74 protein-coding genes and 1 other annotated feature (2 of these 75 cut by a window edge) are annotated in these 54,809 nt (G+C 41.6%); of the genes, 65 read left to right on the top strand and 9 right to left on the bottom strand.

All coding sequences use genetic code 11. The features are described from left to right. From mnmA to JOD21_RS01905, 12 genes are all read left to right on the top strand, one after another. Positions 1-754: the 3' portion of a tRNA 2-thiouridine(34) synthase MnmA gene (gene mnmA / locus JOD21_RS01960; protein WP_204727955.1), read on the top strand. Its footprint begins 362 nt before the window's first position; only the last 754 of its 1,116 coding nucleotides appear in the window; its start codon lies beyond the left edge, outside the window; its stop codon occupies positions 752-754. Positions 755-855: 101 nt separating this feature from the next. After that, entirely contained in the window at positions 856-1,524 is a 669-nt protein-coding gene (locus tag JOD21_RS01955; protein WP_204727954.1) for a tetratricopeptide repeat protein, read from the top strand. Positions 1,525-1,538: 14 nt separating this feature from the next. Next, entirely contained in the window at positions 1,539-3,917 is a 2,379-nt protein-coding gene (recD2, locus tag JOD21_RS01950; protein WP_204727953.1) for an SF1B family DNA helicase RecD2, read from the top strand. Between the two features lie 45 nt (positions 3,918-3,962). Further along, positions 3,963-4,167 (top strand) — a binding site (T-box leader). 63 nt (positions 4,168-4,230) lie between these two features. Continuing rightward, positions 4,231-6,864, top strand: coding sequence for an alanine--tRNA ligase (gene alaS, locus JOD21_RS01945; RefSeq protein ID WP_204727952.1), 2,634 nt, complete (start codon positions 4,231-4,233; stop codon positions 6,862-6,864). A 76-nt stretch (positions 6,865-6,940) separates the two neighbouring features. After that, positions 6,941-7,207 (top strand): IreB family regulatory phosphoprotein, encoded by a 267-nt coding sequence (locus tag JOD21_RS01940; protein ID WP_041121050.1) that lies wholly within the window; start codon positions 6,941-6,943, stop codon positions 7,205-7,207. A gap of 2 nt (positions 7,208-7,209) precedes the next feature. Further along, entirely contained in the window at positions 7,210-7,629 is a 420-nt protein-coding gene (gene ruvX, locus JOD21_RS01935; protein ID WP_204727951.1) for a Holliday junction resolvase RuvX, read from the top strand. Positions 7,630-7,639: 10 nt separating this feature from the next. Continuing rightward, the gene (locus tag JOD21_RS01930; RefSeq protein WP_041121052.1) at positions 7,640-7,921 is read left to right on the top strand and encodes a DUF1292 domain-containing protein; all 282 of its coding nucleotides are present in this window, start codon (positions 7,640-7,642) and stop codon (positions 7,919-7,921) included. 98 nt (positions 7,922-8,019) lie between these two features. After that, complete coding sequence (mltG, locus tag JOD21_RS01925; RefSeq protein WP_239581254.1) at positions 8,020-9,204, top strand: endolytic transglycosylase MltG; 1,185 nt, start codon at positions 8,020-8,022, stop codon at positions 9,202-9,204. Positions 9,205-9,357: 153 nt separating this feature from the next. Then, positions 9,358-9,993, top strand: a complete 636-nt coding sequence (locus JOD21_RS01920; RefSeq protein ID WP_338032851.1) for an O-methyltransferase — start codon at positions 9,358-9,360, stop codon at positions 9,991-9,993. Positions 9,994-10,302: 309 nt separating this feature from the next. Then, positions 10,303-10,938 carry a uridine kinase gene (gene udk, locus JOD21_RS01915; RefSeq protein ID WP_204727950.1) on the top strand — a complete coding sequence of 212 codons (636 nt, stop codon included), beginning with the start codon at positions 10,303-10,305 and terminating at the stop codon, positions 10,936-10,938. Between the two features lie 115 nt (positions 10,939-11,053). Continuing rightward, on the top strand, positions 11,054-11,530 hold the full coding sequence (gene greA, locus JOD21_RS01910; protein ID WP_041121054.1) for a transcription elongation factor GreA: 477 nt from the start codon (positions 11,054-11,056) through the stop codon (positions 11,528-11,530). Between the two features lie 231 nt (positions 11,531-11,761). Further along, entirely contained in the window at positions 11,762-12,481 is a 720-nt protein-coding gene (locus JOD21_RS01905) for a DUF1510 family protein (RefSeq protein ID WP_204727949.1), read from the top strand. A 40-nt stretch (positions 12,482-12,521) separates the two neighbouring features. Here JOD21_RS01905 and JOD21_RS01900 read toward each other — a convergent pair whose 3' ends face one another. After that, positions 12,522-12,722 carry a YrzA family protein gene (locus JOD21_RS01900; RefSeq protein WP_204727948.1) on the bottom strand — a complete coding sequence of 67 codons (201 nt, stop codon included), beginning with the start codon at positions 12,720-12,722 and terminating at the stop codon, positions 12,522-12,524. Between the two features lie 115 nt (positions 12,723-12,837). Here JOD21_RS01900 and mtnN point away from each other — a divergent pair, with 115 nt between their 5' ends. Continuing rightward, positions 12,838-13,530: a 5'-methylthioadenosine/S-adenosylhomocysteine nucleosidase gene (gene mtnN / locus JOD21_RS01895; protein ID WP_204727947.1), complete on the top strand. Its 693-nt coding sequence runs from the start codon at positions 12,838-12,840 to the stop codon at positions 13,528-13,530. Here mtnN and sigK read toward each other — a convergent pair. Together sigK and sda are read right to left on the bottom strand one after the other, a co-directional pair. Next, on the bottom strand, positions 13,527-14,219 hold the full coding sequence (gene sigK / locus JOD21_RS01890; RefSeq protein ID WP_204727946.1) for an RNA polymerase sporulation sigma factor SigK: 693 nt from the start codon (positions 14,217-14,219) through the stop codon (positions 13,527-13,529). The two genes, mtnN and sigK, sit on opposite strands and share 4 nt — an antisense overlap. Before the next feature lie 84 nt (positions 14,220-14,303). Further along, positions 14,304-14,420, bottom strand: a complete 117-nt coding sequence (sda, locus tag JOD21_RS01885; RefSeq protein WP_204727945.1) for a sporulation histidine kinase inhibitor Sda — start codon at positions 14,418-14,420, stop codon at positions 14,304-14,306. A gap of 289 nt (positions 14,421-14,709) precedes the next feature. Here sda and JOD21_RS01880 point away from each other — a divergent pair, with 289 nt between their 5' ends. The 11 genes from JOD21_RS01880 (at position 14,710) to JOD21_RS01830 (ending at position 23,188) form a co-directional block, all read left to right on the top strand. Beyond that, positions 14,710-15,231 carry a YqeG family HAD IIIA-type phosphatase gene (locus JOD21_RS01880; protein WP_204727944.1) on the top strand — a complete coding sequence of 174 codons (522 nt, stop codon included), beginning with the start codon at positions 14,710-14,712 and terminating at the stop codon, positions 15,229-15,231. Further along, entirely contained in the window at positions 15,228-16,334 is a 1,107-nt protein-coding gene (gene yqeH / locus JOD21_RS01875; protein WP_338032849.1) for a ribosome biogenesis GTPase YqeH, read from the top strand. Before JOD21_RS01880 ends, yqeH begins: the two co-directional genes overlap by 4 nt. Positions 16,335-16,353: 19 nt before the next feature. Beyond that, positions 16,354-17,181: a shikimate dehydrogenase gene (gene aroE, locus JOD21_RS01870; protein WP_204727942.1), complete on the top strand. Its 828-nt coding sequence runs from the start codon at positions 16,354-16,356 to the stop codon at positions 17,179-17,181. Positions 17,182-17,185: 4 nt separating this feature from the next. Next, positions 17,186-17,488 (top strand): ribosome assembly RNA-binding protein YhbY, encoded by a 303-nt coding sequence (gene yhbY, locus JOD21_RS01865; RefSeq protein WP_041121060.1) that lies wholly within the window; start codon positions 17,186-17,188, stop codon positions 17,486-17,488. A 20-nt stretch (positions 17,489-17,508) separates the two neighbouring features. Continuing rightward, a complete protein-coding gene (locus JOD21_RS01860; RefSeq protein WP_239581252.1) occupies positions 17,509-18,060 on the top strand; it encodes a nicotinate-nucleotide adenylyltransferase in 552 nt (183 codons plus the stop codon). Continuing rightward, positions 18,050-18,613: a bis(5'-nucleosyl)-tetraphosphatase (symmetrical) YqeK gene (gene yqeK / locus JOD21_RS01855; RefSeq protein ID WP_204727940.1), complete on the top strand. Its 564-nt coding sequence runs from the start codon at positions 18,050-18,052 to the stop codon at positions 18,611-18,613. Before JOD21_RS01860 ends, yqeK begins: the two co-directional genes overlap by 11 nt. Positions 18,614-18,615: 2 nt before the next feature. Continuing rightward, positions 18,616-18,972, top strand: a complete 357-nt coding sequence (rsfS, locus tag JOD21_RS01850; RefSeq protein ID WP_204727939.1) for a ribosome silencing factor — start codon at positions 18,616-18,618, stop codon at positions 18,970-18,972. After that, positions 18,972-19,715: a class I SAM-dependent DNA methyltransferase gene (locus JOD21_RS01845; RefSeq protein ID WP_204727938.1), complete on the top strand. Its 744-nt coding sequence runs from the start codon at positions 18,972-18,974 to the stop codon at positions 19,713-19,715. Before rsfS ends, JOD21_RS01845 begins: the two co-directional genes overlap by 1 nt. A gap of 90 nt (positions 19,716-19,805) precedes the next feature. Then, on the top strand, positions 19,806-20,396 hold the full coding sequence (locus JOD21_RS01840; RefSeq protein WP_204727937.1) for a helix-hairpin-helix domain-containing protein: 591 nt from the start codon (positions 19,806-19,808) through the stop codon (positions 20,394-20,396). Between the two features lie 60 nt (positions 20,397-20,456). Beyond that, positions 20,457-20,936, top strand: a complete 480-nt coding sequence (locus JOD21_RS01835; RefSeq protein WP_204727936.1) for a ComE operon protein 2 — start codon at positions 20,457-20,459, stop codon at positions 20,934-20,936. Then, positions 20,933-23,188: a DNA internalization-related competence protein ComEC/Rec2 gene (locus JOD21_RS01830; RefSeq protein ID WP_204727935.1), complete on the top strand. Its 2,256-nt coding sequence runs from the start codon at positions 20,933-20,935 to the stop codon at positions 23,186-23,188. The genes JOD21_RS01835 and JOD21_RS01830 overlap by 4 nt, the downstream gene beginning before the upstream one ends. An 88-nt stretch (positions 23,189-23,276) precedes the next feature. Here JOD21_RS01830 and JOD21_RS01825 read toward each other — a convergent pair whose 3' ends face one another. After that, a complete protein-coding gene (locus JOD21_RS01825; RefSeq protein ID WP_204727934.1) occupies positions 23,277-23,411 on the bottom strand; it encodes a YqzM family protein in 135 nt (44 codons plus the stop codon). A gap of 273 nt (positions 23,412-23,684) precedes the next feature. Between JOD21_RS01825 and holA the strand changes: the two genes are divergently transcribed. Then, positions 23,685-24,707 (top strand): DNA polymerase III subunit delta, encoded by a 1,023-nt coding sequence (gene holA, locus JOD21_RS01820; RefSeq protein ID WP_338032848.1) that lies wholly within the window; start codon positions 23,685-23,687, stop codon positions 24,705-24,707. 246 nt (positions 24,708-24,953) lie between these two features. Here holA and rpsT read toward each other — a convergent pair whose 3' ends face one another. Further along, the gene (gene rpsT / locus JOD21_RS01815) at positions 24,954-25,208 is read right to left on the bottom strand and encodes a 30S ribosomal protein S20 (RefSeq protein ID WP_041121069.1); all 255 of its coding nucleotides are present in this window, start codon (positions 25,206-25,208) and stop codon (positions 24,954-24,956) included. A 240-nt stretch (positions 25,209-25,448) separates the two neighbouring features. On the opposite strand from rpsT, the gene gpr reads away from it, so the two are divergent. The 3 genes from gpr to lepA all read left to right on the top strand — a co-directional run bounded on the left by gpr (position 25,449) and on the right by lepA (position 29,487). Then, positions 25,449-26,456: a GPR endopeptidase gene (gene gpr, locus JOD21_RS01810; protein WP_204727933.1), complete on the top strand. Its 1,008-nt coding sequence runs from the start codon at positions 25,449-25,451 to the stop codon at positions 26,454-26,456. Between the two features lie 60 nt (positions 26,457-26,516). Further along, the gene (gene spoIIP / locus JOD21_RS01805) at positions 26,517-27,575 is read left to right on the top strand and encodes a stage II sporulation protein P (RefSeq protein ID WP_204727932.1); all 1,059 of its coding nucleotides are present in this window, start codon (positions 26,517-26,519) and stop codon (positions 27,573-27,575) included. Between the two features lie 82 nt (positions 27,576-27,657). Then, entirely contained in the window at positions 27,658-29,487 is a 1,830-nt protein-coding gene (gene lepA / locus JOD21_RS01800; protein WP_204727931.1) for a translation elongation factor 4, read from the top strand. A 69-nt stretch (positions 29,488-29,556) separates the two neighbouring features. On the opposite strand, the gene JOD21_RS01795 is transcribed toward lepA, so the two are convergent. The 3 genes from JOD21_RS01795 to JOD21_RS01785 are packed head-to-tail and all read right to left on the bottom strand — an operon-like array spanning position 29,557 to position 31,555. After that, the gene (locus JOD21_RS01795; protein WP_204727930.1) at positions 29,557-30,735 is read right to left on the bottom strand and encodes a tyrosine-type recombinase/integrase; all 1,179 of its coding nucleotides are present in this window, start codon (positions 30,733-30,735) and stop codon (positions 29,557-29,559) included. Beyond that, entirely contained in the window at positions 30,732-31,190 is a 459-nt protein-coding gene (locus JOD21_RS01790) for an ImmA/IrrE family metallo-endopeptidase (protein ID WP_204727929.1), read from the bottom strand. The genes JOD21_RS01795 and JOD21_RS01790 overlap by 4 nt, the downstream gene beginning before the upstream one ends. A gap of 29 nt (positions 31,191-31,219) precedes the next feature. Continuing rightward, on the bottom strand, positions 31,220-31,555 hold the full coding sequence (locus JOD21_RS01785; RefSeq protein WP_204727928.1) for a helix-turn-helix domain-containing protein: 336 nt from the start codon (positions 31,553-31,555) through the stop codon (positions 31,220-31,222). Positions 31,556-31,734: 179 nt separating this feature from the next. On the opposite strand from JOD21_RS01785, the gene JOD21_RS01780 reads away from it, so the two are divergent. From JOD21_RS01780 to JOD21_RS01765, 4 genes are read left to right on the top strand one after another with little or no spacing between them, the layout of a single operon-like run. After that, positions 31,735-32,004, top strand: a complete 270-nt coding sequence (locus JOD21_RS01780) for a helix-turn-helix domain-containing protein (protein ID WP_204727927.1) — start codon at positions 31,735-31,737, stop codon at positions 32,002-32,004. Positions 32,005-32,039: 35 nt separating this feature from the next. Then, positions 32,040-32,309: a helix-turn-helix domain-containing protein gene (locus JOD21_RS01775; RefSeq protein WP_239581250.1), complete on the top strand. Its 270-nt coding sequence runs from the start codon at positions 32,040-32,042 to the stop codon at positions 32,307-32,309. Continuing rightward, positions 32,290-32,652 (top strand): hypothetical protein, encoded by a 363-nt coding sequence (locus JOD21_RS01770; protein ID WP_204727926.1) that lies wholly within the window; start codon positions 32,290-32,292, stop codon positions 32,650-32,652. Before JOD21_RS01775 ends, JOD21_RS01770 begins: the two co-directional genes overlap by 20 nt. Continuing rightward, positions 32,649-32,987 (top strand): hypothetical protein, encoded by a 339-nt coding sequence (locus JOD21_RS01765; protein WP_204727925.1) that lies wholly within the window; start codon positions 32,649-32,651, stop codon positions 32,985-32,987. Before JOD21_RS01770 ends, JOD21_RS01765 begins: the two co-directional genes overlap by 4 nt. Here JOD21_RS01765 and JOD21_RS01760 read toward each other — a convergent pair. Continuing rightward, the gene (locus JOD21_RS01760; protein ID WP_204727924.1) at positions 32,981-33,151 is read right to left on the bottom strand and encodes a hypothetical protein; all 171 of its coding nucleotides are present in this window, start codon (positions 33,149-33,151) and stop codon (positions 32,981-32,983) included. The genes JOD21_RS01765 and JOD21_RS01760 overlap by 7 nt on opposite strands. A 56-nt stretch (positions 33,152-33,207) precedes the next feature. Between JOD21_RS01760 and JOD21_RS01755 the strand changes: the two genes are divergently transcribed. From JOD21_RS01755 to JOD21_RS01600, 33 genes are all read left to right on the top strand, one after another. Continuing rightward, positions 33,208-33,396: a hypothetical protein gene (locus tag JOD21_RS01755; RefSeq protein ID WP_204727923.1), complete on the top strand. Its 189-nt coding sequence runs from the start codon at positions 33,208-33,210 to the stop codon at positions 33,394-33,396. Between the two features lie 443 nt (positions 33,397-33,839). Then, a complete protein-coding gene (locus tag JOD21_RS01750; protein ID WP_204727922.1) occupies positions 33,840-34,607 on the top strand; it encodes a phage antirepressor in 768 nt (255 codons plus the stop codon). Positions 34,608-34,622: 15 nt separating this feature from the next. Beyond that, positions 34,623-35,423 carry a DnaD domain-containing protein gene (locus JOD21_RS01745; protein WP_204727921.1) on the top strand — a complete coding sequence of 267 codons (801 nt, stop codon included), beginning with the start codon at positions 34,623-34,625 and terminating at the stop codon, positions 35,421-35,423. Then, positions 35,416-35,766, top strand: a complete 351-nt coding sequence (locus tag JOD21_RS01740; protein WP_204727920.1) for a replicative helicase loader/inhibitor — start codon at positions 35,416-35,418, stop codon at positions 35,764-35,766. Before JOD21_RS01745 ends, JOD21_RS01740 begins: the two co-directional genes overlap by 8 nt. Next, the gene (dnaB, locus tag JOD21_RS01735) at positions 35,759-37,090 is read left to right on the top strand and encodes a replicative DNA helicase (protein ID WP_204727919.1); all 1,332 of its coding nucleotides are present in this window, start codon (positions 35,759-35,761) and stop codon (positions 37,088-37,090) included. The genes JOD21_RS01740 and dnaB overlap by 8 nt, the downstream gene beginning before the upstream one ends. Next, positions 37,080-37,346: a hypothetical protein gene (locus JOD21_RS01730; RefSeq protein WP_204727918.1), complete on the top strand. Its 267-nt coding sequence runs from the start codon at positions 37,080-37,082 to the stop codon at positions 37,344-37,346. The genes dnaB and JOD21_RS01730 overlap by 11 nt, the downstream gene beginning before the upstream one ends. Before the next feature lie 10 nt (positions 37,347-37,356). Next, on the top strand, positions 37,357-37,845 hold the full coding sequence (locus tag JOD21_RS01725; RefSeq protein ID WP_204727917.1) for a Holliday junction resolvase RecU: 489 nt from the start codon (positions 37,357-37,359) through the stop codon (positions 37,843-37,845). Positions 37,846-38,033: 188 nt separating this feature from the next. After that, entirely contained in the window at positions 38,034-38,222 is a 189-nt protein-coding gene (locus tag JOD21_RS01720; RefSeq protein ID WP_204727916.1) for a hypothetical protein, read from the top strand. Positions 38,223-38,269: 47 nt separating this feature from the next. Then, complete coding sequence (locus tag JOD21_RS01715) at positions 38,270-38,509, top strand: hypothetical protein (protein WP_204727915.1); 240 nt, start codon at positions 38,270-38,272, stop codon at positions 38,507-38,509. A gap of 44 nt (positions 38,510-38,553) precedes the next feature. Then, entirely contained in the window at positions 38,554-39,801 is a 1,248-nt protein-coding gene (locus tag JOD21_RS01710) for a DNA cytosine methyltransferase (protein WP_204727914.1), read from the top strand. A 121-nt stretch (positions 39,802-39,922) separates the two neighbouring features. Further along, positions 39,923-40,246: a hypothetical protein gene (locus JOD21_RS01705; RefSeq protein WP_204727913.1), complete on the top strand. Its 324-nt coding sequence runs from the start codon at positions 39,923-39,925 to the stop codon at positions 40,244-40,246. A 123-nt stretch (positions 40,247-40,369) separates the two neighbouring features. Beyond that, the gene (locus JOD21_RS01700) at positions 40,370-40,531 is read left to right on the top strand and encodes a hypothetical protein (protein ID WP_204727912.1); all 162 of its coding nucleotides are present in this window, start codon (positions 40,370-40,372) and stop codon (positions 40,529-40,531) included. Continuing rightward, the gene (locus JOD21_RS01695) at positions 40,512-40,730 is read left to right on the top strand and encodes a hypothetical protein (RefSeq protein ID WP_204727911.1); all 219 of its coding nucleotides are present in this window, start codon (positions 40,512-40,514) and stop codon (positions 40,728-40,730) included. Before JOD21_RS01700 ends, JOD21_RS01695 begins: the two co-directional genes overlap by 20 nt. Before the next feature lie 28 nt (positions 40,731-40,758). Continuing rightward, entirely contained in the window at positions 40,759-41,172 is a 414-nt protein-coding gene (locus JOD21_RS01690) for a sigma-70 family RNA polymerase sigma factor (protein ID WP_204727983.1), read from the top strand. 151 nt (positions 41,173-41,323) lie between these two features. Continuing rightward, positions 41,324-41,458: a hypothetical protein gene (locus JOD21_RS19410; protein WP_275579552.1), complete on the top strand. Its 135-nt coding sequence runs from the start codon at positions 41,324-41,326 to the stop codon at positions 41,456-41,458. A gap of 29 nt (positions 41,459-41,487) precedes the next feature. Further along, positions 41,488-41,853: a hypothetical protein gene (locus JOD21_RS01685; protein WP_204727910.1), complete on the top strand. Its 366-nt coding sequence runs from the start codon at positions 41,488-41,490 to the stop codon at positions 41,851-41,853. Further along, entirely contained in the window at positions 41,853-42,239 is a 387-nt protein-coding gene (locus JOD21_RS01680) for an HNH endonuclease (protein WP_204727909.1), read from the top strand. The genes JOD21_RS01685 and JOD21_RS01680 overlap by 1 nt, the downstream gene beginning before the upstream one ends. Before the next feature lie 84 nt (positions 42,240-42,323). Next, on the top strand, positions 42,324-42,764 hold the full coding sequence (locus JOD21_RS01675) for a P27 family phage terminase small subunit (RefSeq protein WP_204727908.1): 441 nt from the start codon (positions 42,324-42,326) through the stop codon (positions 42,762-42,764). A 21-nt stretch (positions 42,765-42,785) separates the two neighbouring features. Continuing rightward, positions 42,786-44,507, top strand: coding sequence for a terminase TerL endonuclease subunit (locus tag JOD21_RS01670; protein ID WP_204727907.1), 1,722 nt, complete (start codon positions 42,786-42,788; stop codon positions 44,505-44,507). A gap of 176 nt (positions 44,508-44,683) precedes the next feature. Next, positions 44,684-45,889 carry a phage portal protein gene (locus JOD21_RS01665; RefSeq protein WP_204727906.1) on the top strand — a complete coding sequence of 402 codons (1,206 nt, stop codon included), beginning with the start codon at positions 44,684-44,686 and terminating at the stop codon, positions 45,887-45,889. Next, positions 45,852-46,442, top strand: a complete 591-nt coding sequence (locus JOD21_RS01660) for an HK97 family phage prohead protease (protein WP_338032847.1) — start codon at positions 45,852-45,854, stop codon at positions 46,440-46,442. Before JOD21_RS01665 ends, JOD21_RS01660 begins: the two co-directional genes overlap by 38 nt. A gap of 29 nt (positions 46,443-46,471) precedes the next feature. Next, entirely contained in the window at positions 46,472-47,857 is a 1,386-nt protein-coding gene (locus tag JOD21_RS01655) for a phage major capsid protein (protein ID WP_204727905.1), read from the top strand. A gap of 12 nt (positions 47,858-47,869) precedes the next feature. Further along, a complete protein-coding gene (locus JOD21_RS01650) occupies positions 47,870-48,136 on the top strand; it encodes a head-tail connector protein (protein WP_204727904.1) in 267 nt (88 codons plus the stop codon). Then, positions 48,117-48,455 (top strand): phage head closure protein, encoded by a 339-nt coding sequence (locus JOD21_RS01645; RefSeq protein WP_204727903.1) that lies wholly within the window; start codon positions 48,117-48,119, stop codon positions 48,453-48,455. The genes JOD21_RS01650 and JOD21_RS01645 overlap by 20 nt, the downstream gene beginning before the upstream one ends. Next, positions 48,455-48,874, top strand: a complete 420-nt coding sequence (locus JOD21_RS01640) for an HK97 gp10 family phage protein (RefSeq protein ID WP_204727902.1) — start codon at positions 48,455-48,457, stop codon at positions 48,872-48,874. Before JOD21_RS01645 ends, JOD21_RS01640 begins: the two co-directional genes overlap by 1 nt. After that, positions 48,871-49,341 (top strand): phage tail terminator family protein, encoded by a 471-nt coding sequence (locus JOD21_RS01635; protein WP_204727901.1) that lies wholly within the window; start codon positions 48,871-48,873, stop codon positions 49,339-49,341. Before JOD21_RS01640 ends, JOD21_RS01635 begins: the two co-directional genes overlap by 4 nt. 12 nt (positions 49,342-49,353) lie before the next feature. Next, positions 49,354-50,418 (top strand): phage tail sheath C-terminal domain-containing protein, encoded by a 1,065-nt coding sequence (locus JOD21_RS01630; RefSeq protein ID WP_204727900.1) that lies wholly within the window; start codon positions 49,354-49,356, stop codon positions 50,416-50,418. A 12-nt stretch (positions 50,419-50,430) separates the two neighbouring features. Next, a complete protein-coding gene (locus JOD21_RS01625) occupies positions 50,431-50,865 on the top strand; it encodes a phage tail tube protein (RefSeq protein WP_204727899.1) in 435 nt (144 codons plus the stop codon). Between the two features lie 28 nt (positions 50,866-50,893). After that, complete coding sequence (locus tag JOD21_RS01620) at positions 50,894-51,280, top strand: phage tail assembly chaperone (protein WP_204727898.1); 387 nt, start codon at positions 50,894-50,896, stop codon at positions 51,278-51,280. Between the two features lie 190 nt (positions 51,281-51,470). After that, complete coding sequence (locus JOD21_RS01615) at positions 51,471-53,300, top strand: hypothetical protein (RefSeq protein ID WP_204727897.1); 1,830 nt, start codon at positions 51,471-51,473, stop codon at positions 53,298-53,300. A gap of 12 nt (positions 53,301-53,312) precedes the next feature. Next, positions 53,313-53,738 carry a hypothetical protein gene (locus tag JOD21_RS01610; RefSeq protein ID WP_204727896.1) on the top strand — a complete coding sequence of 142 codons (426 nt, stop codon included), beginning with the start codon at positions 53,313-53,315 and terminating at the stop codon, positions 53,736-53,738. Next, entirely contained in the window at positions 53,728-54,708 is a 981-nt protein-coding gene (locus JOD21_RS01605) for an XkdQ/YqbQ family protein (protein ID WP_204727895.1), read from the top strand. Before JOD21_RS01610 ends, JOD21_RS01605 begins: the two co-directional genes overlap by 11 nt. Then, a protein-coding gene (locus tag JOD21_RS01600) for a hypothetical protein (protein WP_204727894.1) crosses the window boundary here: on the top strand, positions 54,708-54,809 show its start. 150 nt of this gene lie beyond the right edge of the window; 102 of the gene's 252 nt are visible here — the first part of the coding sequence; its start codon is at positions 54,708-54,710; the stop codon falls past the right edge of the window. Before JOD21_RS01605 ends, JOD21_RS01600 begins: the two co-directional genes overlap by 1 nt.

The raw sequence follows: 54,809 nt of genomic DNA, 5'->3' as shown, positions 1-54,809 counted from the left end.
AGCAGATTACCTTGCAACAGGCCATTATGCACGCATTGACCGCGCTGACGGTGAAGTGAAAATGCTTCGTGGACTAGATCAGAATAAAGATCAGACCTACTTCCTTAATCAACTGTCTCAGGATCAGCTCGAAAAAGTGATGTTCCCAATCGGTGATATTGATAAAAAGGAAGTCAGAAAAATTGCTGCTGAAGCAGGACTTGCAACAGCTGCTAAAAAAGACAGCACAGGCATCTGTTTTATCGGTGAAAGAAACTTTAAGGAGTTCCTCAGCCAGTATCTTCCTGCACAGCCGGGTAATATGGTCACAATGGAAGGCGAAAAAGTCGGCAGTCATGACGGCCTGATGTATTACACAATCGGTCAGCGTCATGGACTTGGTATCGGTGGATCAGGTGAGCCATGGTTTGTTTTAGGTAAAAACCTTGAAACAAATGAGCTGTATGTCGGACAGGGTTTTGAACACGAATCGCTTTACTCAGATTCGATTACAGCTGTTAAAATGGGCTTCACATCTGACAATGCGCCAACAGAGCCGTTTCACTGTACAGCAAAATTCCGCTATCGTCAGCCCGATCAGGGTGTGACAGTTCATATGAAAGATGACGGCAGTGCAGAGATTGTATTTGATGAGCCGGTACGTGCAGTCACTCCGGGACAGGCAGTTGTTTTGTATAATGGAGATGAATGCCTTGGCGGCGGTACAATTGACAAGATCTTTAAAAGCTCAAAGCAGCTGATGTACGTCGGATAATCAGATAACATGACCTTTTGTGAGCCGTTCTCACATCAGGTCATTTTTTGTGCCGTATGATATACTAGCCCAAACTAAGATGATCGAAGGAGACACAATAAATGCAATCTTTAAATGAAAAAGCAATTGAACTGATTCAAAAAGGTGACATTGAAGAAGCCTTAAAGCTTCTGAATGAACAGATTGAGAAAAACCCTGAAGACCCTGCTGCTTATATTAATTTTGGAAACATTCTTGCAAGATTTGAGGAAATTGAAAAAGCAGAACGATTTTACCAAAAAGCACTGACGCTCGACGAAAATGCCGGAGCAGCATACTATGCACTCGCTAATCTGTATTATAATCAGGAACGTTTTCAGGAAGCGGCTGTGTTATACGAAAAAGCACTGAAGGCGGGACTTGAAGACCACGATGCCTATTTTATGCTTGGCATGTCATTCATGAATAATGATCAGGTGAAACTTGCTGTACCATATCTTCAGAGGGCAGTTGAATTGTCACCTGAAGATGCTGAAGCACATTTTCAGTATGGACTTGCGCTTGCTAATCTTGAACACGGTACTGAAGCGATTACCGCATTACGCCGTGCAGTGGAACTTGACGCAGATCACGCGGACGCACTATATAACCTCGGTGTTGCTTATGCAGGATTCGAGGAAGATGCAAAAAAAGCGCTGAGCTGTTTTGAGCAGGCAATTGATGTGCAGCCTGGTCATTATCTTGCACTCAACGGACGTAAAATCATGCAGCAGGCAATCGAAGGGAATTAAAGGAGGAGTCTTTCATGAAGGGGCAGCAGACGGATCTGTTTACTGAAGAACTATACGTAAAAGGAACGCTGATCGTATCTATATTTTACAATGAAGACAATATGTATTCAGTCGTAAGGATCCGTGTGTCTGACACAAACATTGCAAATGCAGAGAAGGAAATGGTTGTAACCGGTCACTTTCCATCGATGCAGGAGGATGATACGTACGTTTTTTACGGTAAAGTGAAAGAGCATCCGCGCTTTGGCCCCCAGTTCATCGCTGAACGGTTTAAAAAGGAGCTGCCTCAGACCAAGCAGGGAATTATCCACTATCTTTCAAGTGATTTATTCAACGGAATCGGCAGAAAGACTGCAGAAAAAATTGTTGATACGCTCGGAGAAAATGCCATTTCAAAAATCATGGAAAATGAATCTGTTCTTTTTGAAGTGCCAAAGCTCTCAGAGGAGAAAGCTCACCACATCCATGAAGTGTTGATTGAACATCAGGGGTTAGAGCGCATCATGGTGCTGTTAAATGACTGGGGATTTGGTCCGCAGCTTTCGATGAAGATCTATCAGTTTTACCAGGAAACGACTGTTGAGGTGATTGAGAAGAATCCTTATCAGCTCGTACATGATATTGAGGGAGTGGGCTTTGGTAAGGCTGATGAACTTGGAAGGCAGCTGGGACTTTCAGGTAAACACCCTGACAGAATTAAAGCTGCCTGTCTGTATACAATCACGCAATTATCCATGCAGGAAGGTCACGTGTATGCTGACTCAAAACAGCTGCTGATCAGAGTGAAGGAACTGCTTGAAAAACACCAGCCCGAAAAAATTGAGTACAGTGATATATCAGGACGTCTGGTTGAATTGCATGAAGAAACAAAAATTGTCGGGGAAAATAAAAAAGTTTATCTGCCTTCACTGTATTTTTCAGAAGTTGGAATCGCTTCAAGCATCGATCGCCTGATCTCAAACACTGATATATACGATCAGTTCCCGGAAGCGGAATTTCTGCTGGCACTCGGTGACCTGGAAGAGAGAATCAGTGTTACATATGCACCTTCTCAAAAAGAAGCAATTCAAACCGCACTGTCTTCTCCCATGATGATCCTGACAGGGGGTCCGGGTACCGGAAAAACAACTGTTATTAAAGGGATTGTTGAGCTTTACGCTGAGCTTCACGGGCTGTCACTTGACCCTGATCAGTATGCAAAAGACGATCCCTTCCCTGTTGTGCTGGCCGCTCCTACCGGAAGAGCTGCGAAAAGAATGACGGAATCAACCGGTCTGAAAGCAATGACGATCCACCGTCTGCTTGGGTTTAACGGTCAGGAAGATATGGATGAGGAAGACGACGACAGAATGATTTCAGGCAGACTTTTAATTATTGATGAGATGTCAATGGTTGATACATGGCTTGCGAATAAGCTCCTGCAGGCTGTACCGGATTCTATGCAGGTGATACTGGTTGGGGATCAGGATCAGCTTCCTTCAGTAGGGCCGGGTCAAGTGCTGCAGGACCTTCTTGAAGCAAAAAAAGTCCCTGCAGTTGAGCTCACCGATATTTACCGTCAGGAAGAAGGATCCTCTATTATTGAGCTTGCTCACCATATGAAAAAAGGACAGGTGCCTGACACGATCAGAAAGCCTTTTGCTGACAGATCATTTATCCCCTGCAGAGCTGCGCAGATGGACGAGGTTGTTGGAAAAGTTGTAAAAAATGCAATGAAAAAAGGGTATACAGCTAAAGACATTCAGGTACTTGCACCCATGTACAGAGGTCCGGCAGGGATTGATAAGCTGAATGCACTGCTGCAGCAGCTGATGAATCCTAATGATGATGGATCCAGGAAAGAACTGAAGTGGGGAGACATTGTGTACCGGATTGGTGATAAGGTGCTGCAGCTTGTAAATCAGCCCGAAAGCAATGTTTTTAACGGTGATATGGGTGAAGTGATTTCCATTTTTTACGCGAAGGAAAATACTGAAAAGCAGGATATGATTCTGGTTTCATTTGACGGAGTTGAAGTCACTTATACAAGACAGGATCTGAATCAGATTACTCATGCATTCTGCTGCTCCATTCATAAATCCCAGGGAAGTGAATTTCCGATTGTGGTCCTTCCGGTTGTGAAAAGTTACTCAAGAATGCTTAGAAGAAACCTGCTTTACACAGCGATCACCAGAAGCAGTAAATTTCTGATTATGTGTGGGGAAGAAGATGCTTTCCGGTACGGCGTTGAAAGAAAAGATGACTTAAAACGGATGACCTCATTGACTGAGAGACTTGCTGGTGCAGTTGAGGTAACTGATGAAAATGCTGATCCTTTTGAAGGTGGGGCAGATCCGATGATTGGAATGGAAGGGGTCACGCCTTACGATTTTCTTGAAACATCTCAAGGTTGAATTGACAAACCCTCATGATCTCTCATATAATTTCAGGTAGAATAATGAATCTCGAAGAAGGAACAAGTACGCTGAATGACTCATTTAAAGAGAGAATTCCCTCAGGCTGAAAGGAATTTAATGGAGCGTCAGTGGAAAGCTGGTCCGGAGTGCAGTGAAAAACTGCCGTCTGCTGCGTTAAAGCAATGAGAGTGATGGGTTTTCAATCCCATAACCAGGGTGGTACCGCGAGTGTTATCTCGTCCCTGTGTAGGATTGAGGACCCTTTTTTTTGTTGTCTCAGACGATTCGGGAATTTTAAGGAGGAACTATGATGGAAAAGTGGACTGGTGCACAAATCAGACAAATGTACTTAGATTTCTTTAAAGAGAAAAAACACGATGTGGAACCAAGTGCTTCACTTGTACCGCACGAAGATCCGTCACTGCTATGGATTAACAGCGGTGTTGCGACGCTGAAAAAATATTTTGACGGACGTGTTATTCCGGCAAACCCGAGAATCGTGAATGCACAAAAATCGATCCGTACAAATGATATTGAAAATGTCGGTAAAACAGCCAGACACCACACATTCTTTGAAATGCTGGGTAACTTTTCAATTGGTGAGTACTTCAAGGAAGAAGCAATTGAATGGGCATGGGAGTTTCTGACGTCAGAAAAATGGATCGGTTTTGACCCTGAGAAACTTTCAGTGACGATCCACCCTGAAGATGATGAAGCTTATGATATCTGGCATAAAAAAGTTGGTGTTCCTGCAGAAAGAATCATCAGACTCGAAGGCAACTTCTGGGATATCGGAGAAGGACCAAGTGGACCTAATTCTGAAATCTTCTATGACCGCGGTGAAGAGTACGGGAACGACCCGACTGACCCTGAATTATATGCAGGCGGGGAAAATGAGCGGTACCTTGAAATCTGGAACCTGGTGTTCTCACAGTTCAACCACAATGCAGATGACACATATACCCCGCTTCCTAAGAAAAACATTGATACAGGGATGGGACTTGAGAGAATGGCGTGCGTCGTTCAGGATGTTCCCACAAATTTTGAAACAGATCTGTTTATGCCGATCATCGAAGCAACTGAGCTAATTGCAAAAAGACGTTACGGACAGAATAGTGAAGAAGATACAGCGTTTAAGGTGGTTGCTGACCATATCAGAACAGTCGCATTCGCTGTGGGTGACGGAGCACTTCCTTCAAATGAAGGCAGAGGGTACGTATTACGTCGCCTGCTTAGAAGAGCTGTCCGCTACGCTAAACAAATCGGCATCAACCGCCCGTTCATGTATGAACTTGTAACGGTAGTAGCTGATATTATGATTGATTTCTATCCTGAAGTGAAAAGCAAGCAGGAATTCATCCAGAAAGTCATTAAGACAGAAGAAGAGCGCTTCCACGAAACGCTGAATGAAGGTCTTGCGATTCTGACTGACCTGATGAAAAAAGCAAAGGTAGACGGTTCGAATGAAATCAGCGGAACAGATGTCTTCAGACTGTATGATACTTTCGGATTCCCGGTAGAGCTTACCCAGGAATACGCTGAAGAAAATAGTCTCTCAATTGATCAGCGAGGTTTTGAAAAAGAGATGGAAGGCCAGCGCAGCCGCGCGAGAGCTGCACGCCAGGAAAGCGGGTCCATGCAGGTTCAGGGTGGAGTGCTTGGTGACATCCATACACAAAGTGAATTCGTAGGGTATAACAGACTTTCGCATACGACTACTCTAGAGGATTTAGTTATCAATGGTGAATTTGCGACAGAAGCTTCTGAAGGAACCGACATCCAGTTTGTACTTGCAGAGACACCGTTTTATGCGGAAAGCGGCGGTCAGATTGGTGATAAAGGGACTGTTACACATGAAGGCTGTGTCATTGAAGTAAACGATGTTAAAAAAGCACCGAACGGACAGAACCTTCATACAGGAACGGTTGTGAGCGGTTCAATTAAGAAGGGTGACAGCGTAATTGCAAGCGTCAGTGATGCAGCACGAAATAAGATTACAAAAAATCATACAGCAACCCATCTGCTGCATCAGGCCTTAAAAGATGTACTTGGTGACCATGTCAATCAGGCTGGTTCACTGGTTTCACCAGACCGTCTGCGCTTTGACTTTTCACACTTTGGTCAGGTAACCAAAGAAGAATTAAGCAAAATTGAAGAGATTGTAAACCAAAAGATCTGGACAAGCTACTCTGTGGGCACAGATATTAAATCACTTGATGAAGCAAAAGCAATGGGTGCAATGGCATTATTCGGTGAAAAGTACGGCTCTGAAGTCCGTGTTGTATCAATCGGGGACTACAGCCTTGAGCTTTGCGGCGGCTGCCATGTTGGCAATACTGCTGAGATCGGGTTATTCAGAATTGCATCTGAAGCAGGAATCGGTGCAGGTACAAGACGTATTGAAGCAGTAACGGGTGAGTCAGCTTACCGACTGATGAATGAACAGATCGACGTGCTTAATCGTTCTGCAGCAGTGCTGAAATCCAACCCGAAAGATCTTGAAAGCCGGATCGAAGCAATTCAGACTGACCTTAAATCTGTCCAGCGTGAAAACGAATCTCTACACGCGAAACTATCCAATATTGAAGCTAAAAATATCATGGATCGCGTTCAGAATATCGATGGCGTCTCAGTCCTTGCAGAAAAAGTTCAGGCATCTGATATGAATACACTTAGAACGATGGCTGATGATGTGAAAAACAAAATCGGTTCAGGTGTACTTGTACTGATCGCAGTGAATGATGGAAAGGTACAGATGATTGCAGGTGTGACGAAAGATCTTATTGACCAGGGTTACCATGCAGGCAAACTGATTAAAGAAATTGCTGCTATCTGCGGAGGCGGAGGCGGAGGCCGTCCTGATATGGCTCAGGCAGGAGGTAAAGATCCTTCACGGGTAGAGGAAGCTCTTCAATTTGTGCCTGAATGGGTTAAATCAATTTGATTCTGTTGCTATCTGGTGTACAATAGCAATAGTTGGATAATTGGAATGAATGTGATTCCGTAGTGAGGTGTTGTTGATGAGCTCATTTGATAAAACGATGCGGTTTGACTTTGGAGATGATTCAGCTGATCAGGAAGTACAGCGGGTTCTTGTTCAGGTATTTGAAGCACTCGAAGAAAAAGGCTACAATCCGATCAATCAGATAGTGGGGTATCTCTTATCAGGTGACCCAGCCTATATTCCACGTCATCAGGATGCGAGGAATGTTATCCGTAAATTGGAACGGGACGAAATCATTGAAGAATTGGTGAAGTTTTACCTTCAGCAGCATAAAGAGGGTTGAAAATGAAAATTATGGGACTTGACGTCGGCTCTAAAACAATTGGAGTCGCCGTCAGTGATGCCCTCGGGTGGACAGCCCAGGGGATTGAAACAGTAAAAATTAATGAAGCTGCCGGTCAGTTTGGCTTTAAGCGGATCATAGAAATAGCCGAAGAACATGACGTTTCGAAAATCGTCATCGGTCTTCCTAAAAATATGAATAATTCGCTTGGTCCACGAGCTGAAGCCAGTCAGCGTTATGGTGATATGCTCGGTAGAAGAATTGATGCTGAGATTGTCTACTGGGATGAGCGCTTAAGTACAATGGCAGCTGAACGTGTGCTGCTCGAAGCAGATATGAGCAGAGGTAAAAGAAAAAAAGTAATTGATAAAATGGCAGCTGTTATGATCCTTCAAGGGTATCTAGACAGCAATACTAAATGAGGTGACTGAAATGGAACACGGAGAAAAGCAGATTACAGTAATTGATGAGCAGGGAAATGAAGTGCTTTGCGAAGTACTATTTACTTTTGATTCAGATCAATTTCAAAAATCATATGTACTTTACTATCCGGTAGGAGATACAGAAGAAGAGGAAATTGAAATCCATGCGTCATCATTCGAGCCGAATGATGAAAATTCTGAAGGCGAACTGAAGCCTGTTGAATCAGAAGAAGAATGGGATCTGATTGAGGAAATGCTGAATACTTTCCTTGATGAGGAAGAAAACGAGTAAGATAACCGAAAGCGGGGGCAGCTATTTGCCCCCGCTTATTTTTATTGTATAATGAGACCATTGAGAAAATTGAGCACCAGTTTTTGGGGGGAAATTGATTGAGCGAAAAATCAAGTTTAATAGATCAGTGGAAGCTGAACTTGCAGGAAAGAAAAAATGAAGCCAGACAGGTAAGAAAGATTGTATTTATTTTATTGATCGTCTTTGTGTTTCTATCAATTGGCGCAGCACTTGGGGCTTATTCATATATCAGCTCAGCACTTGAACCGATGGATGAGACAGATGAAAACGCCATTTCAGTTGAAATTCCAATCGGTTCATCAGTAGATGGAATCTCACAGACGCTTGAGGATAGCGGTGTTATCAAAAATGCTCAGGTCTATAAATACTATCTGAAGTTTAACAATGAATCTGAATTTCAGGCAGGTACGTATAATTTGTCTCCGGCTATGACACTGAGTGAAATTACAGAAAGTCTGAAGACAGGAAGAGTTTATCATGAGCCATTATTTAATGTGACAATTCCTGAAGGTTTAAGGCTTGAGGAAATCGGTGATATTATTGCTGAAAACACCGACTATACGCAGGAAGAGTTCATGGAAAAAGTAACAGATGAAGCTTTTATTAATTCTCTGATGGAGAAATATCCTTCGCTGATCACAGAAGAGGTGAAAGGTGAAAACGTAAAGATTGCACTTGAAGGCTATCTGTTCCCTGCGACTTATCCGTACTATGAGGAAAATCCTTCTCTTGAAGAGATTATTACTCAGATGGTGGATGCCATGGATACAAATGTAGCACCTTACCGGGATCTGCTCCCTGAATTTGCTGAAGGTGATTATACGGGAACAGGTGCTGAAGAAGCAAAAGTCATGACTGTACATGACCTGATTACAATGGCTTCGCTACTTGAAGAAGAGGCGGCAGCCACGACAGACAGATCAATGATTGCGGGCATTTTTTATAATCGCATGGAAGAAGGAATGCCGCTGCAGACTGACCCGACAGTGTTATATGCAAAAGGTGAGTGGCAGGAAAGAGTACTATTTGAAGACCTTGAAATCCAGGACCCTTATAACACGTATCAGGTACAGGGACTTCCGCCTGGACCAATCGCAGCACCTGGCGCGACATCAATTGAAGCGGCAATCAATCCGGAAGATTCTGAGTACTATTACTTCCTGACATCAGCTGAAGACGGCGCGATGTATTACTCAGAAACGCTCGAAGAACATGAGCAGAAAGCAGAACAATACATCTACAGTGTAAATGATGAGGAATAAAATGATGAAAGAGGGAAAGAACATTCACTTTCCCTCTGATTTTATGTTAGAATAGATAAAGTATTTTTTAGCGTTTATCACTACAGCCCTTAAAGGGGTAGTAAGTGAACGCTCTTTTTTATGGATGCTTAGATCAGAAAAGGTGAGAAAATAGTGGATAAAGTCCATCAATATATTAAAAGTCTCTATCCCCTGCGCTCAGAGCTGGCTGATGAAATGGCTGAATATGCGCGTATTCATGAGGTGCCTATTATGGAACCTGAAGGAATTGAAACACTTCTTCAATTACTCAGAGTACAGAATCCTGTCCGGATCCTTGAAATTGGCACGGCGATCGGCTTTTCAGCTATCAGAATGGCTGAGGCTCTTCCACAGACACATATCATATCAATTGAAAGGGACCCCGAGAGAGCTGAGCTGGCCAGAGAATTTGTTAAAAAGTCAGGTTTTCAGGATCGTATCCACCTGTTAGAAGGAGATGCGCTTGAGATTTCTGAACAGGTTTCATCCTTTGGGCTATTCGATGCCGCCTTTATAGATGCTGCGAAAAGCCAGAATATCCGCTTCTTTGAAATGTACGAACCGTACTTTACGGATGAGGTGACTGTCTATACAGATAATGTCCTGTTTAAAGGGTTAGTAGCAGAGCAGACAGGTAATGAAAGCCGTAACGTCAGACAAATGCTCAGAAAGCTTGACCGCTTCAACCAGTGGATCGCAGCAAATGAACATTATCACACGATCATCCTTCCTGTAGGCGACGGTCTGACAATCAGTAAAAGAAAGTAAATCGTTTTGCTAATAAATATCACCGTTCAGACCGCAGTACTTAAAGACACAAAACTTGTGAAAACAGTCCAACTTATGATTGAATTATAGATTGGAAGCTTTAGCAGTAAAGCTATGTTAAAGCCTAATGTTGTTTAAGCATAGCTGATGATTGCAGCGTTCCCCCTGCAGCGGAAATCAACAGCCAACTTTAACATAGCTAACAATAAAGGATTAGACGCTGCCATACATCCGCTTCAAATTGCAAAATTTAAAGTGAATAAGCCGCTGCGTCCACTCAACGAGAATGAGAAAGGAGCTAACGGCAAAATGAAAAATAAACCCGTTATTATTGGTGTAACAGGCGGTTCAGGGTCAGGAAAAACATCTGTAACAAAAGCAATCTACGATGTTTTTCAGGATCAATCGATCGCTATTATTGAACAGGATTACTATTATAAAGATCAAAGTGATATTCCTTATGAGGAGCGTCTGAAAACAAACTATGATCACCCGCTTGCATTTGATAATGATCTTTTGATTGAGCATATCGGTATGCTGCTTGAACGCAAAGCGATTGAAAAGCCTGTATATGACTATACAGTTCATACAAGATCTGAAAAAACAATTCCTGTAGAACCAAAAGATGTTATTATAGTCGAAGGAATTCTTGTTTTAGAAGATGATCGCCTTAGAAATCTGATGGACATCAAACTTTATGTAGATACAGATTCTGATCTCCGGATTATCCGCCGGATGCTGCGTGACATTAACGAAAGAGGACGTACAATAGATTCAGTTGTTGATCAGTATATCAATGTCGTACGCCCAATGCATAATCAGTTTATTGAGCCGACAAAACGTTATGCTGATATTATTATTCCTGAAGGCGGACAGAATCACGTTGCGATTGATTTGATGGTAACGAAAATTCAAACAATTCTTGAACAAAAGTCTATTGTGTAATATGATAGCAAAGGCTGAAGAGGATAATTTATCCTCTTTTTAGCATACTTCATAAAAGGGGTTTCAATCACATAGCATGAAAGAACTCATGCATTTTTTAAAGGAGTGAAGGGATTTGGCAAACGAAAAAGTATATCCAATGACTGAAGAAGGTAAACAAAAGCTTGAGCACGAGCTTGAAAATCTGAAATCAGTAAAGAGAAAAGAAGTTGTAGAGAGAATTAAAATCGCAAGAAGCTTTGGAGATCTCTCAGAGAACTCAGAGTATGACTCTGCTAAAGAAGAGCAGGCATTCGTTGAAGGACGCATTTCAACACTTGAGTCTATGATCCGTAATGCAAAAATTATTGAAGATGATCAGGCGCTTGACGGCGTCGTTTCTCTGGGTAAAACAGTGACATTCGTTGAACTTCCTGATGGTGATGAAGAATCATACACAATCGTCGGAAGTGCAGAAGCTGACCCGTTTGAAGGAAAAATCTCTAACGATTCGCCAATTGCTAAAAGTCTGATTGGTAGGGTTGTAGGAGATGAAGTGAAAGTACAGACACCTGGCGGAGACATGGACGTCCGCATTACATCAATCAATTAAGTATGCACTGCCACAATCGGGTGCAATGACCCGTCAGAGGAGACTGAAGCAATTGTTCAGTCTCTTTTTTTACTTAGATGTAACTTTTATCAGTTGTATGCGTCTAATACTTGCAGGTCAGACGTCCTGTTTTGATAAAAGGAATAGCGGCTCTTGTGAATACAGCAGGTGCTCATGATATGCTGGTTTAGATTTATATGATCAGGGAAGAGTTGAACGAGGAGTGAGAAAATGAATAATTCCAGAACAAAATTACAAAGCAAAAAAAGGAAAGAAAATATACTGTTAAATGGTTCTATTGCAGTTGTGTTATTACTGATCGCAGGTGTATCAGCATTTATTTTTCTTGGGAGTAATGAAAATCAGGCAGCTGAACCTGAAGAAGAAAAATCAATTGCTGAACAGGTCCAGGAGAATGCTTCTAAAAATGATGAAGAGAAGAATGAAGATCCTGAAAACAATGAACTGTCTGTAACTGAAATAGACGCTGAAGATGAAGATCAGGAAAATAACGACACAAACCGTGAGTCTGATGAGGACAACAATGCCTCTGAGACGAAGAAGGAGAAAGAAAAGGAAGAAGAAGCAAAGAAAAAAGAAGAAGCTGAAAAGAAGAAACGTGAAAAAGAAGAGCGTGATACAGCTGCAGCAGAGGAAACTGCCAGTCCTGATGATGGAGAGTGGAAGCCTGTTGGCACAGAACAAACTGGTCAACACACTTCATCCTACGTTGAAGGCAGCGTGGACTGGAATGAAAAGTTGAAAGCCGCTGCTTATGCGACAGGTCTTGATATGAACACGATGACTGTATGGTGGGTTGGAAATGATGGAGGCCCGCAAAACTCTGTTGTAAAAGTGTCATCACCTGATGCTCCGGCTGCACAATACAGTGTTCACCTGGAATGGGTGGACAAAAAAGGCTGGAAACCCGTAAAAGTAGATCAACTGTAAAAGAACCTGAAAAGATGCTGCAGACGATGCAGCATCTTTTTTATGATTTGAAATGTACACTCGCCGTATAATAAGGTCTGCCTTCAGGTGTAAATACTGTCTGATGTTGTACCTGATGTACGTAAAGCATCAGTGCCTGATTATTGTCAATTTGAGCCTGGATTTTTTTCTCAAGTTCATTTAACGTGCCAGCTTCAAAAAACTCAACCTTATCTTTGATTAAATCAAGCTGAAAACTCATCCCGGTTCTCCCTTCTTCAATTTTAAGCTATTATACCATGGGAAGATTGAACTTTACGGGCTGTTATGGTAAGTTCTAATAAGTTTTCAGATTGACACAGAAGGCAGGGATTTTGATGAGAATAGGTATAATTGGCGCAATGGAAGAGGAGGTTGAATACCTTCGCAATAGTATGGAAGATATCCGGACTGAGACCATTGCTAATAGTGAATTCACATCCGGTATTCTTCGCGGAAAAGAAGTCGTGCTTGTTAAAAGCGGTATTGGTAAAGTAAATGCTGCGATGACAACGACTATTCTAATGGAAAGATTTAATCCGGACCGTATCATTAATACCGGGTCAGCCGGTGGTTTTGATCCTTCACTAAGTGTAGGAGATGTAGTGATTTCTAATGAAGTAAGACATCATGACGTTGATGTTACTGCTTTTAATTACGAATATGGACAGGTTCCGGGGATGCCTGCTGCTTTTGTGGCAGATGCAAAACTAAAGGAGACCGCTCTTTCCTGTACAAAATCAATCGGTGATATCAAGTCTGTTGCGGGATTGATTGCAACAGGTGATTCCTTCATGAATGATCCGCAGAGAGTTGAAGCGCTGCAGGGTAAATTTGAAGATTTGCAGGCTCTTGAAATGGAAGCAGCAGCAATTGCCCAGGTGGCCCATCAATATGATACACCGTTTGTCATTATCAGGTCACTCTCTGATATTGCAGGTAAAGAATCACATGTATCTTTTGATCAGTATCTTAAAACAGCAGCAGTAAATTCTGCGAACCTGATTATGAAAATGACTGAAGAACTTTAATCCTGATCATCATCAAAGTGATGAAACAATTTCATTAATGCTCTTTTTTCAATTCTTGAAACGTAGCTTCTCGAGATCCCCAGTTCCTTTGCGATCTCCCGCTGCGTTTTTTCATCCTGACCATTCATACCAAATCGTGCAGTAATCACCTCACGTTCCCTGTCATCGAGTTTTGTGACGACCTGCCTGATTTTCTCTCCGCTCATTTTCTGTACAATCAGTTCATCCACTTCTTCATCTTCACTCTGCAGTACGTCAATCAGACTAATGGCGTGTCCGTCTTTGTCTTCACCAATCGGATCATGAAGCGAGATATCTTTTTTTGTTTTTTTGAGTGAACGTAAAAACATGAGAACTTCATTCTCGATACACCTGGCTGCATAGGTTGCAAGTTTTGTTCCTTTATCATAGGAATAGCTGTCAATTGCTTTGATCAATCCGATTGTACCGATTGAAATCAGGTCCTCCACAGACTCTCCTGTATTTTCAAATTTCTTGATGATATGTGCAACAAGTCTGAGGTTGTGTTCAATGAGCAGGTTCTTTGCCTCGTCATCACCATTTTGCAGCCTCAAAATCGCATTCTTTTCTTCCTCTTTACTTAAAGGTTCAGGAAAAGCGTTCTGCTTAAAATAGCCTGTCAGAGCCGGCAGGTCAATAATCGCCGATAAAATTAAAAAAAATGACAAGTCTTCTCCTCCTTTCACCGGTTATTTAACCGTATGAAAAAAATCAGAAAACTTGCCAGTCCTACTCATTTATCTCGAGTTTCTTTAATTCTTTTTCTTTAAAATTTCCTGTTCAAGGAGCTCCAGAAAATCGTCTGAAAGCTTTTGTTTTTTTGCTGCTTCATATGCCTGAATTAAAGCGTCAAGTGATAGTTCATTCATGAAGGTGTTCTCCTTTCAAATATCCATAGCAAAATCGTATCAGACCACTGAATAAAGAACAAGCGTTCCCTTATCCACAGGTCATAGTGTATAACCTGTGTAAAAGATGTTAATAAGGGTTAAATATATGATAAGGTCAGACGATTGAGATACAGTAAAGTTATCCACAGGAAAAAGCGAAAGACGATATTTGTCGAACGATTTGTGTAATAGATTAATAAAAGATTCATTTTGAACTAACCAGGCAGATGATGTATGATATAGACTTGAAGTGAAGAGGTGGAGAACAATGATAAAACTATTTTTGCCTAATGAATACGTAGACAGCGTGTTTGAAATAACACCTGCTAAACTCAAAGAGCAGGGAATAAAAGCGATTATTACAGACCTTGATAATACATTGGTTGAATGGGATAGAAAAGAAGCTACACCGAAGCTGACTGCATGGCTTGAGGGGATGCAAAAAGAAGGCATTCTGGTCACAATTGTGTCGAACAATAACCAGCTGAGAGTTGAAGCATTTTCAAACCCGATTGGTATTCCTTTTATCTATCATGCCAGAAAGCCTATGGGACGTGCTTTCAGACGTGCAATTAGAGATATGAATGTCAATAAAGATGAAACTGTTGTCATCGGGGATCAGCTGATGACAGACGTATTAGGTGGTAACTTAAATAAGCTTTATACCATATTAGTTGTACCGGTAGCGAAAACTGATGGTTTTTTCACAAAGTTTAACCGTGTCATTGAAAAAAGACTGCTTAACTTCTTTAAAAGAAAAAACATGATTCAATGGGAGGACAAAAAGTGAGTGAGGAAAAAATTACTTGTATCGGCTGCGGTGTGGAAATCCAGACGATTGATAAAAACGGTCTGGGATATGCGCCTCCATCCAGCTTAGAGAGAGAGCAGATTGTATGCCAGCGCTGTTTTAAGCTGAAACACTACAATGAGGTACAGGATGTTGCGCTGACAGATGATGATTTTCTTAAGATCTTAAATGGTCTGGGAGAAGCCGATGCACTGATCGTTAAAGTGGTGGATATCACAGATTTCAACGGCAGTTTTCTGACAGGGCTACACCGGTTTGTAGGTAAGAATCCCGTTCTTTTAATCGGGAATAAAGCGGATGTATTGCCTAAGTCTGCTAAGCCGAACAAACTGATCAACTGGATGAAGTATGAAGCGAGTCAGATGGGGTTAAAACCGATTGATGTTCTGCTCTGCAGCGCTGATAAAGGTCATCATATTCAGGATGTACTTGAGGCGATCGACAGAGAACGTAAAGGCCGCGATGTATATGTTGTCGGCTGTACGAATGTTGGGAAGTCAACATTGATTAACCGTATTATTAAAGAAGTAACAGGTGAAGAGGATATCATTACAACATCCCAGTTCCCTGGTACAACGCTTGATATGATTGAGATTCCCCTTGACGACGGTAAGGCTATCATTGATACACCGGGTATTATTAACCGTGATCAGATGGCTCATGTAGTGAACAAGCAGGACTTGAAAAAAGTACTGCCGAAAAAAGAACTGAAACCAAAAGTGTTCCAGCTTAATGAAGAACAGACACTATTTATCGCAGGACTGGCCAGATTTGATTTTATTAGCGGGAATAGAAATTCTTTCACATGCTATTTTTCAAATGAACTGGATATTCACAGAACAAAGCTTGAAAAAGCAGATGACTTATATGAGCGTCATCTGGGAGAGATGCTCTCACCACCAAGGCAGGAAGATCTTGAATCATTTCCTCCTTTGAAACGTCACGAGTTTAATGTAAAAGAAGGAAAAATGGATATTGTATTTTCAGGTCTCGGGTGGATTACAATTAACGAACCCGGCGTAAAAGTGGCCGCTTATGTTCCGGAAGGCGTAAGCGCGATTATCAGAAAGTCATTAATCTGATCGGGAGGGGGAGCAACTTATGAAGCTTGCAGTAATCGGCTATCCGATTCATCATTCCAAATCGCCATTTATGCATAATAGCTGGCTGAAGGAATGCGGATTAAAAGGAAGCTATGAGGCATTAGAAGTTCCTCCTGACCAGCTCGGGGAGCAGATTGAAGACCTCAGAAAAAGAAATTTTTCAGGGTATAATGTGACCATTCCTCATAAAGAAAACATCATTCAGTATCTCGATGAGGTTGAGGACCGTGCCACGGAACTCGGTGCAGTAAACACAGTAGTGATCAGAGATGGAAAAAGTTATGGTTATAATACAGACGGCGATGGATTTCTAAAGTCTCTTTTGACAAAGCGCACAACTAAGGAAGTGTCAGACAGCCAAATTTTAATAATTGGTGCAGGTGGTGCCGCAAAAGGAATTGCAGGCTCACTGCACTCATTTGGCGCGGAAAAAATCAGTATCGCAAACCGTACAGTAATAAAAGCTGATCAGCTCATCGAATCGCATGGCCTGACTGGTGACAGTATGGACCTGGCTGCAGCGCAGCATCAGATTGGCCTTTTTGATATTGTCATTAATACCACGTCTCAGGGGATGTATCCTCATATACATCAGCATGCACTCGATGCTACAGAGATGAAAGCAGGATCGCTCGCAGCTGATATCATCTATAATCCATTAAAAACGCAGTTTCTGAAAAAGGCTGAAGCGGCCGGAGCGGATATACTTAATGGAGTCGGGATGTTTGTCTTTCAGGGTGCACTGGCATTTGAGAAATGGACTGACAAAATACCTGATACAGCGTCAATGATCAATAAAATAACAAAAGATATGAAACAGGAGTGAAATTATGTTAACAGGTAAACAAAAAAGGTTTCTTCGTGCAGAAGCACATAACTTGTCACCAATTTTCCAGGTAGGAAAAGGCGGCGTGAATGAAAACATGATCAAGCAGATCTCAGAGGCGCTTGAAGTACGTGAACTGATTAAAATAAGCATTCTTCAAAATTGTGAAGAAGATAAAGATGAAGTGGCAGCTGCACTTTCAAAAGGCGCAAAAGCAGAGCTTGTACAGGTTATCGGCCATACAATTGTTCTGTACAAAGAGTCCCGTGAAAATAAAAAAATTGAACTGCCGAAAGTAAGAAAATAATGAAAAAAAGGGTAGGATTGATGGGCGGAACATTTGACCCGATCCATATCGCCCACTTAATTATGGCTAATGAGGCTTATCATGCACTATCACTAGATGAAGTGCGTTTCATTCCGAATGCCGCTCCACCGCATAAAAAGTTATCAAGTCAGACCAGTGTGGAAGACAGATGCCGGCTGATCGAAAAAAGTATAGAAGATGTACCTTACTTTAAGCTTGACCTGACTGAAATACAGAGAGAAGGTACCTCTTATACATTTGACACGATCAGTCATTTAACGCATCATGAACCGGATACAGCATTCTTCTTTATTATCGGTGGTGATATGATAGAGTCACTCGAGACCTGGCACCGGATTGAGGAATTGAAACGTCTGCTTACATTTGCAGGATTCGAAAGACCCGGCTATCAGTGCGCCCAAGATGATAACGTCATCATGATCAATGGACCGGTGATGGAACTGTCATCAACTGTGATCAGAAAGCGCCTGGCTGAAAAGCAGGATTGCAGATATTTAATTCATGATCGTGCGTACCGATATATTCTGAAGGAGGGACTTTATGAAGCTTGAAGAAGCAAAAGAGATTGTAAAAGACATACTTCCTGAAAAAAGGTATATTCATACGCTCGGCGTAATTGATACTGCCATAAAACTGGCAAACACTCATGATGAAAATGCGGACAAAGCTGCACTCGCAGCAGCCCTTCATGATATGGCAAAATTCCATGATAAACAGGAAATGAAAGAAATCATTTTAAGCCGACACTTAAATCCTGAACTTCTGAACTTTCACCATGAACTGTGGCACGCTCCTGTTGGTGCAGTGCTCGCAGAAGAACAGCACGGTGTTGCCGATGAGGATATTCTGAATGCCATCAGATATCATACAACCGGAAGGCCGGGAATGAGTAAGCTTGAAAAAATCATTTATATTGCAGATTATATAGAACCGGGCAGAACGTTCAGCGGTGTTGAAAATGTCAGAGAAACAGCCGGTCAGAACCTTGACCAGGCAATGAAAATAGCGCTTAAGCAATCCATTCTGTTTCTGATCAGCAAAAGCCAGCCGGTATTTCCGGATACGCTGGCAACTTATAACGAATACATGCAAAAGGAGAAATGAGTATGTCTAAAGAAAATGAATTATTATCACTTGCATACAAAGCAGCAGACGATAAGCGTGCAGAGGATATCGTTGCACTGAATATGCAGGGGATTTCACTGATCGCAGATTATTTTGTGATCTGCCATGGTAACTCTGACAAGCAGGTACAGGCGATTGCTAAAGAAGTGAAGGACCGTGCAGAAGAAGAGGGTTATACTGTCAAACGTCTGGAAGGGTACGATGAAGCGAGATGGGTACTTGTTGACCTTGGCAATGTGATTGTACATGTATTCCATCGTGAAGAAAGAGATTATTATAAGCTTGAAAAGCTCTGGGGAGACGCTCAGATTGAAGATATGGCGAGTTCGATCAGCTAATGGCTTATGATCAGTTTGCGTATGTATATGACCGGCTGATGAGTGATGTCCCTTATGACGAATGGATGAGTGTTCTCTTACGTGAAAAGGAACATTTTCAGGTCAATGGGACAAGACTGCTCGATGTCGGCTGTGGAACAGGTGAATGGACGGTTAAAGCATCGGTACACGGATTTGAAACGGTAGGCATTGATCTTTCTGAATCCATGCTTTCCATGGCGCAGCAAAAAGCCATGGAAGCAGGGCAATCCATCCGCTTTTTCCAGATGGATATGGCTGAAGCCGGTGAGCTTGGACAGTTTGATCTGATCACAATCTTTTGTGATTCCCTTAACTACCTTGAAACAGAAGAAGCTGTCAGGCAGACATTTACCAATATGCATCAGATGCTCGCTTTAAATGGACTTTTCCTGTTTGACGTTCATTCAGTGTATAAAGTAAATGAACTGTTTGCAGGACAGACTTATTCTTATGATGACGGGGAAGCAGCTTACATCTGGAATTCGTTTGAAGGGGAATTTGAAAACAGCGCTGAGCATGAGTTGACTTTTTTCATAAAAGAAGAGGGTGATCTGTATGCCAGGTTTGACGAATTTCACAAACAGCGGACATTTACGATCGATCAATATAAAGCGTGGCTTTCTGAGGCCGGGTTTCAAGTGGAATCTGTCACAGCAGATTTTACAGATAAAGAACCTTCAGACATGAGTGAGCGCATCTTTTTTACATGCACGAAGAGATAACTCTTCGTGTTTTTTGTTGACAATTTGTCCATCCGTCATATAATAAAAGTAATCTTCTGACAGTCTTCTGCTTTCATGGAGGATTGTACAATGCTGTTATGGCTCAAAAACCACCAGAAATATATTTTCATTCTTATCCCACTTATTTTTATCTCCATTTTTCTATTCTTCCAGTCTTCACAAAACACTACGCCTATTTCCAGTCCGCTCAATGAAAGTCCTTCAGAACTAAAAGAAGAAGCAGTGCAGGGTTCAGCTGCTGAAGCCGATATCATCTTTGTTGATATTAAAGGCGCAATTAAACGCTCAGGCGTGTACGAGATGAACAACGGTGACAGAGTCATTGATCTCGTAGAGCAGGCAGGCGGGGAATTACCTGCTGCAGATATGACTGCTGTGAATATGGCGCAAAAACTGTTTGATGAAATGGTTATTATTATCCCGGAGAAAATATCTGAAGAGGCTGTAAATCAGGCAGTACAATCTGATAAAATCAATATTAACGTAGCTACATCCACTGAACTTGAGACCATCCCCGGGATCGGACCATCTAAGGCTGCAGCAATCATTCAGTATAGAGAGGAAAACGGTTATTTCAAATCGATTGAAGATATGATGAATATCTCAGGTATCGGTGAAAAAACATTTGAACAACTGAAAGAATTCATCAGTACATTTTAGAGACGAATCTTTACAGAACCAACATCATACACAGCAGCAGCTGTCAGGAGGCATACAAAAATGAATCGGATTTCTTGGAATCAGTACTTTATGGCACAAAGCCATCTGCTTGCACTGAGAAGTACATGCACAAGGCTCACAGTAGGCGCTACAATCGTCCGTGAGCAGCGTATTATCGCCGGCGGATATAATGGGTCGATCAAGGGAGGAACGCACTGTATCGATGAAGGATGCTATGTCATTGATAATCACTGTGTCAGAACGATCCACGCGGAAATGAATGCAATTCTTCAATGTGCCAAGTTTGGCGCTGCTACTGAAGGTGCGAGCCTGTACGTCACGCATTTTCCATGTCTGCAGTGTACAAAAGCAATTATACAGGCGGGTATCTCAAAAATTTACTATGCCAGTGACTATAAAAATCATCCTTATGCAATTGAGCTTCTCGCCCAATCGGGAGTCGAAACAGAATGCGTTCCGTTTGACCCGGCTTCAATTGAACAGTTGATGACACCTGCTGAGCAAAGCAGAACAAATTGAAAGTACTGCTCTATAGTGCCCCTGCAGCCTTAGCTGGTGCTGTTGGGGCTTATCAGCCGGAATGGATTCCTGTTATAGTACTTTTCTTTTTATACGTTATTTTTAAATCCCCCGGATTATTATGTATCCTGACCTCATTATGTATATCCTTCTTCTTTTTTCTCCATACAAACCATCATCTCAACACGCTCACAACGAATATGAGCGCAGACACAAAAACCCTCACACTTGAAATTACATCTCCTTTTACAGGTTCAACAAATCTACGGGCAGAAGCGATTCATCAAGAAGAAAAGCTGATCATAATGATTCCTCAAGAGCAGAAAAGTCTGATAGAAAGACTGCCCGACGCATCACAATGTCAATGGACAGGGGAGCTGATACAGCCTTCATCTGCCGAGAACTTTCATGCTTTTGATTATCGCAGCTACTTATACTATCAAAACATCCACTGGATCTTCCGGGCTGAGAGTGTGAAAAACTGCGTGATGACTGATCAGTCAGTATTGGATAAATTAAACATGATCAGGCATAAAGGGATTGAAAGAACGGAACAGATTTTTCCTCAAAACAGTCTCGGCATTGCAAATGCGCTGTTATTTGGTGACCGGAGTAAAATGGAGGATGAACAGATCAGGATGTATCAGCGCCTTGGTGTCATTCATCTGCTCGCGATTTCCGGTATGCATGTCGGAATGATGACATTATTGATCTGGCTGACAGGTCTCAGGATTGGCCTGACGAAAGAGACAGTCAGGATGGGAATGTTTATCATTTTGCCGCTCTACACGATAATGGCTGGTGCTGCCCCGCCTGTCTTAAGGGCAGCTGGGATGGTTCTGTTGGGATTATGTCTTCAGTATTTATTCATACGTCTCCCCCTCGTTCATATCCTCTGTACTGTTTTTATAATTCATTTATTTCTGTTTCCTCTTGAACTCATTCAGGCAGGTTTTCAGCTCAGTTACGCAGTCAGTTTTGCGCTGGCCTGTTCATCAGGACTGATTTTACGGTTAAAACATAAGTCTGTCAGTCTGCTTATAGTTACTGCTATTGCCCAGCTCAGTGCACTGCCGATCATTCTGTGGCATTTCTATGAGCTTTCCCTGTCTTCTTTTATCGTCAATATGTTTTATGTTCCTCTTTACACAATTATCATTCTTCCTGCATTTGTTCTGCTCTATCTTCTGTCTTTTTTGTCAATGGATGCTGCTGTCCTTCTGGCATATCTTCCTTCAATTATCATTCATCATACAGAGAATATCTCAGCTGTCATATCAGATATCAGGTTTTCGGTTCTGATTACAGGGAAGCCCGGTCTATTCAATACGGTCATCCTGCTTATTTTCTGTTACCTGATCCTGTTCTTCTCAGAGAGGAGGAAACGATTCCTTTCAACCATAAGTGCGATGGTCTTAGTCGTTACGATGACTGCTGCACCATATATAAGCAGCAGGGGCAGTATAACATTTATTAATGTAGGTCAGGGGGACAGTGTACTCATCCAGTTACCGTATAAACAGGGGAATATATTAATTGATACAGGAGGGCAGGTTCAGTTTGGAAAGGCGGATAGTGATTATTCAGTCGGTCAGAATATCGTTCTTCCCTACCTAAAGAGTATGGGAGTTTCAAAAATAGATCTCATGATTCTGACACATCACGACTGGGATCATATTGGGGGAGCGGCGGATCTTGCAAGGGAACTTTATATCAGTGAAGTATGGACCAGTGCAGGTTCAACAGAGAAAAAAGAGATGAAAGAGCTGTTGCATACCTTCCAGGCACAGCAAACACCTGTAAGAGAAATATCAGAAACGGTTTCATGGCAGTCTGGTGATGCTGAATTTACTTTACTTGTGCCGGGTGAGAACTATGAAGGGAATGATGCTTCGCTTATATTAACTGCTGAAGCAGGAGGAAAGAAATGGCTGTTTACGGGGGATATTGGTGAGAGTACAGAAAATGCCCTCATGAACCAGTTTGAAGACATTGACGTGCTGAAAGTAGCGCACCATGGCAGTAATTCTTCAACGATACAGGCTTTTCTGGATAGGGTGAAACCGGAGACGGCGATTATTTCAGCAGGGAAAAATAATATGTACGGTCACCCTCATCCCGATGTTTTAGAAAGGTTGCACTCTGCAGGGAGCCGGATCTACATCACAGCAGATCACGGAGCGGTCAGGTATATATTTGAAGGAAATCAAGGCACTTTTGAGCAGGCAGTGCCATATGATAATAAAAAGTAAGCTAAAGACTGTCTTAAGCTGCTGAAATGTACAATTAACTTTATCAAAGCAAAAAAATAAAAGAGCCTTGAAGGCTCTTTAAAGGGTGTTAGGATCCCACGACTGAGATGACTGTTCCTACGATGAATAATGCAGCGAAAAATCCAAATGAGACAACAAATGCCACGCCGGAATCAATCAGGTCGTTTCGTTTCGATTGAACATTTTGTTCGAATTCATTCATGGTTACCCCTCCTATTATACAATTTAAAGTATAGAGCATCATTTTATAAAAATCCATAGTTACCATTTAAAAATAACGGCTAATAACAGCTTATCACAAATAATTCATAAATGGATACAGATACTATAGCACAAACAGCTTTACATCCGGTGACCCGGGACCGGATGTAAAGTGTTTATATAAGGCAGTTACCTTCTGCCCGTCCGCTATTGTATAGGGAAGATGATTTCCTATACAATAGTGGAGATACATATTAAAGTGAGGCGGATATAAGTGATTGTTAAAGAATGGACTGCCATAAAAAAACAACAGCTGGCGCCTGTTTATTTATTATACGGTGAAGAAGATTATCTGCTTCACGAAACAAAGCAGCTGCTGATCCGGCATGCGATACCGGAAACTGAGATGGATTTTAATTTCTCTTTGCATGATCTTGCTGATGAAGGAAGTCTTGAAGCGGCTGTAGAGGATGCTGAGTCATTTCCTTTTATGGGTGAGAGGCGTCTTGTGTTTGTTGACGGGGCAATGTTTTATACAGCAGATAAGAAAAAAGAAAAACAGCCGACTGACGTACTTGAAGCTTATCTTCAGTCTCCTGCACCTTACACAGTACTTGTCATCCATGTGCCTGCAGAGAAGCTTGATGAACGTAAAAAAATTACGAAGCTGACAAAAAAGTCGGCAACGGTCATTGAAGCAAAAAAATTAACGGTGAATGATATAAGAGGCTGGATCAAATCCAAAGTAGCCGACCACAAGATGCAAATAGAAGATGAAGCAGTTGAAAAACTGACCGTTTTAGCGGGAACAAATCTTTTTATGCTCGCTGGAGAAATCGATAAACTTGCTCTCTACGCCCAGGGTGCTGATGTGATAAAAGCTGAAGATGTAACGCTGCTGACTCCAAAGTCAGTAGAGCATAATGTGTTTGACCTGATTGAATTCACATTAACCGGAAAAACAGCTCAGGCGATTGAACTCTATCATGATCTCCTCAGACAGAAAGAGGAACCGTTAAAGCTGCTCGCACTGCTGAGTGGCCAGTTCAGACTGATCTATCAGGTGAAAAACATGAGCGAAAAAGGATTCAGTCAGCAGCAGATTGCCTCAAGGCTGAAGGTCCATCCTTTCAGAGTTAAGCTGGCTGGTCAGCATGCATCCAGGCTTTCAGGTGAACATCTGAAAAAAGTGATGCTTGAACTGGCGTCATGCGATCTTGCCTTAAAATCTTCATCCGGCAGGAAAGAGATGATTCTTGAAATGTTTATTACCAGGCTGCCGATATTTGTTAAATAAAGGCTATGTTAAAGTCCAATGTTGTTTTAGCACAGCTGGTGATTGCAGCGGAAGGGGGACGACTCCAGCAGGAGAAGCGTGACAGGTGAGACCCCGCAGAAGCGTAGCTTCGAGGAGGTCCGATTGAATCGGAGCCAAAAAAAGGCTCATGCGGAAAGCGTTCCCCCTGCAGCGGAAATCAACAGCCAACTTTAACAGAGTTTAAATAAAAAAACCGATGCTCAATATTGAGCATCGGTCTCTTTATTATGCGTTAAGCTTTTTCGTTAGACGAGACTTTTGACGGTCTGCGTTGTTTTTGTGAATAAGCCCTTTTTGTGCAGCTTTGTCCAGCTGTTTTACAGCGCTTGAAAGTAATTCCGTCTTGTTGTCAGAATCGTTCTGAACAGCAGTTTCGAAACGCTTAATCGCTGTACGCATTGATGATTTCTGCTGAATGTTCGCTTCGTTGCGAGCAGCATTCGTCTTTGTGCGTTTGATTGCAGATTTAATGTTTGGCATTTATGTCACCTCCCGAACTGAATCGAGGACTTTAGAAAACTCGATTAACATGATTCACGCCGTTTACGGCATACGGTTTCTCGTAAGGAACCGGTTAGATTCAATTACATAAGAACAAGGGATATTTTATCAAACAGACCGGGAGAATGCAATAGTCATGAAAATAATTATTTGGTTAAAGAATAGAATACACGCTTTGGTACCAACCTAAATAAAAATTCCACTAAGGAAGTGAAGCGGATGGCTTTCCGGACTGACCTCGCACTTGAAGCCTATGAACTCTCCGGCAAACAGGAACTTACCATTGAAGAAGAAATAATTAATGAATTTTCGCTGAAGAAAATATATGTAAGTAAGACAGCCGCCGCTGCAACCGGCAAAAAAGAAGGAAGCTACTGGACGTTTGAAGCGCCACAGCTCCGGACGCAAAATGAAGAATGGGTTGAGAAAGCAGCAAAGGCACTTTCAAGTGTAATCAGACAGTTTCTGATTGAACTCGATGTCAAAGAAGATACGCCGATCCTGATTGCAGGGCTTGGCAACTGGCAGATTACGCCTGATGCACTCGGTCCTGAAGTGTGCAGAAAGGTGTTCGTGACAAATCATTTATTTGAAGTGGAGCCTGGAGCCGTTGAAGGTGGATTCAGAAGAACAACTGCATTAGCGCCGGGTGTCATGGGTCTGACAGGCATGGAGACAGCTTCTACACTAAAAGGGGTGATCAATGAGTATAAGCCTGGTGCTGTGATTGTCATCGATGCGCTAGCTGCAAGATCGGCTTCGAGGCTGCATACCACTGTTCAGCTGTCGTCAGCAGGAATTAATCCTGGAGCAGGAGTTGGCAATAACCGCCAGGAAATCAACAGTCATCTTTTTGGTGTGCCTGTGATTGCAATTGGAATTCCGACTGTAGTAGATGCTGCTTCGATTACAAAAGACACGCTTGGTTACTTTGAGAAAACGATCAAAATGAAGTCAAGTCAGGATAACAGACCATCTTCCTTATTAATGACGAAGCGGTCACTTGAAGAATTAAATCAAAATGAAGCAGAACCACACGAGAAAAATGCTTATATGGGTTTAATCGGCGGTCTGTCGGAAGAAGAGCAGCAGGAACTTTTCAAAGAAATTCTGTCACCAATCGGACAAAACCTGATTGTCACACCAAAAGAAACGGACCTCTACATCAAACAGGCTTCTGATATGCTTGCAGCAGCCCTTGATCAGGCCCTGCATTATCCTGAATAACGTTCTGAAAAATGATTGAATACATATACTGCAAAAAGATTTGAATCAGGAGGTGCCCTGGTGAAAAAAACGCAGTCATTGTATTCAATCAATTTATTTTTAAAAACTTTTCTACTTTTGATCTCAGTTATGGCAGCCGGACTGTACATGCCGGATATTAAAAGAGAGGTCATGTCATTTTCATTCGATCTCCCTGACGAAATGCCACAGCGCGCTGTTTTCCTGATGCTGCAGACTGAATATGCACACCTCTCATCAGGCGATGAGCTTGGAAATGTGTGGTCTTCATTATCCGGGACTGTCTTCAATCCCGAAAACTGGCTCGCGCTGGAAGGGTTCAGTACAGAAGCGCTGGCCAATGAATTTCCTGAGCCCTCGGAATCTGTACCCCCGGCAGACTGGTTTTTCAGCGGAGAAGAAGGGGAAGCTGTCGAAGTTATTCAGGCTCCTTCTAATATAGAGCAGTCTGAAAACCCGCGTGTCTTTATCTACTTCACTCATTCCAGAGAATCATTTTTGCCTTATCTGCCTGATATCTCTAATCCGAATCTTGCACATCACTCTAAAGTAAATATTACACAAACCGGCCAGTACTTTAAAACGTTTTTCCATGAAAATGGCATACCTGTAAAAGTGGATACGAGAGATATAGTTGCTCAATTGAATACGATTGGGAAAGATTACTGGCAGGCTTATGACGTTTCAAAAAGTGTTGTGCAGGAAGCGATAACCTCAAATAACACACTTGATTATTTTATAGATGTTCACAGGGATTCAGTGAGAAGAGAAGCTACGACATTACAATATAACGATAAGAGTTATGCAAAAGTAGCTTTTGTCGTTGGTGGCGAACATGACGGTAGTGAAGCGAACAGAGAACTTGCTGAAGCAATTCATGACCGGATGAACCTCAAAATCCCGGGCATTTCACGTGGTGTATATGTGAAAAAAGGTGAGCATACCAATGGAAAGTTTAATCAGGATCTCTCCCCGGGTTCAATTTTACTTGAACTCGGTGGAGTGGATAACAAGTTCGAGGAGCTTGAAGCAACCGCTGATATATTCTCTGATGCAATGAGTGAATATATGCTGGAATCAACGCCTGTCAATGCCCCTTAAAGTGTGCAATTGAAACGCGCCTGTTAAACTGATATACTTTACACTAGTATAATTGCGTCTTAAAAACAGGAGTGGACATTGAATGAATCAGGAACAGCGTTTAAATAGACAGAAAAACATCAGAAACTTTTCAATTATTGCCCATATTGATCACGGGAAGTCAACACTTGCTGACCGTATTCTAGAGCAGACTCAAGCATTGACAGCCCGTGAGATGAAAGCCCAGCTGCTTGACTCAATGGATCTTGAAAGAGAACGGGGCATTACGATTAAATTAAATGCAGTACAGTTAAAATATCAGGCTAAAGACGGTGAAGAATATACTTTTCACTTGATTGATACACCTGGACACGTAGACTTCACTTATGAAGTATCACGTTCTCTTGCAGCATGTGAAGGCGCGATCCTTGTTGTGGATGCAGCGCAGGGTATTGAAGCCCAGACACTTGCTAACGTATATCTGGCACTGGATAATGACCTTGAAATTCTGCCGGTTATCAATAAAATTGACTTACCTGCTGCAGATCCTGAACGTGTTCGTCAGGAAGTGGAGGATGTCATTGGCCTCGATGCTTCAGATGCTGTGCTTGCTTCAGCAAAAGCAGGAATCGGAATTGAGGATATTCTTGAACAGATTGTAGAAAAAGTACCTGCTCCTACAGGTGATCCTGAAGCACCGCTGAAGGCACTTATTTTTGATTCTCTATACGACCCTTATAGAGGGGTTGTTGCATATATCAGAATCGTAGAAGGAAGAGTAAAGCCTGGCGATAAGATCCGTATGATGGCAACCGGTAAAGAATTTGAAGTAAATGAGATAGGAGTGTTTACACCTAAAGCCACCGCTCAGGATGAACTGACTGTTGGTGATGTAGGGTATCTCACTGCTGCCATAAAAAATGTCAGTGATACGCGCGTAGGTGATACGATCACAAGTGCTGTGAAGCCGACTGAAGAGCCGCTGCCGGGATACAGAAAGATGAATCCGATGGTTTACTGTGGTCTCTATCCAATCGATACAGCAAGATATGTAGACCTTCGTGAAGCACTTGAAAAGCTTGAGTTAAACGATTCAGCGCTTCAATATGAAGCTGAGACTTCTCAGGCACTCGGATTCGGTTTCCGCTGCGGATTCCTCGGACTTCTGCACATGGAAATTATTCAGGAGCGTATTGAACGTGAATTTAATATTGATCTGATCACAACTGCACCAAGTGTAATTTATGATGTGTACCTTGAAGATGGTGAGCACATGATGGTTGATAATCCGTCGGCTATGCCGGATGCGCAGTCAGTTAATCATGTTGAAGAACCATATGTGAAAGCGACCATTATGGTACCTAATGATTATGTTGGTCCTGTCATGGAACTTTCCCAGTCTAAGCGTGGTAACTTCATTGATATGCAGTATATGGATGAATCGCGTGTTAACGTCGTTTATGAAATTCCGCTGGCTGAGATTGTCTATGATTTCTTTGATCAGCTTAAATCAAGTACAAAAGGTTATGCATCATTTGACTATGAATTGATCGGTTACCGTGAATCAAACCTTGTGAAGATGGATATTTTACTCAACGCAGAAAAAGTAGATGCGCTAAGCTTTATTGTCCATAGAGATTTTGCTTATGAAAGAGGTAAACTGATTGTTGAGAAGCTGAAAGAACTGATTCCGCGTCAGCAGTTTGAAGTGCCTATACAGGCGGCGATCGGAAATAAAATCATTGCCAGATCTTCAATTAAAGCAATCCGTAAAAACGTTCTTGCTAAATGTTACGGAGGAGATATCTCACGTAAACGAAAGCTGCTTGAAAAACAAAAAGCAGGTAAGAAACGTATGAAGATGGTCGGCTCAGTTGAAGTGCCTCAGGAAGCCTTTATGGCTGTCCTTCAGATGGATGAGGGAGAGAAGTAAGTCATATCAAGGGGTAAGGGTATAAATAAATATCATGACGGTGGAGTTTGCCACCGATATGCCACCGGTTTATAATTGACTGGTGATCGTATCGAAAATATCGGCGGCATCTCTCGCCATTTTCTTAGTCAGATGTACGTAACGATCTTCAGTGATCGATGCCCGGCTATGACCCAGGCGTCGCTGAACAGTCTTTGTCGGCTGTCCGGCTTCAATGAGCATCGTTGCGTGCGTGTGTCTGAGGGAGTGATAGTTAAAATCAATTTCTAGTTTCCCACGGATAAGTTCACGCGTCTGATATTTAATAACTGATGGTGTATATCGCTCTCCGTTTTCTTTCCTGCATACATAATCGTGATCTTCGTAACTGGTATAGTGTTCACCGTATTTCAAACGATTCTCGAGTTGCTTGCGCTTCTCTTTTTTCAATATGGACAAAAGATTGTTTCCTACAGGTATGGAGCGGTACCCGGCTTTACTCTTTGGCGGTCCGATCTCCCAAAACAATTTGTCTTTGCCGTTTACTTTATGTTTGCGGCCAACGAGCTGCTGATCGATTTGGATCACACCTTCATCGAAATCAATGTGTCTCCACTCCAGTCCGCACGTTTCTCCTACTCGGAGAGCGGCATTCAGGCCAATTACATAAGGAATATAAAACGGGTGACCTTCAGTGATCTTTTCACTTAGTAATTTAAGGTTCTCCCTGGACTGTATCTTTAAATCCTCTCTTGTTGACTTTCTGGGCGTTTCGATTAGTAATTCGACATATTGCATAGGGTTTTCATTGATGTACTTATACGGATAAACAGCCTGCTTTAATGATTTGTTTAAGATCCCTATCATGATCTCGATTGTTTTGCGTGCCCATTTTTCACGGACCTTTAAATTTACAAACTGTTGCATGACATGAGGTGTTAATGATTTGAGCTTATATTTACCTAAGTGCGGCAAAATGTGAATCCTGATAACGCTCTCATAATTATATTGCGTGTTTGGTTTCAACTTCAGCTCTACATACTCCTTCTGCCAGAACATTAGAAAGTCATGCAGCGTCATTTCAGATGGCTTAAAAACCGTACCGGCATTTTCATATTCAAGGATCTTCCTACGCAACACTCTTTCAGCTTCACCCTTCGATTGAGCACCTTCAGCTGTTCGTTCAACCTTCTTGCGTTTACCATCAACCATCCCTAAATCAAAATAGTAATACCAGGTTCCACCTCTTTTTCTAACTCCACCTTTCACAGATATTCACCCCCTTCCAATGAATTAATATCAATCACTATAAATGGATCAAAATTGATTATGTATTCTTTATGTCTAACTGACGGGCCGTAGCGATCAAAATAATAATCAAGAATTGTTTTTAGATCGTTAAGCTCAATTTCAAAGTCATGTGAGACATCTTCAGCGGTCAGATGTTTTTTCTCGTAGCAAGAAACAAGATCATCGAGTGATAAAATTTTTTCATATCCCCAACGTCTGGCTATGATTTCAGCTTTCAGTTTTGGCAGTGTGTTTAATTTAGTAATGTCACCAGCAGTTGTTAAATAGTGACCTATCTCTTCAGCCAGAATGAAATGTTTCTCATAAAGTGATCTGTTTTTATTGATCGCGATATAGTTATCGACTATAACCCCTGGTAACTTTGGGTGCATATGTTTATCCTCTTCAATTACCAGTTCCGGATACTGATCCATTAGCTTCTCATATCTCACATATCTTCACATCACTTTCTTTTGTTTTTTATATATTCGATATAGTCCATAATGTCCTCAAGTTCATCTTCAGTTACATCATCATCAATATGAGCTGCAATAACACGGTAATGAGATTTGTCAGCGAACTCACCCACTCCAAGCAGCTCGTCCATTGAGACACCAAATGTAGTGACGATAGCTCTCAAAACATTTGCCTTTGGTTCAGTCAAATCTTTCTCCCATTTAGATATCATGCCTTTAGTAATAGACATGTCCATTTTTTTATTTATACGGTTAGCGAATTCTTCTTGGGAAAGTTTTCGTTCTGTTCTCACTTTTTTAATAGCTTCTCCTATTGAATGCAATTGTTTTTCCTCCTTAAGGAAATTCGATTCCTGTTATAAAGATTATAAACAAAAGTTTCTTATTTGACAACAAACAAATAAAATTTGTACACAAAAGTAGTTGACTATGAAACTTCGCGGTGGTAATCTACCTTTAAGAGTTTCATATATGAAACCTTCTGAGAGGAGGTGAATGGTGCTTGGATACAAAAAAGCGACATCATGAACCTTACAGTAAGTTGAAACTCTATCTAAAAGATATTGGCATCACGCAAACTGAATTAGCTTCAATGGTTGGTATTGACCGTGTTTATCTTAATAAAAAGTTAAATGGATGGGGTCCTGATTTTTCTGGAACGGAAATCAGAAAAATTTGTTTGAAGCTTGATATCAGTTCTGATGCCTATTTTGTTGACAATAAAGTTTCATTTATGAAACTTGAAGAGTCAACTAAAGCCGGTTCTGGGTGATTCACTCAGAACCAATCAAAGGAGGTGTAATAATTTTGAATCAGCAATATGAATTTCAAACATCAGGAACCATTCCGCAACTCTATGACATTGCTGATGTAGCTAAACTCTTTAAAACGAATAAAAACACAGTATATGAGTTGATCAAAGCCGGACATTTAACCGCTCTCAAGCTAGGGCGGTTAAAGGTAACCTGTTACGAGCTGGAAGATTTTTTGAGAAGAAATAACGGTAAAGACTTCACTGATCTAAACAACGTCACTGAATTAAAAGAGGAGGCCAACAATGGGGGATATCATTCTTAAGTTCGCGAATGACTCGCAGTATGAAAAGTTTATACAGGATCTAAAGAAAGATATTATGTCTGATCTGGAAAAAGAAAAAACACAGCTTGATAGATCTTCAGAGGTTTTTCTTGATTTCAGTAAATCTCTTAGAGCTGAGATTCATCATAGGTATCACCAAAACATTAGAGTTCCAAGTCACCAACACTTCTATGAGTTTTTCAGAGTTGCTCTACTTAACGAAAGAGTACACATAAGTAATTTAGGTATGTACGATCCTGAAGTATTAAACGAAATGAAAAAAGATCTTATTAGAGTTGTGGATCACTACAGACTAACTAAAAAATTGGAGGTCTTTAAATGAAAATGTCAGCACTTGAGGAAAACTTTCATCAGGCAGGAGAAACAACAAAAAAAGCAATTTCTGATTTAGCGGATGCTGCTTTGCAGGATAGTGACACATATCAAGAAGCGATTAAAAAGTTAAAAGAATATCGCTGGAAAATGAATGGTGAAGTTGCAACATTCATTATTGAGTCTGCTGTTGAAGTGGTTCGAGAAAAAGCACTTCAGGTTGAAATAAAACATACAGCTCCAGAAACAGAAAAACAGGTCGCCGCTGGAACGACGACCCTAATTAAAGAATTCGCATCAAAACTTGAACAATCTTTAAAAGGTATTGATGAAAAAAATTATTGATCCTGTTGCTCACGTTCGTATTTTTCTAAAAAGCTTTTTGTAACTTTCGCTGAAAGAGTTGACATCTGAATTAGAAGATCAGAGATGCCATCATCATCTTTACTGAATTTTTCTTTAAATTCTTTTAATACTTCTTGTTCTATTTTGTCTAGTTTTGTATTCATTTTTACACCCCCTTTCTTACTAAGAATAGCAAAGTTTAGGGGAGATAGGAGGAAGTATGACAATTGGGTTTCCGAAAGATCAAAATCATGATTATAAAAAAGTTGATCGAAGAACAGCTGCAGCTGAATATGCAGATGGAAAAGAAGTTCAGTTTTTATCAAATGGTGAGTGGGTCACAATCGAACCGTATATTCACTCAGCATTTGTTTTCCAACACGCTTCTTATTTCAGGTTAAAGAAATGACAGTTCAAGATTATATTGAGTTTCTCAGATGGAGACGTGAGAGCGGAGAGGATGAGATAACCAGTGGACCACTGAATTATGAGCAGTTTGTGATCCTCTCTTTTGCTGCTAGAAAAATAGATTGGAGTGAAACGAAATGGGTGGACTTGAATTTATCCTCCTGGGATCGGCAATCAGTATCGTCACGATTGGTCTCTGTGGGATGTGGCATACAGCTGGTCAGGAGGTCAAAGGTAAATGAAGTTGATTAAAAGACTATTTAATCAGAGGTATTGGGACCGGGCCAGCTTGAAGGAGCGGCTGATCATTACAGCAAAGAATAAAAAATGAGCTCATCAGCGGGAACTGATGAGCTCTGGGGGTTTCGATAGTCAAAACATATTTGAGTTCATGCTATCAGAAACCCTGCTTTTTGACAACTACTTTATCGGGAGGTCAGATAGATGAATCAGATAACAAAGCTTTTTGAGGATCAACGAGTTCGGGTGATGGATCGCCAAGGTGAACCTTATTTTGTACTGAAAGACTTGTGTGAGATTCTCGGTCTTGGTCAGGTTGCAGGTGTCAAAAGGCGCTTAGAGAAGGACGTGATTTTAAATCACCCCCTTCAAACAGCTGGTGGGACTCAAGAGGCAGTGTTTGTAAATGAAGATGGTCTTTATGACGTGATTCTTGAGAGCCGTAAGCCATCAGCTAAACGTTTCAGAAAATGGATAACATCTGAAGTGCTGCCTTCAATTCGTAAGACCGGCGGGTACGTATCGAATGAAGATATGTTTATCCAGACCTATCTACCGCATGCGGATGAACAGACGCAGTTAATGTTTAAGTCGACATTAAAAACAGTCAGAGAGCAGAACGAAAAAATTGCTGTGCTACAACCAAAAGGATTATTTGCTGATGCAGTCAGCGCTTCAAATGGCAGCATTCTGATCGGAGACCTGGCTAAGCTGCTAAAGCAAAATGGATTCGATACAGGGCAAAATAGACTGTTCAGCCTGCTACGAGATCAAGGTTATCTGATCAAGAAACGCGGTGCTAATTTCAATAGCCCAACACAAAAAGCGATGGATCTCGGATTGTTCCGCATCAAAGAGACAGCGGTCACGCACTCTGACGGCCATGTGACGATTAATAAAACCACAAAAGTAACTGGCAAAGGTCAGCAGTATTTTATCAATAAATTTCTTCAGCAGAGCGCTATAGAGTAAACAGGGGGATTCAACATGTCAAAACTTTTAATCTATGAGGCACCTCTTCAGGTGCTTCCTACCCTTGCGGTGAAGCTCGGCCTTAACGAGGCGATATTCACGCAGCAGCTCCACTACTGGCTACAGCACAGCAACAATGAGCGGGACGGTCATAAGTGGGTGTATAAAAAAATTGATCAGTGGCACAAAGAGTTTCCGTTTTGGTCTGCCAGTACGGTGAAAAGAGTCATCAAGAACCTTGAAAATAAAGGTGTGCTGATCACCGCAGATCACTATAACAAAATCAAGATTGATAAGACCAAATGGTACCGCATCGATTATCAAAAGTTGAATGATCTGACGAGAGACCAAAATGACCCCTCGACAGGTCAAAATGACCTCTCCACGGGTCAAATTGACACTCACAATAACCATAAGATTACTTCATTAGATTTTAATAATAATAATGAGCAGGCTGAGCCTGAAAAAGAAAACCCTGAAAACCAAAAACCAAAACATGAAGATCAAAACCCAATTCGGTTCTACGAACAAAACATTGGTCCGGCATCACCTTACTTAATGACCGATATTTTGAACTGGATTGATGACTTGTCCCCGCAACTGGTGATTGAAGCCATAAAGAAGGCACTTGAAGCAAACAAACGCTCATGGGGCTATATCAAAAGCATACTGCTTGAGTGGTCGGTTAGAAACGTTCGGACGATTGAAGATGTTCAGGCGCTGGATGTCGAGTTTAAAAACAGCCGCTCCAATAATGGTGCAAAGACACATCAAACAAAAAGGCCAGGAGAGGAGGACTTGAATCTCGATGACTAAACGAGAGGTATTACAAATCTTTGAATCAATCGCCAGTGTATATCCATCATTCAACTGGGATCAAATAAAACTTGATCAATGGCACCGGCTGCTGAAAGATCAGGACTTTAAACCAACTGAACGGGCACTTGATGAATACATGCTTGATAACCGATTCCCTCCAACCATCGCAGACATCAGGGTTAAACCTTCCGGAGCGACATTAAACGTGCCCGGGCTTAACGAAACAAAAGACTATATCAATCAAAAAATTGCTGAAGGTGCACAGGCTGCTACAGGTAATCATCCGGCCCGGCTTGAAGCGCTCATGAAAATTAGAGAGGAGCTCGGTATTCGTGGATAACCTACAACAGCCGTTTAACCAGGAAGCAGAATACGACATAATCAGTGCACTGATGCAGAAGCCTGAACTACTGGATGAAATGAGTATTAAGCCAGACCACTTTTATCAGCATAAGACCCGCACCATGTTCAAAGCATTGAATGTCATGAAAGAAGCCAATCAGCCAATTGAACTAACAACGATCGCTGAACAGCTCAGAAAAATGAATGAGCTTGAAAATGCAGGCAATATATCAGGTCTACTGAAGTTGATGAACTTTTCACCTACAACAGCCGTTGATAGTTTGAAATATAAAGAGAAACTCGTATTCGAAAAGTTTCAGTACCGGGAATTACTCAGCCTATCAGACAAGCTCAGACAGATCGCCACTGAGCAGCGAGACTTGTCAGAGGTCATGGCAATTACAGATAAGCTGAACAATATTGATTCTGTTGAAGATAACAAGCGCAGGACGATTGGAGAAGTGCTTGTCGAAGTATTTGACGACATTGAAAAGAGATCCAATCAGCTTGAAGAAGTAACAGGGATCAGAACTGGCTTTGCTGATGTCGATAGAATCTTAAACGGCCTGCACACGACTGAGCTTGCAATCATAGCCGCTCGTCCGAGTATGGGGAAAACAGCCCTGGCACTTAACTTCGCCACAGGGATTACAAACGCCAGTAACGCCATTCCGGTTGTATATTCTCTTGAAACTACAAACCGAAGCCTGGTTGAACGTCAGCTTGTAGCTACAGCAAGAATCGACGCTCAGAGATTGAGAGCGGGACATGTAGCAGATGAGGATTGGAGCAGGATCACTTATGCAATGGGCGAACTGGGCAAAAAAGATATGTATTATCACGACCTTTCACACTGCACCCCGGGATACATACGGGCGGATCTGAAGCAGCTAAAGAAATTACACCCAGATCGGAAATTGGTTGTTGTGATTGATCACCTGCAGCTGATGAAGTCAGATAAGCGCGAGCCAAATCGTAATGCAGAGGTTGGTTCGATCACAAGGGACCTAAAGATGATCGCTAAAGAACTGGATGTCTCAATCGTGCTGCTGTCTCAACTATCACGCGGCGTGGAATCAAGGCAGGATAAACGCCCGATGATGAGTGATCTGAGAGACTCTGGCGAAGTAGAGCAAAACGCAGATGTGATTGCATTTCTTTACCGTGATGATTACTACGATAAAGAGAGCGAGAATCAAAACATTGTTGAGTTCATTGTTGCGAAACAGCGTAACGGTCCAGTGGGTACTGTCAGCATGGCATTCATCAAGGAAATGAATAAATTCGTGAATCTTGAAAGAAGGTTGGATCATGCCAATTAGTGTGCTGTTTGAGGGAGCAATCAGAAAAAAGCATAAAGCCCTGGCGCTCTTAATTGACTTCGTGGTCAATGAAAAGCGGACTCTCCGTATGAAAGATCACGTTGGCAAGCTAAATAAGTACATGCTACCGAAGAATCAACCGAAGATGAACACCTTGCTGAATGAATATTTGAAGGATAAGCGAAATGATCCAGAATGGCCGCTCTACGAATTGTTTAAAAAGGATGGTGCTCAGGATGAGATCAAGCCAAGGTAAGCGGGGCAAGATGTTAGAAACTTATATCGATATGGCAAACATCAAATATCAGCAGTCAGGTAAAGCGGAGATCATCAAACAGTTCCCAGAAGTCACAGTGACGTTGAAAGAGCAACAGCGGATCATGAGCGGCTTTTATAAAGCGAAAGGTGCGCCTGACTATATCGGATTGATCGGGAAGCTGCCAGTTTGTTTTGACGCAAAGGAGACAGCGATTAAAACAAACTTCCCGCTCCATAACGTTCACGATCATCAGGTAGCATACTTTGACCGGTGGGAGAATCAAGGCGGTAAAGCCTTCCTGATAGTCTGCTTCACTTCAATGAATGAGACATATCTATTACCTCATGATGTGCTAAAAGAGCGCTGGCAGGCAGCAGTAGCCGGTGGAGCTAAAAGCATTCCGCTACAGATATTCAGGGATCATGCAATTTTAATAAAGCCAGGGAGCGGGTTAACGATTGATTGGCTTCCTGCAGCAATGGAGGAAAGAAAATAAATGCAGTGTGTTGATTGTAAGTGTGACATGACAAAAGTAAAAGACATCAAGAGAACTTACTATACAAGAAATGATTATAGGTGCAGCGACTGCCGCTCCAAAGGGTCAATGACGTATAACCGTAAAGGGGACCTGGTTGACTTTAAGTGGAAGGCAGCACCGAACCACCAAAGGGAGCGAGTAATGATATGAATGCAAATGACTCAATGAAGTTTTTAATTGATCGGATGGGCTTTAGATTTGAAGAGGCTCAGAAATTTATTGAGAAAGATACTGAAGGTGAAAATATCAAGCTTTTAATTTCAGGTTACAACAAAGGTCGTAATGATGAGAAAAAAAGAAGTGAGCAAGAGTGGGATTGGGCCAGCTACAAATGAATCGGATCTGACACAAGATGTGTCGTAATTAAAAGGAGTGAAATTGGATGGGGCAAATGAGCCAAGATGAAATTAATGTAGATTTATTTGAAGAGGTTCAGCGATTACAGAAAGAAGTAAATCATTACAAGGAATTAGCAAACCTAAATGTTGATGCGTATTACAAGTCTCAGAATAAATTAGAAATATATGAGAAAGCTGTTAAATTGGCTTTGATGACATTGGAAGATAACAATTTAATGAATGACTCTTATTGGAAAATACATTCAATCTTAGACAATGGTTAATGTCGTTATCCGAACATTAAACGTCGTAGAAGGGAGCCTGATACATGCAATTAGATCTATTCAGAGAAATCATTGTAGATAACTTTGCCGGCGGCGGTGGTGCAAGTACTGGTATTGAAATGGCCACTGGATTGAATGTAGATGTTGCAATCAATCATGACCCAGATGCCATTGCTATGCATAAAGCAAACCATCCGCACACTGAGCATTATTGTGAGTCTGTATGGGATGTTGATCCGCGTGAAGTAGTCAAGGGTAGGAAGGTCGGCTTGTGCTGGCTTTCCCCGGACTGTAAACACTTCAGCAAGGCGAAAGGCGGTAAGCCGGTTGATAAGACCATCAGAGGGCTTGCTTGGATCGGTGTCAGGTGGGCTGCTACGGTAAGGCCGCGAGTTATCATTCTTGAGAATGTAGAAGAGTTCCAGGACTGGGGACCACTGAAGGGTGATCAACCGGACCCGGATAAGAAAGGCAAAACGTTTCAGTCATTTGTCAAAGCATTTAAGCAACACGGATATGAAGTGGAGTTCAAAGTATTAAAGGCATGTGATTACGGAGCGCCTACTACCCGAAAGAGGCTGTTCTTAATCGCTCGATGTGACGGTCGGTCAATTACATGGCCGGAAGCTACTCACACTGATCCAAACGATATAAACGTGCAATTAGGATTGAAAAAGCCATATAGAACTGCTGCTGAAGTGATTGACTGGTCACTAGCTGCACCAAGTATCTATGAGCGGGACAAGCCTTTGAGTGATAATACAATGCTCAGGATTAAAAGAGGACTCAAGAAATTCGTTTTAGACACTGATCATCCATACATCTTTAAAGGTAAAGCGCACTTCCTGCAGCATTATTACACTCATCAGGGGAAAGAGACCAGGGCGAGTGATATCAGACAGCCAGTGCCGACTATACCAACAGCAAACAGATTCGGATTAGTCAGCGCATTTCTGACTAAATACTACGGTCAGGGGATCGGACAGAGTATTGTAAAGCCACTTCATACGATACCTACAAAAGACCGATTTGGCTTAATCACAGTTAAAGGTGAAAACTATCAGATCACTGACATAGGCATGAGAATGCTTCAGCCACACGAATTATTCAAGGCACAAGGATTCCCGATAGATTACATCATTGATAAAGACTATAAAGGCAAGAGGTACCCGAAATCAGCGCAGGTTGCCAGGGTAGGTAATTCAGTTCCTCCACCATTTGCAAACGCACTGGTCAGAGCGAACCTGCCAGAAATGTGTTCGATTGAAACACGATATGCAGTATCTAATTAGAAGGGAGCAGGCTCATGGATCAATGCGTTCTATGCGGCGACTTTGTTCCGCAGGGTGAAGATGTCTGCCCGATCTGTGCAAAAGTGCATCATGAAATAATCGATGAAAAGGAACCGATCATATGAAACTGAAAATAGGTGAGTACCTAATAACGACTGACCCGCTCAATTTTAAGCTTGAGCAACAGGTGCAGAAAACAGATGAATCAGGAGAGCCGCTCCAAGGTCAGTATATCACCCGATTTGTAGGTTACTATCCAAACTATGAGCGGGCTTGTACGGCGCTACTGGATCATCAAATAAAAGTAAGTGACGCTGAGAACCTTGCTGAGATGCTTGAGATCCTTCTTAATGCTAAAAGAGAGATCATAGCTGCAGTAAAAGAGAGGAGCTTCACACATGAAGAACCACAGACCGCTGAAGAAACTCGTATACTCGTTGACTGAATCGAAGTTAAAGAGCCTGATAGCAAAGCATGAAGATAGAGGATGGAAGGCTGCCAGTGACATTAAACCTCATGGCTATGGTGTAGGCTGTCTGATGATCTTTGATAACGGGAGGGCTACCAATTGAATATCACTCTTGAAGAAATTGTTGAACATATCGAAGAAAAGATTGTACACAACAAAGCAATGATCGAGATCAATGCCAGGAGCGGGACTGATTCTCATAAAGAAGAAATCATTGCTGAAGCATTGGAGGAACTGCTGCATGAGATACAAGAACAGTGACACAAAAGCTTTAAGTCCTAACTTTGATGATGTGAAGCTCACAGTTGCTCAGTACATTGATTTAAAAGAGCGAAAGTATCTTGATAGACAGATTGCAGACATAGGGAAAACAACTGTTTCCAGATTGAATGGGTGGAAAAAGCTTCATGATGTGGAGCGGCTGTTAGCAAAGAGAAAGAGAGCGCGCTTATTTCAATAACAAATATTATATTGAGTGGGTGGTCAAACTGTTTGAATGGTTAAAGGACTATCAAAAATTAGAGGATGAAATTGCTTTTCTGGAATTCAACCTTGAAAGATCGGAACTAGAATTGAAGCGTTGGGTAGAAGGTGATCTATCAAATGTAAAACTAGCTGCTGATTCGAATGGCGCAAGGTTGGAAGAAGTGATAGAACAAATTAAAAACGAGCTGGAATGTAAGCAGGAAGATATGAAAAGTTTACTGCAATTAATTGATAGTTTCCGGGGATTAGAACACCAAATACTTAAGCTCAAGTATGTGGACGGCATGACTTTGGAGACCATAGCTCATGATCTTGGATACAGCTCTAGTCATATATATAAAAAACATGCTGAAGTAATTAAAAGAATCAAATTTGTCAATGTATATACTGACAGTTTACTGACGGGAAAAAAATGATTAGGTATGTATTGCAGAAAAGAATTATAGTGAAATTATAGAAATCTGCAATAACAGCTATGACAAATCGTGGTTGGTAAGCCATAGCACATAATGAAAAAGAGCGCTCATTTATGGGTGCTCTTTTATTTTGTACAAAGGAGGCATAAACTTGAATAAAACAAAACTTGATTCCTTATTCAGTTATTTGGCTTTACTTACAAAACTAAAAGACAGCGGATATGATTGCGCAGAAGAAATCGCAGAGTGTATTGCAGAAATCAGAAAAGCATTCAGGTTTGAATAAAATATAATTTAATAGAGGAGCGATTCATTATGTTAGTAGAAACGAGAAAGACAGCAGCAGGTACAGAGTATTGGGATACGAAAGCGCAGAAGACTGTATTCGTAAAGCGTGGAGTAAAGCCTTCATTCGAAGTGACGAAGAATCCAAAGTCAATGCTGACACCTGAAGATCCACAGTTGTCTGTTGGTGGTATTGATTTGGCAACCGGCAAAGATACAACAATCATTAATGGTCAGCCAGTTGATGAAAAAACAGATATTGATTTAGATGTTATGGATGCTAAACAGCTGCTTGCCTTTGCTAAACAAAATGATATTGATGTTCCAGGCAATATGAAAAAAGCTGAGACTATCCGTAACCATATCGAGGAATCGCTGTCTACAGTTGAAGAATAATGAAATACTGTGACTTCAATGGCTGTCCGAATAAGGTAGCAAAGGGCAGGTACTGTGAAGAGCATCAGGGTACCAGGAAGCCCAAGAAGAAGAGTCTCTATGATACATCAAACAAGCAACTCTACAACTCCAAGGAATGGAAGGCTGTAAGACAGTTTGTTTATGAAAGAGAGAAAGGCTGCTGTCAACGCTGTGGCAAGTTTGTATTCGGTAAGCAAGCTCAGGTCCATCACAAGGTAAAGGTCAAGCAGGACCGGACGCTGCAGTTGGAACCTGATAACTTAAAGCTTTTATGTCCGAAGTGTCACAGCATTGAAGAGAATTACGGGGAAAAAGAAAATTATTTTAAAAATTATTTTTTTCAGAAGCCCCCCACCCAAAAATAAATTTTTTTATTTTTGCCCAAGACCGGTTGCCTGTCCTTTTTATTTCGTTAGACAAGATTTTCAAAAAAGAAAGGGGGGTGTGAATTGTCCACCAAAAAGCAGCGTCAGAAAATCGTAGCCGAAAAAACCGAAGCTGAGAAAAATAGGATTTTGAAATTGATGAGGGATGCTGATATTTACACCGTTACACTGGACCCGTTGATTGAGTCCTACCTTGATATTTTTGAAATCTATCAAACGATGTATGTGGACTGGCGGGACAAAGGGTTCCCGGCAACTCAGCGACACACCAATAAAGCCGGCGCAACGAATCACTCAAAGCATCCGTTAGCGCAGCAGGTTGAAGTGTGGTCTGATAAAAAAACGAAAGCACTGGATTTGCTTGGACTTACAAATAAGTCGAAGCAGAGCAAAATGATTACCGGTGGATCTTCAGTTCGCAAAGATGAAGAAGTGAAGAAACCTCCAGCCAGGGTAAGTGAGCTAGATGCTCATCGTCAAAAGTGGAGAAAAAAACAAAGTTAAAAATGGTGGTGGTGAGCCTATGTGATCGAACCGGGCGTAAACTATGCGGACCGATTTGCAAAGAAAGTGCGGCGGTCTCCTAAGAAATATCCCAAAACGATCCGGGACATGGTGGATCGGTATTACAGATGGAAGAAAAGAAAAGATATATGGTTCGATTTAGACCGAGCCAATGAAATGATGGACTGGGTAGAAACCTTCATTCGACATGTTAAAGGTAGACTTGCTGGCGAACCTCTTATATTAGAAGAATGGCAGCAATTTGCTTTCGCGAATATTTATGGATGGGTGAAAGAGAACGAGAGCGGTGATGTTGTCCGCGTTATCCGAGAGGTTTACATTCAGGTACCGAAGAAAAACGGTAAAACATTGATTGCAGTTGGTGCACTTGGTTACGCAATGTATGGTGAAGGTGTAGCCGGAGCGGATTGTTATTGCTGTGCCAGTGATTTCAACCAGGCACAATATGCAGCAAAGCCGTTTGCAGCCACTGTATTGAATCATGATGCGCTGCTTGAAAGCTCTCACGTCTATAAAGGGCCTAAAGGTTCTATTTCATCAATCACATATGATTATCTTCGTGAAGAAATCGCCTTTCAGAACCAATTTATTGTTATGTCTCGTAACATTGACAGCATTGAAGGGTCAAACCCTCACTTTGTTCTGAATGATGAATTGCACGCCCAGGAGAATATGGAGCAATATGATAACTTCAAGTCTGCTCAAATCTCACGGGATGAGCCTTTGATGTTCAATATCTCAACTGCTGGTAAAGGGTCCTCTTCAGTTGGTATGCGAGTGTACCGTGAAGCTAAAGAAGTCTTGAAAAATGATGACAATGATTCAAGTTTTGTCATGATTTATGAACCGGATAAAGGATATGAATGGACAGATCGTAAAGTGTGGGCGATGGTTAACCCGAACATCGGCGTGTCAGTTACTATGAGTGCACTTGAAACTGAATACATTACAGCTGCACGTTCTGCCCACAAGAAAGCTGAGTTTTTATCGAAGCATCTTAACGTATTCGTGAATGGAGCTGAAAACTATTTCGAGCAGGATCAGGTTGAACATGTTCTTGTCGATGATCTTGGCGAGTTGCAAGGTGAGACATGTTATATCGGACTGGATTTATCAAAGACCACTGACTTAACCTGTGTGAGCTTAAACTTCCCAACGTTTGATGATAACGGTAAGGCATTATTAAAAGTAAAGCAGATGTACTTTATACCTGACGCTGATCTTGATTATCGAGAAAAAGAGGACAACGTACCTTATCGTGATCTTGTTGAGCGTGGGTATGTTCAGCTTTGTGATGGTAAGATGATTGACCAGGACCAGGTGCTTGAGTACATCAAAGAGTGCATGGATGAATATGACGTGCAGCAGTTGAACTATGACCCGGCCATGTCTCAGAAACTGATTGAAAAATGTGAGAATCTTGGTTTGGAATGTGTTGCTGTGAACCAGTACCCGAACGTTATGAACGCTATGATTGATGATTCGGAGCGCCTTATTTATGAGCAGCGTATTCAGACAGATAATCCACTATTCATTTACTGTGCATTAAATCTTGTAGTTGTTACTAACATAAACGGAATGAAAGGGCCATCGAAACGTCAATCAAAGAAAAAGATTGATGGGTTCGTGGCTTTTTTAGTTGCTCATAAAGAAACAATGATGCAGATGGATGATGTAGATCAGGATGGCATGGATGATTTAATTAGTGAGATTTATAGATGAGGTGGTTATATGAGTAAAGCACCCAAAGAAAGCTATTACTGTATAAATTGTGATTGGGAAATTAAAGACACCCACAAGTATTTAGATGGAATAAAGTGCCCTCAATGTAATGGTCCAATAATGCCAGGGGTGAAAAAGTAATTTAGGTTATTTAAGAGGTGGAAGGCGGTGAGAAATTGGGGTTAAGAGATCGGTTTTCTAATTACGTATACAGCAAACTTGAAAAGCGTGGATGGTTTGATGAAATATTCTCAAATACCATCCGTTACGGCGGACGTTATGCAAGTGATGAAAACATTCTTGAATCAAGTGACGTATATGAACTGCTGCAGGATATTAGTAATCAAATGATGTTAGCGGAGATCATGATCACCGATACTGAAGGTAATGAGTTAAAGCATGACAAGGCACTGAAAACTTTGAAACGTCCTAATAATTATTTAACTGGATCAGAATATATCAAGCTCATGACAAATTCATATTTACTTCATGGCGAAGTATTTCCAGTCCTTGACGGTGACAAGCTCCATATTGCTAATAACGTCTATACAGAAATAGACGAGCGGCTGATTGAACATTTTACAATCAATGGTCAGAAAGTGCCGGGGTATATGATCAGGCACATTAAAAATATTGGTACTGATCATCTAAAAGGTGTCGGGTTATTGGAGCTCGGCAAAAACACGTTAGAAGGCGTTATGAGCGCCGAAAAGGTATTGACGGACAAATACTCTAAAGGTGGGTTACTCGCTTTCATGCTTAAACTGGACGCGCATATTAACCCACAGAACGGCGCTCAGTCGAAATTAATTAAAGCAATTCTTGATCAGCTTGAAGCGATTGATGAATCACGCTCAGTCAAAATGATTCCATTAGGCAAAGGTTACTCAATTGAACCAATGAAAAGCATGATCGATGATGACAAAACACTTTCATACTTGAATGTATATAAAAAGGATTTAGGAAAATTTCTTGGCATTAATGTAGACACATATACTGCCTTGACTAAATCAGATTTAGAAAAGGCTATGATGTACCTTCACAATAAAGCTGTACGTCCAATCATGAAGAATTTTGAAGACCACCTGAGTCTTCTTTTTTTTGGTCGTGATTCAGAAAAGCGAGTGAAATTCAAGATTAATATACTTGACTTCGTAACGTATAGCACGAAAACAAATATCGGATATAACATCGTTCGGACAGGTATCACATCACCGGATAATGTGGCTGAAATGCTCGGATTCCCGAAACAGAACACGCCAGAAACGCAGGCTGTATATATCTCAAATGATCTGTCTAAGATCGGCGAGAAAAATGCTACTGATAATAGCTTGAAGGGGGGTGATGAACAAAATGAGAAAACGGGAAATGAGGACATTTAACATCACCAAGCTTCAGGCCCGGGATGCTACCGATCAGCAACCTCCTAAAGTAACTGGATACGCTGCAGTGTTTAATTCAAAAACAAGTATCGGGGACTACTTTGAAGAAGTCATTGAGCCAGGCGCATTTTCGAGAACTCTTTCAGAGAATCAGGATATTAGAGCATTATTCAACCATAACTGGGATCATGTGCTCGGCCGGACGAAATCAGGCACCCTGCGACTGGAAGAAGACGAACGTGGTTTGAGGTTCGAGATTGAATTGCCAAATACATCACTAGGTCGTGATCTCGCTGAGAGCATGCAGCGCGGGGACATCAATCAGTGTTCTTTTGGTTTTTACATCGAGGAAGGAAAAGAGATGTGGGACTATACTGCAGATCCAGCCCTGCGGACCATTCTCGAAGTAGAGCTTTATGAAATTTCAATTGTAAGTATACCGGCATATGAGGAAACTGAAGCTTCTCTTGTAAGAAGTAAGCAATTGGACAGTGAAGTGGAGCAACGAATCAATATTATTAAGAAAATTAACCACGCACTGTCAATTAAATAAAAAATAAATCATGCCTTGGAGGGTATCAAATGAAAAGAAAAACATTACTTGCACTGCAAAAGAGAACTAAAGCTAGACTTACGGATCTACGCGGACAGGTTGAACAAGGTGAAGTTCGTGCAGAGGGTCTTGAAGCAGTTAATCAAGAGATTCAAGAGCTCGCCACTGAGCTGCAGGAAATTGCTAATACACTAGCAAACATGGATGCAAACGGAGAAGAAGATTCTGCAGATGAAGAAGATCGTGGTGATGGTTCTGAGGATGATGAGAAGCGTGATGGCGAAGATGGTTCGGCGGACGGAGATGCTGATTCAGGAGAAGAGGGCGGAGAGGAAAGACAAGGTGAACAACGCTCAGGCATTTCTGACGAGCAACGTTCAAATGTGATGACAGCAATCGGCAGCGCACTTTCAACCCGTGGGAAGAAAACTTCAAAAACAAAAGAAAAAGAAATTCGTTCTGCATTTGCTAACTTTGTGGTCGGCAATATTTCAGAAGCTGAAGCACGATCACTGGGTGTAGAAGCTGGTAATGGGTCAGTAACAATTCCAGAAGTAATTGCTAATGAGATCATCACCTATGCGCAGGAAGAAAACCTACTGCGTAAATATGGTTCACGTCATAGAACTACTGGTAATGTGAAGTACCCTGTACTTGTACAAAAAGCTGAAGCGAACGTTAATAAAACAGAACGTACAGCTGAGATGCCTGAAACGGACATTGAGTTTGATGAAATCCTACTTGATCCAGCTGAGTTTGATGCACTGGCAACAGTCAGTAAAAAGCTCATCAAAATGTCAGGTGTTAATGTTGAGGATATCGTGGTTGAAGAATTGAAAAAAGCGTATGTTCGTAAGGAAACGAACTATATGTTCAATGGGGATGACGTAGGAAACGAAAACCCAGGGGCTCTTGCTAAAAAATCCGTTCCATATTATGAGTCTGAAGCAGTTGACATCACTGCAGTGGGATACTCACAAAAACTTTATCAGCAATTAGTGAAAATGAAAGGACAGCCAGTTACTGCGGTCCTTAAAAAGTCTATGTGGATTGTAAACCGTGCAGCTTTGACTGTGCTTGAAGGCATGACAGATACAACAGGCCGCCCTCTATTGCATCAGTCTACCGATGGTGTAGGATACAAGCTACTTGGCCATAAACTAGATTTTGCTGATGAAGTGAGCGGTGCTAATAATGAAACGCCTGTGTTCTATTTCGGTGATTTCAAAGCATTCCACATTCAGGATGTAATCGGTGCGATGGAACTGCAGAAGCTTGTTGAGAAGTTTGCCGGCACGAACAAAATCGGTTTCCAAATTTACAACCTACTTGATGGTCAACTGGTTTACTCTCCATTTGAGCCGGCTGTTTACCGTTACGAAGTAGGCGAGGTAGATCCTAACGCCGGAGTATAAGGGTGATGTCAAATGACGACTGCAGAATATGTCGTGAAATTAAAGTCTCATTTGAACTGGGATGAGGGCATGGATGATTCTATGCTCTCTATTTATGTTCAGCAGGGAGAGAAGTATGTTCAGAATGCTGTTGGTCGGGAGGTAGAATACCTGGTCATCATGTGCGCCGGGATCTATTATGAGTACCGGGTAGCGGAAAAAGAAATGCAGGAAGCACTGGATGCTATGACCCCGTTCTTTGTTCAGGAGGTGTTCTCAGATGCCGAAACGAACGAATAATAAAACCAAATTTCTCATTGATATTTACGACAATGTTAAAACGCTGAATGAGCTGAATGAAACGACTTACGAATACCAAAAGTTGAAGACGATCTCAGCTGAACTTGTTCCTCAAACAGGCAGCCTACAGCGTCAACAAGCGGACACGATCATGACGAATGTGACTCATAAAATTATTGTCCGGTATGGGGCAGGTAAAGAGATCACAAAAAACATGCAGATTCATTTCCGTGGTCACCGTTTTGAAATCAAATATATCCTCAACCCTTTCTTTAAAAATGAGACACTTGAAATCTTTTGTCAGGAGTTGATTGACTGATGGAACTCGAAGGCCTTTCTGAATTTCAAAGAGACCTCCTTGACGTAGCACAGAAAAAACTCCCGAAAGAGTCATTTAAAATCATGAGGAAGATTGGGAGTAAAGCCCGGACGCAAGTCGCCAGGGTAGCGCGCAGCGAAGTGAAAAAGAAAACAGGTAATTATCATAAAGGCTTTAAGCGTGGGAAAGCTTTTAAGGACGAAGATGGTCAAATCGTTGTACGTGTAATTAACTCACAGCCACATGCGCACTTGATTGAACACGGTCATAGGATTGTGGATGAAGATGGAGATGAGCATGGATTTGTCCCGGGCAAAAAAGTAATGGAAAAAGGGATTCAGAAGTTTGATAGTTCAGGTCAATTTGACAAGATGCTTGAGGCTTGGCTTGATGACATGCTGGACAGTGGCAAGCTATGATCACATACAAAGATATTGCTGCAGCAGTTGGAAGAAAACTCGCTTCATTCGAAGTTGAAATCAATAGCAGAGATGTTAAAGAAGGTTTTCCGAGACCTTCTTTTTTTGTGCAATTACTCCCCTCCACTCGGTCAGGTGATGTGGACAATGTGCATAAAATGTTGACGGTTCAAATTTATTACTTTCCTTCAGATCGTTACACATATTCTATAGAGGTTCTTGATGTACAGGAGAATCTTGAATATGCGTTTGACTTGAAACTAAAGGTAAAGGACAGGCACCTCGACATTATTGATGCTGATGCGGTGTTAACTGATGGCGTTCTCAATTTTTCTTTCTCTCTTGAATTTTATGACGGAAGAGAATATGAGGGGCTTGAAAATGAAATTATCGAGCGGGTGACGGAACAGGTGCAGCATGATAGACCACCAGTTGAAAAAATGGAAGAACTTGAATTTAAGAAATAAAGGAGCGATCTTATGGGACTACCTGAGATTAATATTACGTTTACAGGAAAAGCTCAAACGCTAGTCCAACGCAGTCAGCTTGGAATTGTTTCGTTGATTTTGAAAGATGACACCGGAACATTTGAAAGTATTGAATATAAAGACCCTACTGCTGTTGAAACAGCTGATTGGACACCTGAGAATGCCGATTATATTGCGAATGCTTTTAAAGGTGATCCAAGTAAGGTCATCGTAGAGCGTCTTGATACAACAGCAGTTGATTATACTGCAGCACTCACACGTTTAAAAAATAAGCGCTTTAACTATCTGGCCGTTCCAGCAATTGAAACAGCAGATGTGACAGTTATAGCTGAATGGATTAAGACAAACAGGGCTGATAACCGCAAAACGTTTAAAGCTGTGCTGCCTAACGCAGGGGAAGATCATGAAGCAATCATTAACTTTACAACTAACGATATCAAGGTTGGAGAAAAGGTTTATGACACAGCAGAATTCACAGCAAGAATTGCCGGTATTCTGGCGGGTCTACCATTCACACGTTCAGCAACATACTTTGTATTGGATGAAGTGGAGAGCATTACAGAAATTGAAGATCCTAATGCTGCAGTTGATGCAGGCGAGCTTATCCTTATTAACGATGGTGAAAAAATTAAGATTGGTCGTGGTGTTAACAGCCTCGTGACAATCACGCCAAATGGTACTAAGAATGATGAGTTTAAGAGCATCCGTGTGATTGAAGCGATGGATATGATTCATGATGATATTTACTCTACTTTTGATGATGAGTATGTAGGTAAAGTGAATAACATTTATGATAATCAAGTCATCTTTATCAATTCTGTAAATCGTTATTTCACGAGATTACAGACTGATGAAATCCTTGACCCTAACGCCACTAATCAGGCTCGTATTGATGTAGCAGCGCAACGAGCAGCATGGGAAGAAGCTGGCTTCGATACAACTGACTGGGATGAGCAAAGGGTAAAAGAAACGTCCTTTAGAAAGAACGTATTCTTAGCAGGAAATATTAAAATCGTAGATACAATGGAAGACCTTGACTTTTCAATTGCGATCTAAAGGAGGATAAGCATGAACAAAATTCCAAGTAAACGCGTCATCAATGGCACTTATGGTGCCGTATGGGTGAATGGCGAAAAATGGCTTGACGTGGAAACCTTTGAAGGCAAGGTTGTCATTAATTATGAGGATGTAAACATGCCTGGTGATGGAGCTACTCATAAAAAGATGACTGGATGGGCCGGGGAAGGTACTATGACCGTGAAAAAAGTATATAGTCGTGGATCTGCATTGCTGGCTGACTTTGTTAAAAGAGGTCAGATTCCAGACATTAATATTGTTGGCAAAATTGCTGATCCGGATGCATTTGGGGCTGAACGTGTAGCGATCAATGAAGTCACATTTAATGAATTTATGCTGATGAAATTTGAGCAGAAAACACTGGGTACTGAAGAAATGCCGTTCAACTTTGCTGACTATGATCCGATCGATCTAATTTCAGCATAAAATACTTAAATTATGAAGGAGAATCTCAATGCCGAAAAAACTTTCTATCACAGATATTTTAAGAGAGAAGGATAAGTACCAGCTTAAAAAAGATACAAAGGTTGAGCTTCTTTTGCCAAGGCTTGATGCAACAATCACCATCCAAAAGCCGGAACGTTCACTTTGTGTTGAAGCTATTGCGATGACACGAGATCCGAATCAAGCTGATAAAGCAGATCCATATCTCGTCTATAACCTTGTGGTAGAGCCGAACCTTAAAGATAAAGAACTACAGACTGCTTTTGGCTGTGCAGAACCAATAGACATTGTAGAAAAAATCTTTGAACCTGGTGAGATTCCTTTTATCGCACAAACAGGTCTTGAAATGGCCGGTTATGGTGATGCGATACAAAGGGTAGATGATTTAAAAAACTAATAAATAGTGATGATGAATTGTATTTTCTTCATCACTATCTCCAAAAGGGGTTTTCATTAGATGAATTAATGAATTTACCGGAGGATACGAAAATGTTTATGGAAGCAAGTATGTCATTATATTCTGATGAAGAGAGAGCTAAATGGTCAGTTTCCACATAGGCTCTCTTTTTTTGTAAGGAGGCTCAGACATGGCCGGGAAACGTGTTATATCTGCAGTGCTTACCCTCAAAGATAGAAACTTTGCCTCAGGAGTTAAAAAAGCAACTGGCGGTACGCAAGATTTTCAAAGAAAAGTGCAACACACTAAAAATGAAGTGAAAGAGTTCGGGAGCACTGCTGTTTCGAGGTTTAGCAGTGTTGCAAAAGGTGCAGCTGGTATGGCAGCAGGCATGGCTACTTTAGGAGCAGCAGGGGCTGCGGCACTTGGCGGATTGGCAATGAAAGCTGTGGAAGCTACATCAGAGATAACGAAGTTTAGCCAAGTGGCAGGTATGAGCACAGACGGTTTCCAACAATGGGACCATGTCATGAAGTCTTATGGTTACTCTGTTGAACAAGCTTCCGGAGATTTAGCGGCTTTGGCCGAAAAAGCAATGGATGCTTCAAATGGTGTTGGTGAAGGGGCGGAGCTGTTTGGAAAGCTTGGTGTTGCTGTTACTGACTCATCAGGTGCATTAAAAACGCAGGAACAGCTCTTTAATGAAACAATCACTGCCCTGCAGGGAATGGAAAATCAAACAGAGCGTAATGCTATTGCAACTGCTTTGCTTTCTACTACTGGTGAAGAATTGGCACCGGTCCTTAATATGACAAGTAAAGAACTTGATAACTTGAAGGGGAAAGCAAATGTGATCAGTGAAGAGGATCTCGCTAAATCTGAAAAGTTTAGGATGTCGCTGAACAATGTAAAGGCACAAGCTAAGGGATTTGCTACTGAGTTAGGAGTAGGGGCAATTCCATACCTTCAGAGGTTTGTAACCTTTGCTTCTGATAACATGCCAGCCATTCAGGAGAAAGTTTCATCAGCTATGTCAATCGCAAGTGGCGCGTTGTCTTGGGTAGGCGAGCAAGGGACCATTGCTTTTAACAATATCAAAAGTGCAATTGATCAGAATCAACCGACAATTGATGCTTTTAAGAACGCTGCATCTGAAACAGGTGAATTTTTAACATCAGGTCTTGAAAAAGCACAACCGTATTTAATTTGGATGCGCGATGAGGGCCTACCATTAGTTGTAGATGCGATGGCAAGTGTAGCTGATGGAGCAATGGGCATCTATGAGACCGTAACAAATAATTGGTCTACTATTGGACCGTTAGTTTACGGTATTGTTGGAGCGATGGCGGCATATAAAGTCGGTGTACTTGGAGTAGCGGCAGCAAAAGGAGTATGGAAAGGTGTCACCACAGGGTTAACAATTGCCCAGGCACTTCTAAACGGAACACTTGCATTATCGCCACTCGGTTGGATTGCGATTGCGATCGGTGCTGTTATCGCTGTAGGTATTCTGCTTTGGCAGAACTGGGACACAATACGTGAAAAGGGTTCGCAGTTATGGACTTCATTAACAGGATCATTCTCAGGTATTCAAGATGGGTTTTCAGTCATGTGGAGTGGGATGAAGGCTGCTGCACGAGTGGGAGTAAATTATATTATTGATAAGCTCAATGCAATGATCACCGGATTCAATAACTTTGCGAGTATTAAAATTCCTGACTGGGTACCAGGTATCGGTGGTAAAGGATTTGAAATGAACGTACCAACGATCCCGAAGTTTGCTCAGGGGACAAGTTACTTCCGGGGTGGCTTGGCTCAAATTAATGAACGTGGCGGTGAAATTGTTGACCTGCCAAACGGATCAAGAGTCTACCCTCATGATCGCTCTGTTCAAATGGCACGTTCAGAGGGTGGAAGTGTGACTGTTGAGAATATAAATATCTATGGAGCAAACATGACTTCATCTGAAATCATAAATGAATTAGTTCGTGAACTTCAAAAACGTTTGAATAACTCGTAGGAGGTGCAATAGGTGGACATCTTTTTAAGTATTAATAATAGAGAACAGGTGATCCGGCTGCCTATTGTGCCGGAAGAGTTTGAAATAAAACTCCCTTATAACAATGAAACGTTTAATCGATTAGATCAGAAGGCACTGAGGTTAATCGGACTTGAAGGGTTAAAAACTATCACACTGCAGTCATTTTTTCCAAACCGGTATTACTCTTTTGCTCGCGATCAGACATATAGAGGCTTTGAATATATAGAGATCATTGAAGCGTGGATGGCTCGCAGGGTCCCTATCAGACTGATCATTACAGATACCCCCATTAATATGGCTGCGTCGATCGATGAAATTACTTATACGCCGAGGGATGGTTCAACTGACGTTTATTACACCCTTTCATTAAGTCAGTTTAACTTTGTACATGAAAGGCAGGATGGTCATGGCGCTTAAATTATGGAGAGCAAGAGGAAATGAACTGTTGGACATCACGCCAATCACTGATCAGATCTCTTGGCGTTCAAACAAAGATGAATTGGGTGTAGAGCTGAACTTTGGAAATGCGTTCGGCGATGCCATTCACAATCCGAAAAAGCACGTTAATCTGGGTGATATGATCATATTAAAAGATGGGGAGCGTGAGGTAACAAGATGTATCGTAATAGACGAAGATTTAACTGGCAGGCAGCCTATTCCCTTTACAGCGTTTGACCTTGCATATTACTTAAATGAATCAAAACGGATTTATCAGTTCAATGGTATTGCTGCTGACCAGGCGATTAAACGGATCTGTAGCGATTACAATATTCCGATCTACTCTATCATTAAAATTCCAACTAAGATCGATAAGATTTATATGAATGAAACGCTCTCTGACATAATCAAAGATGTTCTCCTGCAGGCTGAAGCTGATCAGGGTGTTAACTATCAATTTGAAATGTATGAAGGTAAATTTCATGTTTACAGATCACGAGATATTGTGATTGTTCCTACCTATTATGAGCGGGGGATATATGCCAGCAATGGAACAGATGTAATGACCGCACCATCACGTAAAAGAACGATTAAAGGAATGAAGAACAGTATACAAGTCACTTCTGACGGCCAGCTGCTTGCATCAGTAAGTAATGATTCATTGATACAAGCTTACGGACTACTTTCAGAGATTGTGGATGTGCAAGAAGAGGACCGGCCACGCGCGAGGAACATTGCACGAAACACTTTGAGAGAGTTGGGAAAAGTTTTTGAAGATAACTCACTTGAGATGTTGGGAGATAGTCGGGTCCTTGCAGGTAGGATGATTGAAATCAATGAGCCAATCACAGGTATGAAGGGTCTGTATATGATTGAGTCGGTTCAGCATACAGCACAGAATGGCATTCATATGATGAGCCTTGATTTAAGTATGAAAGGGGTGCAGTAATGGACCCAATTACTGAATTGGCTAAAATGTTCAAAGAGCGGGACAACAAATCCTATTTAGGAGCACAAACCGGCATAATCACCAGGCTGTATCCCCTTGAA

The organism is Jeotgalibacillus terrae, from assembly GCF_016908195.1.
Taxonomy (GTDB): domain Bacteria; phylum Bacillota; class Bacilli; order Bacillales; family Jeotgalibacillaceae; genus Jeotgalibacillus; species Jeotgalibacillus terrae.
This window is presented reverse-complemented; position numbering and strand designations above follow the sequence as displayed.

Excerpts from the sequence above, each read along its gene's own strand:
- JOD21_RS01955 (WP_204727954.1), top strand. The coding sequence starts at position 856 with ATGCAATCTTTAAATGAAAAAGCAATTGAACTGATTCAAAAAGGTGAC.
- recD2 (WP_204727953.1), top strand. The coding sequence starts at position 1,539 with ATGAAGGGGCAGCAGACGGATCTGTTTACTGAAGAACTATACGTAAAA.
- alaS (WP_204727952.1), top strand. The coding sequence starts at position 4,231 with ATGGAAAAGTGGACTGGTGCACAAATCAGACAAATGTACTTAGATTTC.
- JOD21_RS01940 (WP_041121050.1), top strand. The coding sequence starts at position 6,941 with ATGAGCTCATTTGATAAAACGATGCGGTTTGACTTTGGAGATGATTCA.
- ruvX (WP_204727951.1), top strand. The coding sequence starts at position 7,210 with ATGAAAATTATGGGACTTGACGTCGGCTCTAAAACAATTGGAGTCGCC.
- JOD21_RS01930 (WP_041121052.1), top strand. The coding sequence starts at position 7,640 with ATGGAACACGGAGAAAAGCAGATTACAGTAATTGATGAGCAGGGAAAT.
- udk (WP_204727950.1), top strand. The coding sequence starts at position 10,303 with ATGAAAAATAAACCCGTTATTATTGGTGTAACAGGCGGTTCAGGGTCA.
- JOD21_RS01905 (WP_204727949.1), top strand. The coding sequence starts at position 11,762 with ATGAATAATTCCAGAACAAAATTACAAAGCAAAAAAAGGAAAGAAAAT.
- JOD21_RS01900 (WP_204727948.1), bottom strand. The coding sequence starts at position 12,722 with ATGAGTTTTCAGCTTGATTTAATCAAAGATAAGGTTGAGTTTTTTGAA.
- mtnN (WP_204727947.1), top strand. The coding sequence starts at position 12,838 with ATGAGAATAGGTATAATTGGCGCAATGGAAGAGGAGGTTGAATACCTT.
- sda (WP_204727945.1), bottom strand. The coding sequence starts at position 14,420 with ATGAATGAACTATCACTTGACGCTTTAATTCAGGCATATGAAGCAGCA.
- JOD21_RS01880 (WP_204727944.1), top strand. The coding sequence starts at position 14,710 with ATGATAAAACTATTTTTGCCTAATGAATACGTAGACAGCGTGTTTGAA.
- aroE (WP_204727942.1), top strand. The coding sequence starts at position 16,354 with ATGAAGCTTGCAGTAATCGGCTATCCGATTCATCATTCCAAATCGCCA.
- yhbY (WP_041121060.1), top strand. The coding sequence starts at position 17,186 with ATGTTAACAGGTAAACAAAAAAGGTTTCTTCGTGCAGAAGCACATAAC.
- JOD21_RS01860 (WP_239581252.1), top strand. The coding sequence starts at position 17,509 with ATGGGCGGAACATTTGACCCGATCCATATCGCCCACTTAATTATGGCT.
- yqeK (WP_204727940.1), top strand. The coding sequence starts at position 18,050 with ATGAAGCTTGAAGAAGCAAAAGAGATTGTAAAAGACATACTTCCTGAA.
- rsfS (WP_204727939.1), top strand. The coding sequence starts at position 18,616 with ATGTCTAAAGAAAATGAATTATTATCACTTGCATACAAAGCAGCAGAC.
- JOD21_RS01845 (WP_204727938.1), top strand. The coding sequence starts at position 18,972 with ATGGCTTATGATCAGTTTGCGTATGTATATGACCGGCTGATGAGTGAT.
- JOD21_RS01840 (WP_204727937.1), top strand. The coding sequence starts at position 19,806 with ATGCTGTTATGGCTCAAAAACCACCAGAAATATATTTTCATTCTTATC.
- JOD21_RS01835 (WP_204727936.1), top strand. The coding sequence starts at position 20,457 with ATGAATCGGATTTCTTGGAATCAGTACTTTATGGCACAAAGCCATCTG.
- JOD21_RS01825 (WP_204727934.1), bottom strand. The coding sequence starts at position 23,411 with ATGAATGAATTCGAACAAAATGTTCAATCGAAACGAAACGACCTGATT.
- rpsT (WP_041121069.1), bottom strand. The coding sequence starts at position 25,208 with ATGCCAAACATTAAATCTGCAATCAAACGCACAAAGACGAATGCTGCT.
- gpr (WP_204727933.1), top strand. The coding sequence starts at position 25,449 with ATGGCTTTCCGGACTGACCTCGCACTTGAAGCCTATGAACTCTCCGGC.
- lepA (WP_204727931.1), top strand. The coding sequence starts at position 27,658 with ATGAATCAGGAACAGCGTTTAAATAGACAGAAAAACATCAGAAACTTT.
- JOD21_RS01790 (WP_204727929.1), bottom strand. The coding sequence starts at position 31,190 with ATGGATCAGTATCCGGAACTGGTAATTGAAGAGGATAAACATATGCAC.
- JOD21_RS01770 (WP_204727926.1), top strand. The coding sequence starts at position 32,290 with ATGGGGGATATCATTCTTAAGTTCGCGAATGACTCGCAGTATGAAAAG.
- JOD21_RS01765 (WP_204727925.1), top strand. The coding sequence starts at position 32,649 with ATGAAAATGTCAGCACTTGAGGAAAACTTTCATCAGGCAGGAGAAACA.
- JOD21_RS01760 (WP_204727924.1), bottom strand. The coding sequence starts at position 33,151 with ATGAATACAAAACTAGACAAAATAGAACAAGAAGTATTAAAAGAATTT.
- JOD21_RS01755 (WP_204727923.1), top strand. The coding sequence starts at position 33,208 with ATGACAATTGGGTTTCCGAAAGATCAAAATCATGATTATAAAAAAGTT.
- JOD21_RS01750 (WP_204727922.1), top strand. The coding sequence starts at position 33,840 with ATGAATCAGATAACAAAGCTTTTTGAGGATCAACGAGTTCGGGTGATG.
- JOD21_RS01745 (WP_204727921.1), top strand. The coding sequence starts at position 34,623 with ATGTCAAAACTTTTAATCTATGAGGCACCTCTTCAGGTGCTTCCTACC.
- JOD21_RS01740 (WP_204727920.1), top strand. The coding sequence starts at position 35,416 with ATGACTAAACGAGAGGTATTACAAATCTTTGAATCAATCGCCAGTGTA.
- JOD21_RS01730 (WP_204727918.1), top strand. The coding sequence starts at position 37,080 with ATGCCAATTAGTGTGCTGTTTGAGGGAGCAATCAGAAAAAAGCATAAA.
- JOD21_RS01725 (WP_204727917.1), top strand. The coding sequence starts at position 37,357 with ATGTTAGAAACTTATATCGATATGGCAAACATCAAATATCAGCAGTCA.
- JOD21_RS01720 (WP_204727916.1), top strand. The coding sequence starts at position 38,034 with ATGAATGCAAATGACTCAATGAAGTTTTTAATTGATCGGATGGGCTTT.
- JOD21_RS01715 (WP_204727915.1), top strand. The coding sequence starts at position 38,270 with ATGGGGCAAATGAGCCAAGATGAAATTAATGTAGATTTATTTGAAGAG.
- JOD21_RS01710 (WP_204727914.1), top strand. The coding sequence starts at position 38,554 with ATGCAATTAGATCTATTCAGAGAAATCATTGTAGATAACTTTGCCGGC.
- JOD21_RS01705 (WP_204727913.1), top strand. The coding sequence starts at position 39,923 with ATGAAACTGAAAATAGGTGAGTACCTAATAACGACTGACCCGCTCAAT.
- JOD21_RS01695 (WP_204727911.1), top strand. The coding sequence starts at position 40,512 with ATGAGATACAAGAACAGTGACACAAAAGCTTTAAGTCCTAACTTTGAT.
- JOD21_RS01685 (WP_204727910.1), top strand. The coding sequence starts at position 41,488 with ATGTTAGTAGAAACGAGAAAGACAGCAGCAGGTACAGAGTATTGGGAT.
- JOD21_RS01680 (WP_204727909.1), top strand. The coding sequence starts at position 41,853 with ATGAAATACTGTGACTTCAATGGCTGTCCGAATAAGGTAGCAAAGGGC.
- JOD21_RS01660 (WP_338032847.1), top strand. The coding sequence starts at position 45,852 with ATGAACAAAATGAGAAAACGGGAAATGAGGACATTTAACATCACCAAG.
- JOD21_RS01655 (WP_204727905.1), top strand. The coding sequence starts at position 46,472 with ATGAAAAGAAAAACATTACTTGCACTGCAAAAGAGAACTAAAGCTAGA.
- JOD21_RS01650 (WP_204727904.1), top strand. The coding sequence starts at position 47,870 with ATGACGACTGCAGAATATGTCGTGAAATTAAAGTCTCATTTGAACTGG.
- JOD21_RS01645 (WP_204727903.1), top strand. The coding sequence starts at position 48,117 with ATGCCGAAACGAACGAATAATAAAACCAAATTTCTCATTGATATTTAC.
- JOD21_RS01640 (WP_204727902.1), top strand. The coding sequence starts at position 48,455 with ATGGAACTCGAAGGCCTTTCTGAATTTCAAAGAGACCTCCTTGACGTA.
- JOD21_RS01635 (WP_204727901.1), top strand. The coding sequence starts at position 48,871 with ATGATCACATACAAAGATATTGCTGCAGCAGTTGGAAGAAAACTCGCT.
- JOD21_RS01630 (WP_204727900.1), top strand. The coding sequence starts at position 49,354 with ATGGGACTACCTGAGATTAATATTACGTTTACAGGAAAAGCTCAAACG.
- JOD21_RS01625 (WP_204727899.1), top strand. The coding sequence starts at position 50,431 with ATGAACAAAATTCCAAGTAAACGCGTCATCAATGGCACTTATGGTGCC.
- JOD21_RS01620 (WP_204727898.1), top strand. The coding sequence starts at position 50,894 with ATGCCGAAAAAACTTTCTATCACAGATATTTTAAGAGAGAAGGATAAG.
- JOD21_RS01615 (WP_204727897.1), top strand. The coding sequence starts at position 51,471 with ATGGCCGGGAAACGTGTTATATCTGCAGTGCTTACCCTCAAAGATAGA.
- JOD21_RS01605 (WP_204727895.1), top strand. The coding sequence starts at position 53,728 with ATGGCGCTTAAATTATGGAGAGCAAGAGGAAATGAACTGTTGGACATC.